This window comes from Sphingobacterium ginsenosidimutans, from assembly GCF_039536865.1.
Lineage (GTDB): Bacteria > Bacteroidota > Bacteroidia > Sphingobacteriales > Sphingobacteriaceae > Sphingobacterium > Sphingobacterium detergens.
The window spans coordinates 1,743,117-1,800,787 of record NZ_BAAAZK010000002.1; the positions used below are offsets into that span (position 1 = coordinate 1,743,117).

Below are 57,671 nucleotides of genomic sequence, written 5' to 3' on the forward strand. Positions count from 1 at the left end.
GGAAGTGTAACCTTCGAACCTGGTGCACGAACAAAATGGCATTCTCACCCAGCAGGACAAATTATATTGGCTTTGGATGGGGTTGGATATTATCAGGAAAAGGGCAAGGAAAAGGTGATCGTAAGGAAAGGAGAAGTTGTGAAGTGTCCGATCAATGTCCCTCATTGGCATGGAGCGAGTGCGGATACAGCCTTTGTACAGATTGCGATAACTGGGCGGGAAAAAGGAGAAACAGTCTGGCTAGAGCCTGTAAGCGACGCGGAATACTACGGCGGGCAGAAATAAAGGTAGCCCTAATCCCTGTAACATACTTCGTATTAATGAGTCTTGACGATCCAATAAGCAGTAGCCGGTATTCTGGAGATCCCATTAGTCGAATTGTAAAAGGGATATCACGGATTGTAAATAGATAAGATTTAATTTTATAGTAGTCATTAATTTTAGTTTATAAAGGCTGATGCTATTTGTTCAGCTCGTTAAACCTTCGACAAAATGACAACAGCAAACAACGTTCAGGCAATTGCAGAAAAAGTTAAATCCTTTGCAATGGGATTTATTGGCGCATTTTTTTTGGTTCTTGGAGTCAGTTATTTTAATGAGCAATCATCGTATAGAATCCCAAGAATATTACTTCCTGTTTATGAATTTTTAGGAAATATAGGTTTAGCAATCGGTTTACTTATATTGGGAGGCATACTTTTATATTATGCTTACATCAAATTTAAAAAATACGGTGGCAGACCGCTTATCATGCTGATTGTTCTACCCCTGTTTACACTACTAGCTTTTGGTTTAAATACATTCTTCAACAATAATCAGGCTGGCAAAAAAGAGGACAATGCCCAAAATAGACAAGCGACAGAACAGGTAGGAAACGCAAATCGTCCCGAGTTAAACAATGAGAAAGCAGAAAAATATTTGGATAAGCTGGAAAACCTATTCGCTGAAATGACCAAGGCTAAAGAGCGTGCTGATGAAAATAGGTTTAAGCTCCTGGAGACACAGTTTTTAGATTTGGGTACTGAATTAGCCATTATTATCCCAGAAATGGCTAAAACAGATCAATATCCAAGCTTCATACAGTATAACGCTTATGTATCAAACAAGATCCATAAGATGCGAATGAACTAACAGACTCCTAGTATAGTGATTGAAACGAATAATGTTTCCAACAAAAGTTCTAACACTTTCAGTTTAAGATATACATTTTCCTATGCTCCCGACAAGGATGAGAGAAATGATAAATACAGCGATCTTACATTAAAATTAGAACCAGTGTAGGAAAATTAAAACCAGTGTACGATCTTTTTCGCTAGATAGGATTGAACGACAGATAGACCATGAATTGATCATTGATTAAAACAATACATAAACAAAACCTTCATGCTCTTGTAAGCACCAACAGCCATGAAAATCAACTGAAGGTCCTTTCTGACCAATAGAAAACAGACACTTTCGCAAAAAAAAGGTTTTCAAACGGGGAGAATGAAAACCTTTAAATAACCAATTATAAACCTAAATTATGATAGTACAAATATAAAGATCTAAAATCATAAAAACAAAAATATCTACCAAAATAGTAGATATTTTTTTCATTCTGTTTTCAATCCTTTACACGTATGCTGTTTTCGAGCTAAAAAGAACAAAGAGGCTACGACAGACAGAATAAACGGTTTACATTAAAATATTATTTTCAGCAACAATAGGTTGTGGTAGAGAAGTCTCATCCAACATATCACGCATATCAATTTCGATCATTCGGCTAATTTGTGTAATCGGTATATCATTGGCACTACCTTCAAATGGATTGACGGAGCTCTCTCCTATGGTATCCAAAACGTGAAATGCCCATGCTACGATTGTCGAAAACAAAACATTAAGCCAAATACTATATCCTTCCAGAAACGTCCCCTCCCCCAATTTATCATACTCCCGGAGCAAACCAAAAGGCAATAATAAAATAAACACAAACATCAGATAAGTCGTAACCGAAGCGAAATTGCGCGGATAAGGAAAGTTTTTGATACGCTCGGCTTTTCCCTGATCATCGATCAGCCTGATGATCCCCTGTTGCAGCTCCAACCATTGAAAATCATTGATATGCCCCTCTTTTTTCAGGGCTGCAACCTGTTCCGACTGTAATGCCAACAATTGGGTTGCCCTATTCTTTTTGGACAGAATATAAGTGAGTTCCTTTTCTTCCAGGTAGCTTCCCAACACCTCTTCCAACTTGCCATCCCATTCAGGAATACGATAATGTGTACGCAGAAATTCTTGATTGCTCTTACGACCGGTATTTTCCCAAATACGTGGTTCCCTAAGTTGGTATCGCAATGCGGTAAGCCAGGCAAAGTGCCGGTAGAACACTTGTTTTACAATCGGGCTCTGCTTTCCACCGGCCGTATCGCGTACCAAAAATGCGAAATTACGACTGTCGTTGATCACGCTGCCATAGATCTGCCTCGCTTCCCAAATACGCCCATAACTCGCATTATTTTTAAATCCGACAATGAAAGCCAAGCCAGTCCCCAACAGGGCAAGGGGCTGCCAGGGTAATGCAAGAAAATGCCAGCCAAAATAATATAAAGCGGTAGGGACTGTAGCTATTAAAAGTATCCACAAGGTATCGCGGAAAGTCCATTTGAAAAATTCCTGGGGACTGTATCTTCTTCCGGTATGCATAGTCTATTTGATCATATGTTCTCTTGAAAATACGAAATATTCTGCATTAATCAACTGTCATTCATTAAGATCCACTATCCTTCTACAGCATACTTTATTGCATACAGTTGTGCCCGAATCAAGCATGATGATGTATCCGTATAACAGTATAGACGATTGAAACAATCAATTGTCCCTCTCTTTTTCTTTCGTCCGACAGAATTATTCAGCTGTAAACATGATCAGCTCGATGCTTGACCGGTATACTGACTATATCACAAACTCAATCCCAGTGTAAACGCGACACCTTTTGATTGTAAGTCCACATTCCCATATCCTATTCCTGTTAGAGGTATCTTAACAAAAGGTTTTATGCCTATATTAATCTTGTTGCTGATTTTCTTTTCAACCGATATCGAAAAGTCTGCTACACCAAAAATATGCTGGTTTTCGCCATTAACCTCATAGCCTACACTTTTTTTATCGTCGTAACTGCTTTTGGCCCCATAGACTGCACCCTTTTTGTCTCCATAACTGGCTTCACCTTCATAGTCAAATGTATATTTTTCCTTCAGCATAAAATAACTGGACAGACCAGCACTGACATTAAACTTTACCTTTTTACTTTTCAATACCGTATAATTTGCTGTCAAAGGGACATCGATCACATCACATACGGCAGTGACCTGGCTAGGCAACTGTGTCAATTGAGGAGGATTCGACGGAGAATAAAAGCTGTATGCTGACTTATAATTCTTCTTGGCATAGACAGCGCCAACAGAAACACTCAACCCTTTAATTAGTGGGTAGGAATACGCCAAACCAACGTTCTGACTTAAGGAAGATTTACCGGCACCTTTTACACTCGTTAGATCAGGTCCCGCCAAAAGTGTTAACACAGACGGTTCTCTTTCTGGTGCACTGGACTCCTCAACTTGCTTTTGATTATACAACGCGGCTAACCGATCTCCTGTTGTTTCAACCGGATCTACGGATAAATTAAAACGGGATAGTTGCCCAGCTTTAAATTTCATTTTCGGAACTGTAAAATCGGTTTTCGTTTCAATCCGCCGTAGGATACCATGATTTGTTTCCGGGAGTGCTGCTATCGTATTATTTTGTGTCAGCTCTCCAGCAGTTTTTTCCCCCAGACTAAAATCAATACCTTCTTTCAACCCGGATTTTATATTTTCCGTTTTTCCCTGAGGGGTTATCCGTGAAAAATCATGCGGAATAATCCTATCCCCTACCTGCTGCTCAGATTTTTTTATAGCAGCAGATTGACCAGAATTATCCATTTTTTTGCTTTCTACCGGTACATCCTTATTCCAAATAAAAAAAAGAGCGAGAACTGCGGCAGCTACCATAGATAGTACTGTCAGGAAATACAATGCTGACTTTCTCTTATTTCGATCACTGTTCAATCGAGACTCCATCTCCTCCCAATGCGATTCATTAAAGTCAAAATTGGCTTCATCGAGACCTTTTCTAAAGATCTCATCAATCTTGTTCTTGTCCTTTTCCATCATGTATTCTCCCCAGTTTTACCTTTTGTCTCCTCTTGGCTTTTTACCATTTCAGCAAGTCGTCCGCGGGCTTTATGCAAATTGGATTTTGAAGTTCCAACTGCAATCCCCAGCATATCACTGATCTCTTCATGTCCATACCCATCAATCGCATAAAGATTAAACACTGTACGATAGGCCGGTGGAAGCCGATGTATCATCCCTAGCAAATCCTCGTAATTCAATTTTTGAGTTATCGTATCATTATCGGCAATAGCATGTTCAACCACAGCAATATCGACCAAGTAACCCTGTCTAATTTTCGCGCGATAGAAATCTATTGCCGTGTTTGTCATGATTTTTTTTATCCAGGTAGATAAAGGCTTCTGATAATCATATTTGATTATATTTTTAAATACTTTAAAAAATCCCTCGTTTAAAATACCTATTGCATCTTCTTTATTATCCGCATATCGTAAACATATACCCAGCGCCAGTGCATAATATGTGGTATAAAGATCTTTTTGAGATCTGCGGTCCTCATTTATGCATCCCTTAATAATATGGATAGATTTTTCGTCAACTTCTTTTATCGCCACTCGATATTGTTGCTTTTCTTTTGATAAATATAGTATAAAATGTAGTACGATGAGATAATAAGAAAGGTTGCCTGCAATGAAAAAAAACATTTTTTTCATTGCAGGCAACCTTTTCCAGAACATGGTCGTAATGGCTAGTATCAACAATTAAAACTTAGTATAATGGAAATCAACCCAAAAAATGTAAAAACAACCCTAATTGCCGTCCTCATGTTGTCCCTTTTTTCGTCTTGTTCTAAAGATGACGATAAAGCCCCTGAGGATAAAAAGAGAGGAATACAAACAGCTGCAAATGCTCAATTTGGTACCATTCTGACAGATGCTAATGGAAAAACGCTCTATTTCTTTTCAAATGATACCAAAGGCATGTCAGCATGTACAGGAAATTGTCTATCAACCTGGCCGATTTATCATAACAATGAGACTAGTTCTGATATGAAGATCGATAAAAGCCTTCTAGGTGAAATTACGAGAGCTGATGGTAGCAAACAAAGTACCTACAAAGGTTGGCCACTATATTATTATGCTGGAGACAGCCAATCTGATCCTGTAAAAGGGGATGCCGTAAATAAAATCTGGTATGTGGCAAAGCCCGATTATGTGCTGATGGTTGCCAATGCACAACTTGTCGGGCATGATGGGAAAAACTATTTGGGAGATTACACGGAAGGTACGAGCAGCACCTTGTATTTAACCGACGATAAAGGCCGAACACTTTACGCCTTTAGCCCTGACAAATTCAATAAAAATACATTCACCAAACCCGATTTCAGTAATGATAATATCTGGCCCATCTATCAAATGGACAAAGGAGCCTTACCGTCCCTCATAAAATCGGCAGATATTTCGGTTATCGATGTTTTTGGTAAAAAACAATTGACTTTCAAAGGATGGCCTATGTACTATTTTGGTCAGGATCAACAACGTGGTGACAACAAAGGAATTAGCTTTCCTCGCCCCGCAGTATGGCCAATCTTGAATGACAAATCAACTATTGCACCTGCTAGCTAAATTATAATTTATGAAGCTTCATGATTTATTCAAATAAACGGCCAGCTGAACGGAGTCCGAAACATTCGAACGAGTCCCTGAAAGCACAAGCAGATAAAAATGTGTAAAAAATAAAGCTGATAGCTTCATCAACTTCGAGAAAAAAATGATAAAGATGAAAAAACTAAAAATAGCTAGACCGCTCATCCCGAACAATAAGTTCATCTTGACTATTGCGACTATTGTTATAATAGCGATTGCACTTACAGGTTGTACAAAAAAACAAGCGGAGGAATTATCTCCTGAACCTTCGGGGCCAGAAGAAGTTACCGTAAAAAATGTATCCTATACAAATTTTGCAAAAGCACTTTTTGAAACCAAATGCAGGTCATGCCATACCGCCGGACGACCTGCCAGTGCACGCTGGGAATTTAACGGATATAACTCTGTCAAAGATCATATTACAAGAATTAACAACGTCGTACTCGTGACCAAAACGATGCCCATCGGGGGCACCTTGACAGCGAAAGAAATAGAATTGCTGGATGCTTGGATCAAACGCAATACTCCGGAAAACTAATGCAAAACTCATATGAATAAGATACATATCTATAGTATACTCCTGTTATTGCTATGGAGTAAAGCGGCATTCGCTCAGCAGACAAATTCCTTAGTCTCCAAAGCTGCAACCATTTCTTTTTTCAGCAGTGCCCCCCTAGAAGATATAGAAGCGAAAAGCAGTTTAGCGGGGTCTGCCCTAAATATCAAAACAGGAGAAATTATCTTTCGGGTAAAAATTACCTCATTTCAATTTGATAAAAAACTGATGCAGGAGCATTTTAATGAAAACTATATGGAGAGCGATAAATATCCGCTCTCTGAATTTAAAGGTAAGATCGAAGAATGTGAAAAATTAGCCAAAGATGGCACCTACAAATTGAATGTTTCAGGTACTTTACAAATTCACGGTGTCGGTAAATCCTATTCTACCGCGGCAACTTTCAATGTGAAGAATGGTGCAATAAAAGCTATCGCAGCCTTTGATGTCAGACTGGCAGACCATAAAATCAGTATTCCCTCCATCGTCGGAAAGAAAATTGCGGAGGTCGTGAAAGTAAAAATAGAAGCTGCTTATAACTAATAATTATTCCATTCAATTATGAAAAGTATACTATGCATAATGCTATCTATTATTTCGCTGAAAGTAGTTGCACAGGAAGATCTCGATAAAATGATCAAGCTTGAAGGGCCAAAGAACGAAAAAGTTACGGCGACATTTAAATCAGGCAACTTGATCAATCTAAAAACTACTGAAACCATTCATCGAAATGAAATGGACTTCAGAGTAGATCACCGGTTTGGGGATATTGGAGGAAGTGCCGGCGGAGCAAAAAATTTCTTCGGTCTTGACAATTCAACAGATATCAGGATCGGTTTTGATTATGGTTTAACGGATAATATCAACATCGGAATCGCCAGAGCGAAAGGTGCTACAGAAGTCAGACAACTCTATGAAGGTAATATCAAATACCGCTTTGTTGAACAAACAATAGACAATAGTGTACCTGTTTCGATCGCCTTTTTTGGAAGCACAGTCGTATCCGCGATGGAGGCTTCGGAAGAAAAACATTCAGCGGCAAGTTTCGAACGGTTCAGCGACCGCCTGAGCTATGTGACGCAATTGATTATTGCTCGAAAATTCAGTTCGAGTTTGTCTCTTACCGTTGTACCCTCCTATCTTCACCGTAATTATACAGCTTATAATGATCAGAATAACATGTTTGCAATCGGTATTGGTGGTAGGGCGAAAGTCAGTAAGAGGATAGCATTCGTTGCCGACTATTTCCTTCCTTTCCTTCAATCCTCGAAAAAGAAGTACCGTGAAGAGGTAACTGGCCAACGCTACTACAATGCTTTAGGAGTTGGTCTGGAAATGGACACAGGTGGACATATATTTCATCTCAATTTTACAAATGCCACAGCGATACAAGAATCACAGTTTATCAGTGAGACCAACAGTTCATGGGGGAAAGGACAATTTAGATGGGGATTCAGTATTGCAAGACGTTTTAATTTTAACAAAAAAGATAAAGGATAAAATCAGTATACACGCTGCGCTTATTGGTTTGCTATCAATGATATTAATCGTTTAAAGCTGAACTATTATTCCCCCACCGATAAAGGTGGGGGGATGATAGTTTTTTAAAAAAATGCCCATGAGAGGCATTCCTTTGAACAGCTACTTAAATATTTTTAAGTGTGGTGTACCATTGGTAGCCACCATTTAATCTGATTTTTATTTTTTCTGGCTTCGCAGAGCGTATGGTATACTTGATCAATTTACCCTCTTTCCATTTCATGTCTACCGTATAATTACCCCTCGCTTTAAGGCCTTTCACCTCGCCATTTTTCCATGCATCAGGTAGAGCAGGCAACAGATCTATACAGCCATCGTGACTCTGCAAAAGCATTTCAGCAATACCAGCTGTAGCACCAAAATTGCCATCGATCTGAAATGGAGGATGTGCGGAAAATAGATTCGGATAAACACCGCCACCACCGCCCATATTATTGGGATCAGCTACCGGTTTTAGCATTTCCCGGATCAATTTGAACGCTCTGTTTCCATTATGAAGTCTTGCCCAAAACAAGGTTTTATAAGCGATAGACCAGCTCGTACTATTATCTCCTCTTACCTCAAGCGTCTTTTTTGCAGCTTCCGCAAGTTCGGGAGTAGATAAAGGCGTGATTAATGCTGCTGGATAAACCCCATATAAATGAGAAACGTGACGATGAGTCGGTTCGATTTCCTTATAATCCTCCAACCACTCCTGTATACGTCCATCTTTGCTGATCACTCCGGCCGGTGGTATCGCCTGCAGCAAATTCTCCAAATCCTGTCTAAACGCATGATCAATTTTTAGCTTTTTGGAGGCTGTGATCACATTCGTAAACAGCTCCCGCACAATCTGATTATCAATGGTAGGTCCCATACAGATGCTCGCGGTCTTTCCGTTAGCCATATAGAAAGTATTCTCTGGCGAAACCGACGGGGAAGTAACCATCCAGCCTGTTTTAGGGTCTTTCACTAACACGCTTTTATAAAATTCTGCCGAACCTTTCAGCACAGGATAGATATCTTTTAGATAGTTTAAATCATTTGTAAAAGCATAATGATCCCATAAATTGCTACATAACCATCCTGAGCCCGCATTTGATGCTCCCCATGATGCACTTTCGCCAGGCTCAGTAAATCCCCAGACATTTGTAATGACATGCGCAATCCAGCCATCAGCATTATAGTAAGCCTTGGCGGTTTTCTTTCCCGGTTCAACAAGACTTTTCACCAATTCCGCAAGTGGCAGATTCAGTTCAGATAGATTGACCACCTCCAGAGGCCAATGATTCATCTGTACATTCACATCCAGGTGATAATCCCCATTCCATGGTGTGTTGATCTCCTGCGCCCAAAGACCCTGTAAATTTGGTGGCAACAATCCCACTCGGGTGCTACTGATGCTCAGGTATCTCCCATACTGAAAAAACAAAGTCGCGAGTGATGGATCATTATTGAAATTGTTGTAGAAATTGGCTATCCGACGGTCTGTTGGTAAATCTGCAGCTGCCCCTTCTCCAAGATCAATATAAGCACGTTTAAAGAGCTTATTGAATGTAACTATATGACTGCGTTTTTGCAGATCATAACTTTTTTTCATCGCCGCAGACAAAAATTGACTTGTCTTTTGTTCAAAGTCAAAGCCCTTGAAATCGGTTCCGGCAGAAATGTAAATCAACACCTCAGTAGCATCCTCAACAACCAGATTATTATTTTCCGGACGGATCGTTCCGTCTTTCAATTTCGCCTGTACCCGAGCCAGATATTTCATCCCCTTACCATCGGTACCATTATTGAGCTGGCCGGACATCTGCAATTCGTTGCCCACTGTATTAACCTGATAACGTTCAGGTCTATTCATCGCAATACGACAATTGAGCTGCCCCGGCTTGTCTGCTGTCAACCGAATGACATCGACATCATCGTCAAAACTTGTAAAATACTCGCGTTTATAATTTACACCATTACGTGTAAATGTACAGTTCGCAATGGCTTGGTCCAATAGGAGCTCGCGACGGTAGTTCTCAACTTTTTGTTCCTTTCCCTGATCCCCCTTATAGGTGAAATCGACCTGCAATGCACCCATTGTTTGAAATTTACCCCACCGTTCTCCTGCTGAGCCTTCACCTTTACAGACAAAATTGCTGTTTACCAATGCTTGCGCCTCATCATTTTTACCCTGTAAAATAAGTTGCCGGATAGCCGGAAGGCTTTTGTAGGCCTCGTAATTATTGGCATCCTGCGGACTTCCAGACCATAGAGTAATATCGTTCAGGACAATGCGCTCCTTTAAAATACCGCCATCGGGTGTCATTCCCAACCTGCCATTGCCCATCGGCAATGTGGCTTCCCAAATTTCCGCTGGTTTATCATACCACAATTTTAAGGGCTTTTGCTGAGCAGATACAGTTGTAAAAGCGAAGCAGCAAAAATAAAATACAGTTAACAGTTTCTTCATGATATATCGTGTTTCAAATCCCTCATTTTGTTGTGGAAAGCTAGTTAATCTCCATAAACCTTAAATTCATAGATATTGGCAATAGTCTTGTCTTTGGCAGGTAACACTGTCAATCGTACCCATCTCGCTTTGGCATTGCCCTCATCAGCAAAACATGGAATTGATATTTTAGCGTTGTTGGTTTTATCTGCAAAAACAGACCATTTTACATTGTCGGCGGAATACTCAATTTTATATTGTGCTCCTTTATCCACAAAATCCGTGAAGGTTTCACATCTTTTGATTTTCTGTACAGAACCAAGATCCACGACCAGATGCTGCTCGGTACCATCAGCTTTTGGACTCCACTTGGAAAGGCTATTTCCATCAAATGCACCAATCAAGCTATGTCCCACGGGATCAGCTGGAGAGGTCGCTGGTTTCCATGCAGACAGCAATTGGCCTGAGGCCGGAGTGTAGTTGAGGACAAGGTTGTCGAATCCAGCAAAATTAAAGCCCGATACGTAACCTGCCGCACCAATTGAATAGGTATCATCCTGTACATCAACAACGAGTTGGCCGTCTATGTAACCTTTGATATTGCTTCCTTTTCCGGTCAACTTCAGCTTATGCCATTTACTCGTATCCACATTTCCACTTGCAAGTATATTTTTCTTTGTCTGAAGTTTCCATGTACCATCTTTATAGATATTAAAACGATAGCCGAAAGGAATATTTGATTGATTGGCTTTATCATAGGCTCCTCTCAAAATTAGTCCGGCATAGCCGACTCCATTAAAGGCATCATTTTCGACAAAAACATCAGAAGAAATTTCACCCTGCTCCCATTCCGTATTTTGCGCAACAAACGTATAGGCACATTCATCCGGAATCCAGTGAGTGATATCGTTTACGAGCAATTGTCTTAAGTATTTATTATTTCCCTCAGATTGCGCCAATTCAAAAGCCCCCGAGTTGTCATAAAAGTATTTTGGCGAAAGCGGGGCTCTTTCTAAAGAGTAATTATCAAAATTATCACTGTATTTTGTTGGGAAGGCTTTTTCTTTAGGAATATTGTGCGCTCCCTTTTGCTGACCTGTCGTTGTCGTAATCGTATAAATACTCTCCGGATCAATAGCTAATGTAACTTCTCCGTTGACTACAGAAACATCTTCCTGTTGTACAAATTGGCTTTTACTGTCCGACTTCCACACATGCAACTTATCTTTAGGAAGATCAGCGATATTGAATGTTAATTTCTGCCCCTCTGAACCGCTGACCACCACAATACTATAATCATTGCTGCCATCCATGTTTTTATAAGTACAGTAAGCACCATCACCACTGAATTCCCCACAGCCACTATCGAGGTACTTCCATCCCGGTTTGGCAAACTGGTTAAAATGCGCTACTGCCCAAATCGTTGGCCACACCTCATAATATCCTGACCACGGTGTAGTCCCTTTCATCAAGCCTACGTTCGAAAAACAGGAAATATCGGGCATTGAAGCAATCGGACACCACATATTTACTTTCACTATTTTCCATTTGATGTAACACTTTAGAATGTTCTTGGCTAAGTATGTCGTGTTTCTCCAGGATGCTCCGGGCAATGAAAAATCCTCACCGGACCATAAGGGTAATTCTGTCAGAACAGAATTTGGATTTGGTTCTTCACCTCTATATCCCCACATATAGGAGTCCGGATAGTGATAGCTGATCGATGAAATTGTATTTCTGAACACAGAGTCTTTAACCAGCAAATCACTGATTTCCCATGCTTTACCAGCACCTTCGGGTGCATTTATTTTAATATCTTTAAAGCCATTCCGATCGAGTGTAGGTCTTAACACATTGACAATCCAATCCCTGTTATAATCGCGTTCATTCCAACAACCTGAAATATACTTCATCTTGAGGCCCCAGTGTTTTGCACCTTCAATAAACTTGACCAGGTAGTCTGCATTATCCTGTGACCATACCCCTTTAAACCATCCGGGCATGCTCCATTCCAGGGCATCGAGTTCTATATTCGGATTTCTATTTGCAGCTTCACGCATCAGCCAGTACTCAAATCCACGATTGTAATGAGGTTTTTCCATTTCCGCCCTTGTTCGTGCAAAACTTGGTTCCGAACCACAGGTGGTGTTACCATCCCCTCCAATTTCAGTCTTAAGATAAGTAAAGCCTGCACCGAAGTTTGGCTTGAACAGGTAATCTAAAATATCACTTCTGGATTTATCGGCATAATCTATTAACAATCTTGAGGAAGAGCCTGCACTGACAGCTCCGACCCCATCAAAAAGCCGTCCGGTACCTTTTCCGTCGATCTTAATTATTTTAGATGAACCAGCATTCGTCTGTGCTAAAGCGGCACTGACTGCAAGAGCTAAGTAAAGTGTTGTAATTGTGTTTTTAAACATAGTTGGTTTCATTGTATTACCTGTTTGAATTTCGTATAAATTTCAGGGTAAAATCTGATGGTGTTACCCCAAATATTCTTGTATTAGTGTATGCTAAAAATTGGTTACTATTTAACGATCCGATCACTTGTCCAGAAGGTCAGTTCACCCATCGTGATAAATGTACCTCCGCCCCAAGTTTCCAGTACTTTAATTCGGATATACCTCGCTTTGGGTGTTCCCGGAGGAAGTTTAAATTCTTCGCCTGCTTTTGCGTAGTTGATATCTCCATCGGTTATTTGTCCAACCGGTAATCCTGAAGGTTTTATGGATTGACATTCGGCCAGTTTTGTCCAGCTTCCCCAAGAGCCATCCGAAGAAGGACTATTGCTACCCCATATTTCGAATTTCTTCACATTCTCAGCCCTAAAGATACGGTCTGCCGCCTGCCAGGTTTTAAATCGGCTTATAGAAACAGATTCCCCCATATCAAAAGTAAACCATTGTGAAGATCCATCAGTGGAAGCAAAGCCTTTACCGTCATAATCTTTATTCCAAAGATATTCCATCAGCCACCCCCAATTATCCCGAACATCTGTAGGAAGCGAATAGACCTTAAAGTTAGCCTTATCCACTTCGCGCTCGAATGCTGGAATCCCGGTCTCGACCTGATCGACAGTGAACTCGTCTATTGCTTTAGGCTCGGGTAGAAATATAGATCTGTAGACAAGTTTAGTATCATTCTTATAACTTGGCAACTCTGTAGTTGTACTTCCTCCGGGAACAATGGCTGTCTGTGCCACACCCGCTTCGTCTGTATACTTTAGTTCAATGGATTTTTCGCCATCTAATGCAGCATTCCAATTGACAATAAGCTTGTTTCCATCCGGAGAAAAATCAATTGATTTAATCGTACGGTTGTACAATGCACGTTGATAATTATCACCATATGCTGTACCAGTCACTTTTTTGACGACTGATCTCGCGTTATTGGCGGTATATGTATATACCTCAAAAGAATAGGCTCCTTGGGTAAGGTTATTGAACATAAAATCAACCACATCCTTACCAGTTGTCTTTACAACATTTGCTTCTACGGAATCCGTATTATTTTTCCAGAACACCTTGACTTTAGTGACCAGTGGGTCATTGCCCAGAATAATCCGCAATTGAATCCTGTTCCTTCCTCCATTAGCTGCTACACTATCTGCTCTCCCAGGATAGTAAATTTCGCCATCTTTTGTAATCTCCTTATAATCGTCTTCTTTTGTACAGGAAATTATAATAGTCCCAGCAACGATAAAGAAAAAAAAGCAGGTTAGATATTTTATTATTTTCATATTTTCTCTTTTAAAGTATGATTACTACGGATTAGGATTCCCCCACAGAGTCAGTTCCGTGAAATTTACATAAACACCATTGGTCCAGTTTTGTAAGGTCTTAAACCGGATATACCTTACAGCAGGTGCTTCTATAGGGATATTGATGGTTTCTCCTTCCAAGGCTGCTTCATTATCAGCGTTAGAATTCTGTCCGACAGGTAAACCAGAAGGTTTAATCTGTTCGTGTTCGGCAAGCAATACCCAATTGGTGAAACTGCCATCCGGACTCGGATCATTAGAACCCCATATTTCCACTTTTCTCGGATTATGTAGATTATAGTACCATCCCTGCCTCATAAACCAGACTAAACGGCTTAGTTTTACGGTCTTCCCGATATCAAAGGTAAACCACTGCGGCATCTTTACAGGATCTGTTGTATGATATGCTGTCGTATTGCTTACATCACCATCAAAAAGATATTCGACTTCATTTCCAGGATAATTTTTCGCATCCGTGCCATTAATATTTAGTCCTTTCATCTTTGTCCGATCTAGTCTAGCCTCAAAGATGGGAGTTAATGTCACGTAAGTCGTGTCCGATAGGTTGCCCCAGCGATCCCGTACCATCAGTCCGAATCGGGTTTCCACAGATGGCAGCTCTCTGGCGCCAAAGCGTCCTGTTTTCGCTTTTGTACTGAGCGTTTTTACAGGCACAAAATTGCCCAGCTTATCATTGGTTAAGATCACAATAGCGACATCTGAGCCAATATCGTTCTTATAGGTAACATCTATTCCACCAAATGCCTCGCTCGCGACTAGCTTTTCCTTGACAAGATCAAATGGAGGTGTTTTGGGCTGTACTTTTACGACCAATGGCGCCGACACATTTTCACTTTTGTCGACCGCGTATAATCTTGCTTCGTAAACATCCGTATCAGCAAATCCTTCCAAGACCACACTGTCCAGATACCGGCTCACTTTTGTCGCCCGAACAACACCCTCTTTGGTGGTATACTCGGCTCTTATATAGAGTAAATCTTTATCTTTTGGTAGACTATAGGTTATTTTAGCCGCCCCATTTAAATTTTCAACCTCAGCATGGCTTACTGGCTCCGGTGCCTGCTTATCATTTTTATCCATCGTCCCCACCTCGGTTTTCCGACAGGATCCGATCGTTCCAACGATCAATAGTCCCGCAAATAACACAGATATTATTCGTTTCATTTTTTCTTTTCTCACTAGTTAGTCATTCATATTAAATTTTCCTTGGCTATTATTACCACCCCCCATTTTGAACCAGATTCGGATTTACCAAAATACTGTTGTCTTTTATTGGCCAAAAATAATCTCTTGGACTATTAAAGCTCTGATTAAACAATAATACCCTGCGGTTATAATCCGGATAGCTCGTTTGGATGACATCCCAACCATAGATAGGTTGGTTCAAAAATTCTCCCGCTCTTTTCCAACGTCTCAAGTCCCAGAAACGACTACCCTCAAAAGCCATTTCAATTAAACGTTCCTGTTGGATAATTTCCCTCAAACCGTTCTTATCTGTATATTTATTCGGGTTTTTCGCGAAGTTTGTCCATGACGATTCGACAGATTTAAGTCCTGCCCGGTCTCTTATCATATTAACATACTCCAAAGCAAGAGCCTTGTTATCCGTTTCATTTAACGCTTCAGCATAAAGTAAATAAAGATCGCCTAAGCGCACCACAGGCCATGGATAGCGCTCAACGGTAATATTGGTCGCACTGGCAACCATTTTCCAATTGACCAATTTTTTAGTGTAATAACCTGTCACCGAATAGATACGACTTTGCTTTTTCCCAGAATGTTGCCCTGATTTGGCTTGAATGTTAAAATTTCCATTCTCCATATACCATTTAGAACCATCAAAGGCCATATCTGCATAAAAGCGGGGCTCTCTGTCAAAATGTAAGCCGACGGATTGGTATCCATTCTGTATCCCAAGATCGTCAGCTGTTGCAGTCCTCAGCTGGAATCTATTGGCATAGTCCCATGTTTTATCTTCTATAATAGGAACACCATTTTCTGTGTAAAACAATTCGGCCATTTTCATGGTAGGCGCGAGCTGCCCTTTTAAACCGGAATTAGGAACATTCGGATCCAGCTGCGGACTCGCATAGAGTTGCAGCGTCCAGGTATCATTGGGCTTGGTTGTTGTTCCCCAGATTAACTCCGAGTTCCACTTCTCACATACGGCATTACGGATGCTCATTTCCGTTTTTGTGAAATCATCGACCGGCTTTGTTGGCGAAATAAAACGATATAAATCAATATCTGCATTTTTTGCTGCCGTAATTGCCAATTTACATGCCTCTGCGGCTCTTTCCCATTTTTTCTGATCATAGGTGGCGCTAAATAATGCTCTTCCATCGCGATTCTTGATATGGGCAAAATCTGGGTTTCCGTTAAACAAAGGACTTGCTGCCGTAACAAGCAATCTTGCTTTTATTGCAAGTGCGATAGGTTTAGTAATTCTCCCCAATTCAGTACTTTGATTTATAATCTTATCCGGTAAGCCTACACTACCTTCTCCTGCCGCCGCCTCATCGAGTAGATTAACAATATAGTTCACGACGGAGTCAGCTGACTGCCGACTTACTTTAACCTCCTCTGGCGTAGCATAAATTGGTAAGTTCTTATCGACAATAGGGATAGGACCATACATTCGAAAGAGGTACCAATGAAAATAAGCCTTCAAAAATTTAGCTTCAGCAATCCAGCGATCTCTCATATAGGGTTCAACATCTTTGACCCTGTCGATATTTTCAAGAAATATATTGCAGTTCCGAATACCGTTCCACATCGACTTACCGTCATAACCGTCCCAGTAGTTTAATTCAGGTTCATCTTTATTCTGAAGCCCCCTGGCAATATTATAAGGGGATAAACTTGAATAATCCTCGCCCGTTGGCATTGGCCAATAAATCCATAGCTCGTCTCCAGTATTCAGCCCCGCATTCATTTCTGGATGACCTTCCCGTGGCAGGCCGTCATAACAGGTAAACAAAAACTTCTCTGCTTCATTCCGGTTGGAAAAAGCGTGATCAATGGTAGAAACATTGTCCGGAACCACATCAAGAAAATTTTTCTTACAGGAATTCATCATCAATAGCAGCAAGGCCGCCGAAAGGGTAAAACGAATCGTATATCTTTTCATATTGAATTTCTTTTTTTATTAGAATTGGACATTTAATCCGAAATTGTATACTTTTTGTAGCGGATATCTTAGACCATTACCCCCCATCTCTGGATCCCAGAGATCAAAGCTACTTTTGACAAATAGGTTACTGGCATTTAGATAAAATCTGATTGGTCCCACGCCCATTTTATCAAGCATTTTGCTCGAGAGGTTATAGCCCAATTCGACTGTTTTTAACCGTAAAAAAGAACCATTACGCATCCACCAGCTGGAAGGTTTGAGGTTATTTTGATTTAGATTCGGACTTAAACGAGGCCAAAACGCATAAATATTGCCATTCTCTTCGGACCAGTGATCATCAGCAATGGCTTGTAACAAACCATGTTGATAAGGTCCATTCATAACAAAAGGACTAGTTTTATCGGGATCAATCCAGAAAGAAGACCGGCCGGATCCCTGAAAGAATCCACTAAGATCAAAGTTCTTATAGCCTACCGACAATCCAACACCATAAATAATTTCAGGTACCATCGGTAAACCCAATGGCACATAGTCTAAGGAAGAGATAATACCATCCCCGTTAATATCCCTGTATTTGATGTCTCCACCCATAACCTCACCGAAAGTCTGAACTGGAGAGTTTTTCACCTCTTCATTATCGACAAAAAGTCTCTCTGCAATAAGACCATAATATTGGCTAAGCGGATTACCGACTTTAGACAGATAAGCTAAACTGGATGGATAATTGGGTTCCTCATTGACAAGCAATTTGCTCGTGGCATAGGTAAATGTTCCCCTTGCCTGTACCCACATACCACCAAAAGTCTTATTGTAATCCACCGAAAGATCAATACCCTTTCCTTCTGCCTCACCCACATTCGCTTGTATGCCTGCAGATAATCCCATTGTCGTTGGAACATAAGCCCGATTCATCAGAATATTATTTCTGCGTGTTTTGTAAGCATCCAAAATAATATTGACACTGTTAAACAGGCTAAGATCCATACCTAGATTGACTGTTGTTGCCTGTTCCCAAGTAATCGTCTCATTGGCATATCTCGAAATCGAAACACCATCTTTGCTATAGGTGTAGTTTGTACCAAAAGCTGATCCATGACCTCCATCCCTCAGATTCACTTTAGACAGATAAAAGAAGCGGTCATCTGTATTGCCGATCTGATCGTTACCGATCAGACCATAAGTTGCTCTAAATTTTAGTTTCGTTATAGTCTGTCTTAATGATCTAAAAAAATCTTCATTCGATGCATTCCAAGCTACCCCGATTGAAGGGAAGAAGCCATAACGATGATTTTTCGCAAAACGTTCAGAACCATTTAGTCCAAAATTTGCTTCAAGTAGATACCTGTTATCATAGCCATACGTAAATCTCCCCGACAGCCCTTGATTGCGAAAAGGAAGCGAAGCCTGAAGATCAGCTGCATTGCCCGTAAGAAAACTCCGCAACTGGGTCACTAATAAAGCACCGACACTATGCTTTTCTGAAAAAACACGATTATAATTAACCGCTGCCTCCATATAAGAGACTGTGTTTGAAACTTTATCTCCTCTATTATAATCAAGATACTCTGTTGCATTTTTCTCATTGAGCAATTCCAATGAATATTTATCACCTTTGGCATCTAGCGCATTTGCCCGATAATAGAAAGGATTGTACCTTCTGTTCAAATCAAAATAAGAATAGCGTTGTGTATAAGCCATAAGTCTTGCACTCAGTCCTTCTGTAAGGAATTTGAAATCCTGCTTAACTTCAAGTTGCACATTCAATGTTGAAGTGTTGTACTGCTGAAATCCTGATACCATTTCTGCATACGGATTAAAATATAAAGCTTCTCCCCTTTCACTAATTTTAGCATTGCCAAATAAAGGATGTTGCGCATAAGGCATATCAGATGCAGGAAAAACAGCTGGAAATTTAACAGGATTTGCAGCTATTGCGCCCTGAAAGATATTACCCCCTCCACCAATTGGTCCTTGATAATCATCGAAACTGCCCGAAGTCCGTACAATTCCCTCCGTGGTTGGTGTCAGTTTGACATTGACATTTGACCGGATCTGATAACTTTTCAGGTTAATATTATTATCGAATTTATTTCCATTATCAGACTTTAATACGCCATTATCCACGTTATAAGTTCCCGCAATATAAAACTGTGCGTTTTTCCCGCCACCACTCATATTCATATTAAATCGCTGGTTGAGGGTGTAATCTTTAATCAACAAGCCGATCCAATCATTATTTGGATACAGTAAGGGGTTATCTCCGGCAATTGTCCGATCAATCTTGTTTTGACTGTATGGCAGCTCTCCCAAGCGATCCCTGGTCAGCACAGCTTCATTCGCCAACTTCATATAGGTGATATTGTCCGCCAGTTTGAAATTTTGCGTATTGGAAGAAAGCGAATTCTCAACCCTCACATTGAATTTTGTTTTGCCTGAGATACCAGATTTCGTCGTCACCAACACCACGCCATTAGCTCCTCTAGCCCCATAAAGCGATGATGCCGCTGCATCTTTTAAGACTGAGAAACCAGAGATATCATCGGGTTGCAACCGGGCTAACGCATTGGAAGAGGATTCCATACCATCAATCAAAATCAATGGGTCTACCTTCCCACTACCAAATGTTGTGATACCGCGGATAAAAAACTGTGCATTATCGGCACCGGGTTCTCCACTCCGTTGAAAGGCGACGACCCCAGATAGTCTTCCCGCAAGCATCGTTGTCAGATTGCTGGTTGGCCCCTTCAATTCTTTCGGATTGATTGTTGTAATGGAACTGACCATACTCTCTTTTTTCTGATGGCCATAAGCCACTACGACCACCTCATCCAATTCGCTCTTATCTTCCGTTAATTGTACATCTATCTGTTGAAGTCCATCAATCGGAACTTCTTTTTTTGCATAACCAACGATAGAGAAGACTAGAATTCCCTTGGGGTTTGACACTTTGAGACTATAATTTCCATCGACGTCTGTTGTCGTTCCATTGCTTGTCCCTTTTTCTACGACAGAAACACCCTGTAGTTTTTTATCTCCTTCTCCTGAAACGATACCTTTAATCAAATTCTGACTGGACCGGCTCTCCCTTCTTTTGGAAATAATAATCATTCTTTCCTCTATCGCATATTCCAGCCCTAAATTAGCCGTAACTTCCTTCAACGCCTCGTCAACTGTGGCGTTCTTAACTCGAAAATTTGTCTTTTTTAATGGGTTGATCAAATCTATATTATAGAACATGTCGTACCCGGATTGTTTCTTGATCTCTTTCAGCACAGTTTCTATAGCTGCATTTTTCAGCTCGAGATTGATACGTTGGCCATAGCCCTCCGCAAATGCCGAAATTGAAAATAAAAATGTAATTACAAATGTTAGCTTCATTATGATTAGATGCTTGCGAGTACATATTCCAGGCCCAAATAGGCGCTGTAATAAACAATACAAATGCTTGTATTGAACTTTTAAATTCATACTTTTGTGATGTTAGGTTTTTAGAAAATTTTGTATTACCCTAATGTTCGCCGACGGTATGGCAGTACTGTCGGTTTTTTTGATTAAGTTTTTTTCCCCATTTATTTTTCAAATTTTAGTGTAGTTCCTGTTCGGTTAATCTTAATATTTGCTGTCCGCGCAATAACACTCAGTGCTTTGTCCAGCTCATAATTTCTTGGTATAGTTCCGCTAAATGTAAGTGCAGGAAGGGTTTCAAGGTCCACATCAATATTGTACCATCTGGCAAAATCCTTCATAATTTCCTTTAATGTTGCATTCTCATAAACAAATACACCATTCTTCCAGCCCAATACCTGCTCCTCGTTTTCAGTCTTATCTTGTTTCAAAGCTTTGGATTTTTTATCGAGGACAATCTGTTCACCCGGTTTAAGGATATACTCCTTCTGAGGCGATGATCCGATCAGATTCTGGACAGACACTTTACCATGAAACAACGTGGTTTTAGTCGTTTGTTCATTTTCATAATTGTTGACATTAAACTTAGTTCCGTATACCTTAATCCGTTGATCGTGTGTTTTAACGATAAAAGGCTTCTGCTTATTGGTTTCCACGTCAAAAAATCCTTCGCCCTGAAGTTCGACCTCCCGTTGATCCTCTGCATAAAAAAGTGGAAATTTAAGTTGGGAATCAGAATTTAAAACCACAGCACTACCATCGGTAAGATAAATACGTGATTGTCGGCCTTTGGCTGTCCGGAGTGTTTGATAAATGATCTGAGGCTTAAGATTAGGCAAACTATCCAGTACTTTAACGTGAATATCCCCCAGACTATCCTGTAGAATCACAGTTCCATTTTCCCGCAATAATTCAACGTTGGAGGTACCATCCAGTTTTATCTCTTTTCCATTACTTGTTATCAAAGTACTACTGTTATCCGCTATTCCTATACCACCCGATTCTTCGCCCCCACCTGTGTACCATAATACCGAAATTGCACAGATTATTGAAGCTGCAGCGGCAATTGAAATCCATGCGAATAGTTTTCTGTTGTTCTTTTTTCGGTTCTGATAAAAATACTCGCGGTCAAAATATTCATCAAGCTGCTCAATAGCTATTTTGGCCTGATCATCTAACTCAATTTCTTCTTCTAGCTGCAAATCTTCTAAAATCAGTTCCTTGAAAAGTTTTGCATACTCCTTTTGTCGCATGTAATGCATCAACAAATGGATTTCTTCATCTGTGCACTGTTTAGCAAGATATTTTCTATATAAGTTTATTAATTTGGTTTGTTCCACAGTATAATTGGTCTTACTTTAACTCTATATACGTAAGCAAAAAAAATATCAACTATGCCAAATCAAAAAAAATTAAAATACCTGCAAATATGTTCTACGACTTGCAAACGCAGAGATACCCAATGGATATTTACTGATTTTAATGTGTAATGATTTGTAGCAGGATTGTGCTGATGTAGCTGAGAAATACAAGCTGGAGTTCCGCTAATAATATATAAGGAAACAACAGTGATTTCGATTCTTAAATGGAAAATCGAGGTTAATATTCCACAAATAATATTATAAGAAAAAAGTACTGATCCAAATCCTAGTTGAGAAATACAGGATGGTATTCCGCAAATAGCACCATAATGAAACAACAGTAGTTCCAATTCCAATGCGATTTAATAATACCCGTAGCTTTAACAATATGATTATTGATTGTGGCTGTAGAAATATTCAAAAGTTTGGACACCTCATCATAGCTTCTACCTTCGAGCTTACAGAGTACATATACTTCCCGACATCGTTCGGGAATAATATCCAAGATATCATTGAGATATTTCTCCATTTCTTTATAAGAGACCTCCGCTTCAATATCATTTGCGCATTTTCCCTTCGATAGAATCATCAGCTGTTCACTCTTAACTTGATCCGAAGCAATTTTTCGAAAATAATCGTAGACTGTACTTTGTGCAATTGTATAGAGATAGGATTTAAAATTTTTTGAAACATCAATCTGCGCTCTATTCTGCCAGACCTTTACAAATACGTCCTGAGTGATATCCTGTGCAAACTCCACTGATCTTACCTGCTTTAAAATACGGCCGAAGATCTGTGCCCTATAGCCATAATAGAGCGTTTCGAATGCCTTTTGATTTCCCTCAGCCAATTGTACGAGCAATATCGCGTTGTCCTCTAGACTCATAATTCTATTTCTATCGAAGTTCAATAATCCATGGTTTTTCAATTGCATTACGATGTGCGGAGAAAATAATTCATACTTTCTGCACATGTGCTTTTGCTTTTCTAGGTACTTGACGAGTTGAAAATAGCAGCAAAATTTCGTTAGGCCACCTGACAGTCGCCTGACAATTGATCTTTAAACAAAAGAAATAATATAAATTAAATCAGAGATGTATAAAACACGCAAAAACATGTAAAATATTACGATACAGCCAATGCATTTCTCTTTTTTAAAAAGGAAGTGTCAAATCAGTACTTACATTACTAAATGAGTGAGCTACTTTTCTCCGACAATAAACTGTTTCACTTCAGGAGCAGTATCATGCAAGTAGCTGAGCCAATGAACCTGTCGCCTAGAAATATCGAAGGTAAAAAGCTCAAAACTGGCACGAAATTCGATATCATTTGACCGGACATAATTAATCAAATACTTAATAAAACTTGAAAAATAACAAAGTCATTTTTAGTCGTAAAATAATCTAAAACCTATGATCGTATCATTAAATACTTATTTAATTATTATTGGGATATTTTGTCTTTTAATAGTTATCAAACCCCTATATACCCGATTTATCAAAAAAGAGGAAAGTAAAAATGATGCGGTATTGTTATTGCTTCTGCTAACTATTCCGATCAATTGGTTTACACCAACGATCCTGACAATTACAGACTGCAGTAATTACACAAAAGAGGTTGTGCTGTTCCCAACAACGAAAGATGGCTTTAAAATTAACTATGGAAGAGCGACCTATATCTTGAATAAATCGGATCGGAATTTAACATTTGAATACTACTATTACGGAGATAATACACCAGCGAAGGGAGAGGAAAATAAGGAAATTGGACCGAAACAAAATGCGAAAGTAAATGTTATTTCAATCGATTATATTCTTTCAGAACCGGCAGAGCGTGTATCTACAAAATCGAGCGGTGCAACAAAAACTGTATTGAGATGTAAATAAATAGGATATAGCACATTCGTTATTCCTGCTGTATCCAGGCAAATTTCCCCTTGTTTAAATAGATAACACCTCCACCACAAGATTCAGCCTGGTGAATGAAAATACCATCGTTTACCAATTTGATTTTATCTGTTTCATTTACTTCTTCATCTGTGATTATTTCACCATCATCATTTACATTGTTCCAATAGATTTCCCCTTTGGGCGCCTTTTCAAAAACACCCACCCAACTTATATCATCAAAGCCCTGACCCAAGATATCAGTGCCCATCCCTAAGTATTCAATCTTTTTGTTCCCAAAAATAAATCTTAAGCCATATTTCTCATTTTTTGTATTTTGGACAATCTGCACTGTATCCGTCAAATTGTCTCCGTCCAAATCACAGTGTACCGTACTCGGTTTATGTATGTGGGATAACACTATCGTGTCTGGAACCGTCCGGTCTACTGTATTTCGAGTGGGCTTATCATTATTTAATTCAATCTTATTTTCGAGCTGTTTGGACCTGGAATTTTCAGTCTTTTTATCTTGACAGCCCAGTATGCATAATGCCAAAATGAGAGAAACTATAAAACGATTTCTTGCCATCATCTATAAATTTTAAGAAAAAATGTTCCCAATTAGATTAGTTATCACAATTCGCAATGAATATAGGATTGGGCAATATCTTTACCGTTGTCTGGGGTTCTGACTTTCCCTTAATCTGGTCAAACTTCATTAATATACCATCGTAATGGTAGTCTGTGCTTTTATAGTCCAGTTCTTTTGCAGGTATTGCCCGATTGAGATATAGATTTTTGCCGGCATCATATCTGTAAGCTGCCAACTCAATTTCCTGATCCATATCATCATGGGTATTGTATCCATTATTTACCAACTTGAAATCCGCATCAAAGGCTCTATCAAAAGATTGGTCTAAAAATTTCAGTTCTTCGAGCATAGAAAATTCTTCCTCTTTAGTAGATTTGCGAATAGGCTCATCCGACTTATCACTGACTGCATATAATCCTTCTTTGCCTATTTTGAGAACAAAGTCATTGTGATACAAGCTACTTTGCATATGCTGCACAATAAAATCATTAAAATCGCCACTGGCAAAATGATACATCAATTTAGGAATCTCAATACCACGATCATTGTCCTGGTTTTCTCGCTCCAATAAGGTAATCGTATCCATCTTTTCATTAAACAGATGAACACTAGGAAAGTCCTTACAATTCGCATCCTCATTAAAAAGTGGCTGCATCTTATCCGGGAACGTTCCGACCAAAATCGCACTGCTCAAACGGTCCCCCATGAAACAAACACGCATTCCACTTTTGATGGTCGGATTTTTCCGCGCATAGACATAAAATTGAGCGGCAGGATTTTTAGGCTGTAGATAAATAAGATCATTTTCGATCTTCCAGTTACCTTTTATTAATGTTCCGTAGGCTATTATCAAAAATGTCTTGTTTTTGTTTATAACAAAAGCAGCACCCGAAGATTTATATACCCCATCAATATGTTGTTCGCTTTGTTGTGCACAGACAAGATTAACGCATAATGTCAATAACAGCACAAGTAGTTTATTAAATTTCAATTGCATAGTTCCAATATTTAGTTAAATATCGTAAAAATGCCAAAAGATAAATTGGCTATTAAAAATTAAATGGTGGGAGAATAAATTTTCGAAGGACTATCACCAATATTTGATTTATCGCTTTCCCAACGAATATATTTCAGTGTGCAGGCTATTCTCCACTTAACAGGCAGTTTATGAATGAGATGGAATGAATCTATATCACTATTGAGACCAAAATCGGAAAGATAGCTCACGATCAGCAATAAAACTAAAACTAGTCCATTAGCGTAGGCTAGATTATGTTGAATATAGTTATAGTTATCCGCATTGGTCTATGCAAAAGATTACTGTGATCTTGTCTCACTATTTTTCAGTAATGCAATCTCTTTATTTGTTAAATCAATTTTCTATAAAAATCTCCCGGCCTTGTCGCCTTCTGTACCGACATTTTTATTTATAACATTTTATAATTAACTCAAATCAATAGCGTAGTCATTATCAATTTTAGCCAATGATATAGTTTTGCAAAGATATTGAATTATCATAGAAAGTTACCCGATGCAAAATTGTCAACCACATGCCCAAAATGATAACTTGCCTATTTCAGTAATAATTTTAGCCAACCACAGACACACGGGGGATACATTTTTTTATTAGCATTTATCTCTTCGACGCTATTATGATATCTCTAAAGAATATGGTCTTTCCGCTTTTGGTTATGCCTTGAATAGTAATCCAAAACCCTTCTGGGTTACTATTATTAAAAAACGAGATCTCCATTCCGCTACTTCTCCCATCCAATTTGACCTCCGGATTCCAATACAAGGTGGGGCGTGCATCAAATTGTTCATTTGCTAAATCATCATTATAGGTTACCAATTTAAAATGTTCTTCTCGCATATAACCTTCAACTTCCTGCTCGTCCAAGGCTCTGCCTATATATGAGTCCCCTTCACTTGGATCCATTTGATAAACATACAATACAGAAGTAACGGAACCGTCTACTTTGAATTTCTCAAAGTACTTGACATACGGAATCCGATCCATGGATGTGTTGAATAAATCTTCCAGCTTCCTTCTATTTGTTCTTATTTCATAGTTATTAACAAATACACGATCCCATCTGGTTGAATCTGCAATTTTAGTATAATTTAAACGAGCATATTCTCCAAAATTTAACGGCAGAGCCTTGACGAAACGGTCGTTATGGGGATCAAGTACGGCATCAGCAAGTCCTTTAAATTTTTCTCCTGCATATCTACCCTCAAGGTAATCAATACGCCTCTGCTGCACACTTCGATCTACCTTGACTTCCTTTAATCGGATCCACCCGTTTTTATCACGATAGCTCAATGGTGTATAGGCCCAATTACTTTCGTTCCATGCCTGAGGTATTAAAAACTTTTGTTGTAAAGGGGGAATAAAAAAGGTAGAATCTACTTTTCTCGGTCCAAAATTGTACTTAACCAGAAATTTATCAAACATCATCTTTTTTTCAATAGCAGACAGCTTAGTTGTTATCGTCCCCCGGATAATCAAATTATCCACGATAAAGTATCCTGAGAGATCAGGTATAACTGTTTTATAACGCATAACCTTATCTTCCGGAAATTTGTATCCAAAAGACATTCCACTAGGTTTTCCTTTCCCATTATTTTTTGCTATCTGATCAACAAGCTTCTTGTGGAAATGCACCCATTTATTTTCTTCCATTAAGATCTGCCCTTGTAGGTAATAAACGGAGTCATTTGTCGACCGTACCTTATTAAAATTCAAATTGGATGGAGAATTCCAAGCGCTGGTGGCTATCAGACCGTACTGCAATTTATCATTCCGGAATAAATGTGTTGAATGGACAGGTCCCTTATGCAAGAAATAGGGCCTAAAGTAAATATCCTCAGTAATATCTGGGACGCAATCATTGGGTACTTCCAAAGCTGTGATCGAGATAGATAAGTTTCCCTCTTCACCTGAAGGCAAACTCAGTCTAAAACTATTCTTTCCTCTGTCCTTTCGCGTTATCTGCAACCATTTGATACTAGGCACAATTTGAATATCTCTCAATCCGCCCACAAAATGAGCGGATTGAGAGCGTATGCTATCCTGTTGATCGCGCAGCTCAAGCCGCAGCACACCATAATCTAGATCATTTCGGTTTAAATAAATAACAGTCCGCCGATCAGGTCCAATTGTGATCGTATCTATCATGACCAACCTGTCATTCGAAGCCAATATGATCTTTACCCTTTCAGCAGGAAGATTACTTTCTAAATAAACAGCTATAGTGTCACCTATATCCCTACTATATATTTTTCGTCCAAGTTCGGTCTTTAAAAGGATGTCAGGTTTACGCCTACCATTCACCTCCCATTCAAGGCGACAATTCCCAACGAAAGGGGGAACATTGACAACACCATAACCGGAACTATCTAACTCAAAAACCGACAGTAAATCACCATCACTTTTTAAAATAGTCCCTTTGACAAGTAGTGGTTTTTCACCAGCCTCTATCGTCTGCAAATAAAGCCTATTATCTTTATTTTGCAGGAAACGATTGCCTTCAGGGCGTACAATCAGGGGGCAATCCACCGTTATAGCTCCACTGTCTAAATCATTTTTATTCTGGTTATTTATTTGAATAATCGGAATTTCCTTGAAATAGTATCGTTCAATCATTCCTTTATCTGTGCCCACGTAAGCATTAATATAGATACTGGTCTGCTTCCAATCCAGCGGAAGTAAAAATACACCATCACTCATACCTCCACGTTGTAAGCTAAACATAGATCTCACAATATTACCCTGTTGATCCGCAAGATTTAGATGGAGATTGATGGCAGAAGAATCCAGATAGCCATGCTGCACAACATAGCTTTTAAACCACACAGAATCGCCAGGGAAGTAAGCCTCCCGATCAGTATGAATGTATATTTTTCGTACTTCCTGTTGTCCATAAACCGAGCCCGAAAAGAAGGCAAAAATCAAAATTATTTTACTCCAGACAACAACGGTTGAGAAAGTACGGTCCAAAATCATTATGCATAAATTTCTAGTTGGTAAAAAAAATAAAAAAAGTCAGACACTGTAAATTAAGCCATGGCCATAATTTGCACTAGGACAGATAAGGATGTTGCCAGGGCATTCGATAAGGTCTTTTTAATAATTGGGTTGCTTCGGGATCATCGATGCATATTTTTTTCAATGGATCATATTTCAATGGTCTATTTAATTGCATAGAAATATTGGCAAGTATACAACAGGCTGTGGATATATAGCCCTCTTCGATGTCAGCTACAGGCAATCGATCATGTTCTATTGCAGACAGTAGATCCAATAGATGTTGCCGTGTGGCAGGAGCTGTATGCAATTCAATTCTAGGTTCTTCCAGATCAGCTGGAAATTTATCTTTTTCATAAACCACATCTTTTTTTATGGGGGAACCTTTACCAACTGGAATAAACTCATATTTCATCACACTTCCTTTTAGTGTTCCTTTATCTCCATAGATAATAAACGCCCAAGGATATTCGGGATCCACGGGATTGCCCCAAGTGCGGTGTTGCCATATACAATTAAGCTCATCATATTCAAATACTGCTGTCTGTGTATCGGCGATAGTCGACTTTCCCTCCTGTTGCACATAGATCCCTCCAGTTGCGCTAATTTTATTTGGCCATTTGAGTTGTAATAGCCAACGAACAGTATCAAACATATGCATCCCCATATCACCTGTGATACCATTTCCATATTCCATAAAAGTTCGCCACCAACCGCCATGAGGTAAACCGTCGTAAGGACGTAGGGGAGCAGGACCAGTCCATAGTTCATAATCGAGAAAGTCCGGAACTTGCTCCAGTGCCGGATTACCGTTCCTTCTCATATGATAGTAACAGCACATTTCCACGTGCGATATCTTACCGAGTAAACCTTGGTCTATAATCTGCTTTTTTGCATCAATCAGATGTGCTGTACTCCGTCGTTGTGTCCCTACCTGCACTTTTTTATTATATTTTCGTGCATATCGGAGTATTGCTTCGCCCTCTAATACATCAACACTAACGGGTTTTTGCAAATAGATATGTGCTCCCGAACGTATCGCATCTATCGCCTGCCGCGCATGCCAATGATCAGGCGTACCGATCAGAATAAGATCGAATTGATTATCGGCAAGCATTTTCCGGTAATCTTTGTAGAGCTTTGGAATCTGCCCCGAGCGTTGTCGTTCTCCGACCAATCGCCCTGCCTCCTGCAAATGACGGCTATCAACATCGCAAATCGCAACCACATCGACGTCACAAACCTGCATCAGCCTAAAGAGATCACTTTTTCCATACCAACCTGCCCCGATCAGTCCGACCTTGATATTTTTAGATAGACGTTCAAAGGATAATCCTTTTGCTTCTATAGCGGATAAAGTAACAAAAGCACTTGCACCCAGAATGAAGTTTCTTCGGTTCAGCGTATAATCGACCATAATTTACTGGCTTATTGTTTAGTTTGTTATAAGACAAAACAATAAACTGAAGATAATGTTTATTGAGTTATCATTTTTCAATTGTATCCATTATTCTATAGCGCCTTATAACTTTATAAACTGTTCGTATTTCCATTTTTTTCTTATACTTTATACACAAGACATTGTGAAGAAAACGGACCATCAATATACCTATTTCGTCTTCTCGGATAAAAATACGATGTGATCAACGACATGGATAACACCATTATTCGGAACTAAATTAGATGTGCGGATTTGCCATTGGTTGTTGGTCCCTTCATTGATCAGCCCCACATAGGTACTGGTATGGGACAAGTACATGATTTGACCTTTTTCAGTCGTATAAGCAATTGGCTTGTTACTCGGAGCCAAGGCAGGATCGCTAAAATTCACTACCGCCTTTACAATATGGTAACGCAAAATATCCTTTAATATTGGTACTGGAATAGCGGCCATATTGTCGTATTTATTTTCTTTTAGATATGCTGTAAAAGCTTGATTGGTGGGCAGAATAAAGGTCGCTTTTTCCTTACGTTCATACAATGCTTCATCCTTACATTGCAAAATGGCTTGTTTCAGTAAGGATAATGAATCCTTCCCCTGAATATATGTCCATGCTGACATATTCAGTTTACTATTGTCTTCTGCGTAGTCATATTCAAAGCTTTCCTGTATTTCGCAACTAGAAAACAATGACAGTGTAGCAAAACCACATAGAAAAAAAATAACGATATATTTTATCTTCTTCATAAGATTATCTATAAAATTCATTTTGTTGCAAATTTGGATTTTTAAGAAGTTCACCTTCATGTATTGGCCACAGCAAATTTCGTTTATCGGAGAGACCATTGATCGGTTTCATTGTCGAAATAGCAGTTTCATTTCGCAGGAGATCAAACCATCGGTGTCCCTCAAAACAAAGTTCTACAGATCGTTCATGCAAAATACTGCCAACTAAGCTTCCGAATTCGCTTTGCGCCTTATTTTGATCCAAAACTGGCAGTCCCGCACGAATACGGATACGGTTCAGCAGGTCCAATGCTTCAACAGGCTGATTTAAATTGGCATGTGCTTCAGCCTTTAGTAGGAGGATATCAGCCAATCGCGTTAATACAATATTACCAGCGGACGGTTCTGGACTTTCGTCATTAAATCCTTGCCCAAAAAACTTCCATATCTTACGGGGCTGAACTTGAGACACATCGTAAATACGAGCTTTGCGAAGATCGTCAGGTTCGATTGACGCGATAAAACCCACACTGGGTACATAATCACTATCCGATCCATTGGCATACCATACACGTAGGTTATTGGGTTGCACTTCATTGTATCCTACCTCAAAAATACTTTCGGTACTGCTTCCTTTTACAAAGATGTTATTCCAATCCTCAATTGGCACCAAGGCATATTGCGGGTCCGCGATTACTTTTTCAGCCATTTCTATTGCTTGTGCATACTTTTTTTGCCACATATAGAGCTGTGTCAGAAAAGCATAAGCCGCCCCTTTGGTAATTAGCACACGATTTCCGGCACCTGAATAATTTGAAGCACAATTCTCCGTCGCAAAAGTTAAATCTGCTTCCGCCTTAGCCAATACCTCCGCCTCAGTGTTCTTCTTGACAAACAAATCCTGATCCAATCCCTCATAGGGCTCCGTAACCAAAGGTACTTGCCCCCATATCCGAACCAAGTAAAAATAAGCTAATGCTCTTAATGCATGGGCCTGCCCAAGTAATTGCCTTTTCAGTTCACTATCTTCCGTTCCAAATGCCTGTGGAATATATTTGATCGCATAGTTCGCACGGGATATAACTGTATAAAAATTATCCCAACGCGCCGAATTAATAACTGGAGTCAGCGTGTTCTGTTGCAGCGCGGCAGGATCACCGGCATGGCGGGTCACAATATTATCAGCCCGCCCCTCGCCCCAGTAAGCAAAGTTCTGACGGAAAAGAGATTGCAAGCCATTATAGATGCCATTGACACCGGCCTGGGCATCACTGGGCTTTTTATAGTAACCCTGTCCAGAAACATTGCTAATAGGCTCCTTATCCAACAACGAGTTCGAACAACTGCTAACGGATAAAAATAGAAGAGAATAAAATGTATATTTTAACAATTTTTTCATCACAATTTATTAAAGACCAAGGATTAAACCAAACATAAATGTGCGGCTCTGTGGATAAGACCCCTCATCCAGTCCTACACGAAGACCAGAATAGGAATTAACATCGGGATCAAAACCGGTATACTTTGTCCAGGTAATCAGATTTGTAGCCGTAACAAAAGCATCGAGCTTACGCAAACCGATACGTTTGCTCCAAGCGGGGTCAAAAGAATACCTCAAATTGATATTTTTTAACTTCAGATAAGAACCATCTTCCACCCACCTACTTTGCACCCGACTATCAGACTGTTTTGGATCATCCCGAATCAATCGGGGAAAATCTGTTTGATCTCCCTGTTCCCGCCACCGGTTAAGGGCATCAGTAGATAGATTATTATAACGAACAATTGAATTGCGCTGATGGTTCAACTCACTATAAATCTGATTACCCACCGAATACTGAAAAAACACATTCAAATGAAAATTCTTATAGCTGAAATCATTGGAGATCCCGCCGAAATACTTCGGTTCAGCATAACCGATAATCTCGCGGTCATTTTGATCGATAATATTATCATTGTTCACATCCTTCCAAATGGGATCTCCACCGGCAAATACAGGTCCATTCGCACCATTTGTCAACCCGCTTGTATTGTCTTCATCTCGCGCATACACACCAAGATAACGCCATCCATAAAATACACCGATAGGCAGGCCTTCCTGTAGAATATGGAAAGCCCCATTTTGAATATGACCGCCCGTCAGTAGATTCTTAGGCAACGATGTAACTTTATTTCTATTTAAACTAACGTTAATATTGGTGTTCCAACTAAAAGCTCCCTCCAGATTACGGGTCTGTAGGCTAAACTCTAATCCTCGATTCTCAATAGATCCTATATTTTGTGTAATAAATTCAAATCCCGTAGTCCCGGGCATGGGCACATTATAAAGCAGATCTTTCGTTTTCTTCAAGTAAGCATCCGTAGAAAACAGGATTCTGTTTTTTAAAAAGCCAAGTTCTAGCCCAAGGTTATATTGACGCGTTGTTTCCCAAGTGAGGCTCGCGTTGGGCATCACCGTTGGTGCCGCTCCCGAAAAATCCAGATAATTCGTTCCCAAAGTAAATTCTCCTCTCGCGGCATAATCACCGATGGCCTCATTTCCGGTACTTCCAAGGCTAAAACGAAGCTTACCATCGCTAAGCCAACCCAAATTCTTGATCCCTTTTTCTTCGACAAAACGCCAGCCCGCTGACGCAGAGGGAAAAAATCCAAACCGTCGGTTACGGCCAAAACGGGAAGAGCCGTCCGTACGAAGGTTGAATTCCAATAAATATTTTCCGAGATAGTCATAGGTTACCCGACCGAAATAAGAAAGCATGGCATGTTCGGAAGCGATATTTACACCTTGGTTTGAAATAACAGATGCACCATTCAATGTACGGATATCATCACTTGGAAAATATTCTCCATCGAGACCTGTCCGGTCATAACGCCATTTCTGAAAACTTATTCCCAATACCGCCCCAATATTGTGTGCATTAGCTACACTTTTTGCATAGGTAAAATAACTCTCATTGCCCCAGGTAAGGTTTCCAGAAGACCGCACAGCACCTTTATTATACCCCTCGCGGTAATCCAATATGGATGGCATAAATTCATCTTCTTTCATTGAAATATAATCAAGGTTTACATTACTTCGGAATTTAAGATCTTTATAAAGATCAATTTCCAGGTATTGGCTTCCAACGATACGATTGCTCTTGTTCAGATTGGTTGCAAACAAAGCCATCCCAACGGGATTCCGCTGTCCGATCATATAACCATTCAGTGATCCATTAGGTAGATACATCGACATAATAGGTGGCCGTATCAATAGACTCCGGATAATACTCAGATTCCCTGAGCCCGCGGCATTTGTCCGGTTATTCACTGCATTTGTATAGGAAATACTCTGACCTATCCTGATCCGATCGGAAATCGTAAAGTCGACATTCAATCGGGAGGTAAATCGCTTGTAATTGGAATTCAAGATCACACCATCCTGGTCCAAATAAGATGAACTCCAGGCATATTTTGTTCCTTGATTCCCTCCCCGTACAGAAAGGTCCAACTTATATTGCTTTGCTGAACGCATCAGCTCATCCTGCCAGTCCACGTCACCACTGTTCATGGGGTTGAGCGAATCTATAATAGTATAGAATGGCTCCTCGGGCTTGGCCATACCCCGATAGGAATCCAAAACTGCCTCTCGATATTGTCTTGCGTTCAAAACACTTAGTTTGCGGGTCAAAGCGCTCACTCCCGCTGTTGCATTTAATATCACTTCAGGCCTACCTTCAGCACCTCGTTTCGTTGTAATCATCACGACTCCATTGGCAGCTCTAGAACCATAAATCGCGGTAGACGCAGCATCTTTAAGAATCTCAATCGAAGCGATATCGTTCGGATTGATATCCGTCATCGGATTCAGCCCGGAATTTTCAGTACCATTTAAAGAAGAAATGGAATTGGATTCCAATGGAATACCATCCACAACGAAAAGGGGATTATTCCCCGAGTTCAATGAGGAGCTCCCCCGAACGCGTATGCTCATCTCACCACCGGGCGCTCCAGAATTGGACGAAACCTGTACGCCCGCTGCACGTCCCTGTAAAATTGAAATGGGATCCTGCAAGGTTGTCTTGGCAATTTCTGAAGCACCTACGGAAACAATAGATCCCGTGAGGTTTCGCTTTTTCTGACGCCCATATCCTACCACAACAGTCTCTTCCATCAGATTGGAAACAGCAACTAGTGCGATCGTATAGCTTGCACGTGAATCTACTTTTATGGTCTGACTCGAATAGCCCACAAATGAAAAAGTAATGGATTGCCCTATTGCTACATAGTCCAATACAAAGCCCCCCCTTTTATCCGTACTCACTGTCACGTTTTTTGTGTCGCTAAGCTTTACGGTAACTCCAAGTAAAGGCGACTTTGTGGTCGCATCAATCACGTTACCAGTGACCGTCTTTTGCTGAGCGACTACAATGTCAGGAAAAATTAAAATGCTGCACAAAAAAAATACGGATAGAACATAATATGATCCTTTAAGGTTACACTGGTTAGCACTAATTTTCATATGAAGACTTTAAGTTTATATCACCTATTAACTATCAATAAGGATTAATAAAAAATATTTTAATGAAAACATTTACATTAAAACGTTAAGCATTATCAAATAATTAACGTTTGAAAAAAAACAATAGTATGCGCAGTGTTAATTTTAGTAACATTTATGTGACGAAGACGCTTTCAAGAAACATTATATTGTCTCACTATCTATTTCATGGATACTGTTTTCTTTCCCAACCAAGTCAATAAAAATTCCAAATGGGCTCCATAAAAATTAGACTAACATCAAACCGTAGACTGCATTGCTTACGGAAATTATCATAATCTCAAATAGAAGGTATAAAGCAGGTCATAAAAAAGCCCTAGAGCGGGGAACTCTAGGGTCTTAGCCATATATTAACCTATTTTATGAAAAGTATTTGCATTATTAACGCATTATTGTGGCAACTTATTTTGTGCTATATTGAAAAAAATTAATAATTATAAAAAAATCCCATTTATAGCGCTATAAATGGGATTTTTCATACGATCCAAAATAAGATTTTGTTATTTGATCGTTACTGCAAAAGCATATTCATCTGGAGGAAGACATTGTGATGCATCACACGCTTGCCATTCCACACTACCTTTCACAGTTGCTGTTCCTTTTTTCAAAGTCACCTTTTGTTGGAAGATCACCTCATTTGTAAAATATCCTACATCCATTTTAAAAACCTCCTCGTGTTTTACTTTCGGTTTTGGCTCAGCAGTTTTTCCGGCCAATACATAATCAGTCGCATTAGCAAATGTGAAAGAAGTCGGAATAGGTCCGCCATCCTTTACATTTTGCGAATAAATATGCCAGCCATTTTGAATGGTAGCTTTTACATAGACGACTGCCTCTTTGCTGTTCAGCTTTTTGCTAGCTACAGTCCATTTTACCGGTTTGTGAATCTGAGCAAAAGCGCCAGTTATCATAAAAATAACTGCAGTCATTAACAATACTAATTTTTTCATTTTTTTATATTTATTTTGGTTTATTACACGATGTCCATTCTCCTACCTTCATATCCATTTTCTTCTATATGTAAATATGACGATATAGAAAGACAAAAAACGCTACAACAATATTCGCTATAAACAATATAAAACACAACAACAGGTTGATAAAACAATAAATTTTATTGAAAACAATATAAAAAACAATACGATTTACATTTATAGAGCACGTTTTTCAATATTCTCGCCTTATTTTTTTTGTGTTCTAAAAAATGAAAATAACAACTATATCACACTGGCTATACCACCCAAAATCTGTTATTATTTATTTAAAATCAGAAACAACAGATTTGTTACGTTGCAGTACCTGTCAAAAATCATCTTTGGCACAGAAATCGCATAATATAAAACTCATAATTTAGGTTAATAATTGGTTAGGTTAGACCGCTTGAAGTTCCCCGCTTCAAGCGGTTTTTTTATTATAAATCGTCATATTCAAATCCATACTGACACAGAGCTGTCAATATCCAAACTTATCTTTGACGTAGGATACAAAAAAACAGAACGACCTATCATTTGTTCAAAAGGATGGGTATAAAAACAAGGGCATTGTATAAAAATATTAAACTAATATATTCCAAAACAAGATGAACACACTTCAACAACTAAAATCTGAACTTGAAAATGAGTATCAGATCACGAAAAATTTTATCGAACTTTTTCCAGAAGGCAAAAATGACTATGCCCCACATGAAAAAAGCATGAAAATCATGCCCCTTGCGACCCATCTCGTAGAGGTATTTGAATGGCCAAGTACAATTTTGAAAACGTCTGAACTGGATTTTGCCGATGGTGGCTACAAGCCCACTATTCTATCAACGCGGGAAGACTTACTCCAGAAACTAGATCAAGATTATGAAGCAGGAAAAATAGCCTTAGAAAATGCTACCGAAGATGATTTAAATCCTGTTTGGACCATCAAAAGTGCTGGTCAAAAACTCGCTAGCTGGACAAAATATGAAGCAATCCGTCATTCATTAAATCAGATCACACATCACAGGGCACAATTAGGTGTTTACTATAGGTTGAATAATATCCCCTTACCGTCGAGTTACGGGCCTTCTGCCGATTCACAGAATTTTTAGTATGGTCCAAATAACTATTGTTTTTTGAACAAGATTGCATAAAAACAGTCCGCGATCGACCTTCGTTTATGATCTAGGAACGTTTTTATATAATTTCGCTATGCACCCTATCCCAACCTGCGACGGACCTCAGTCGGGACGGTGTCAGGATGAATCCATGATATTTCCGTAGTGAGTCCGTGGTGAGTCCGTGTTATACTCGCTAAAACCACATTCACATGATGGTCAGACTACCCTAACATCTGCTCTCAGGTATGTTTAAAGCTCGATTCAGGCCGGAATGGCCCTCGAACAGTTACCGAAAATAGGCCAAATACTCGGACTCACTTGCTGGAAACGCGGTTTTTTGACGTGAAAACGTTAATATTTAAAAAAAGACGCGAACTTAAAAAACATAAGAAATCCGAATAGTAATCTAGAGTTTTTATGTATTAATTACTAGCCATTAATTGTCTATTAGCATAGTAAGATCTACTTTGAGTTGGGACAAGCTCATATTCCGAATAACTTCCTGCATTTATCAACCACGCTAAGAGTCAATATAATGGCATAATTTTTGAAAAAAATATCCACAAACCAATTAAATGGTATGCAAAATGGGCTAAAAATCCCATAAGCCAAAATATAGGAACAGTATATTTAAACCTTGAATATGATTATTTTCGGAACAAGAACAAAGTTACTACAAAACAGCTCCAATGCAGCTGTTGGAACTTGCAATTATTGCAACACAGCCGGATCCTTATATGCCTACAAACAGGTAAAATACTTCCACATCTTCTGGATCCCCATTTTTCCATACAGTACGGAGATTATTAGTGTATGTGATCATTGCAAAAAAGTAAATTACCAACGTGAGATTGATCCACAAACCCTTGCAACAATCCGTTCAAGTGGTATGCCGAAGACGCCTGTTGGATATTTTTCTGGATTAATACTCATCGGTCTTTTCTTTGGATCTGCGGCCGCAGCGGGAATATCCGGATCCATTAAAACAAAAAAATACCTGGAAAGTCCGGCCACTGGTGATGTATATGAAATCAAACGGAAAGAAAATGGGAAGTCCATGTACACCTTATACCGCGTTGCCAATGTCACGACGGATTCCATTACTTTCGACGTCAACGACTACGAGGCAGAGGGAACGAAAGGTCTTCGCAAATTGAAGGAACAACGCAGCGATAATTACTCAGAAAAGATTACTTTAGCCCGTGCAGAAGTGGCCAAAATGAAAGCTGACAATCAGATATCAACGATAGAAAGAAAATAGAACTGAAGCTTACGGACAAATCCGTTCTTACATGAAAAAACATCTTATTCTAGTAGGCCTTATCCTGCTGAAATTTATCATTCAATATCAATTGATAAGTCCGATATATGATTTACATCGGGATGAGTTCTTACATTTAGATCAGGCCAATCACTTGGCTTGGGGATATTTGTCCGTTCCGCCGTTGACCTCTTGGCTTTCCTACCTCATCAAGATTTTAGGAAACTCCGTGTTCTGGATCAAATTCTTCCCTGCACTGTTCGGAGCGCTAACCATTCTTGTCGTCTGGAAAACCATTGAAGAACTCAAAGGAGGTCTTTTTGCCTTGATATTTGGTACAAGTTGTGTTATTTTTTCGGTCTTATTTCGTCTAAATACCCTGTATCAACCCAATTCTTTTGATGTGCTGTCATGGACATTGATTTATTATTTTATCATAAGGTATCTCAACAGCGGACATCATAAATGGCTATACTTTATTGCTGTCGCCTTTGCTTTGGGATTTTTAAACAAATATAATATCGCCTTTCTAATTGTAGGGCTCATACCGGCTATTATAGCTGTTCCAGAACGTAAAGTACTATTCAATAGCAAATTTTATTATAGTATTCTAATTGCTTTTTTAATCATTCTACCTAATTTAATCTGGCAATACATGAATAATTTCCCTGTTTTATATCATTTCAAAGAACTTGCGGAAACCCAGCTCATCAATGTCAACAGATGGAGCTTTATCCGATCTCAATTTCTATTTTTTTTCGGAACTTTTCCTGTTATCGGATTTGGATTATATGCTTTACTATGTTATCCTGCATTTCGAAAATATCGGTTATTCTTGTTGTCTTTTTTTATCACAATTGGTGTTTTTCTATTTTTAAAAGCTAAAGATTATTACGCAATCGGTATCTATCCCATTTATTTTGCTTTTGGTGCAGTCTATATTTCAACACTTTTGGAGAACAAGGCTGAAAGAATTCTAAAACCTCTTTTAATTGCTCTACCTCTGGTTTTCTTTATTCCTGTTTATTTGCTGACATTCCCCAACAAGAGCCCACAATATATTGCGAACCATCCCGAAAAATACCGCAAAATTGGAATGTTGACCTGGGAAGATGGTAAGGACCATCAACTTCCACAAGATTTTGCGGATATGCTAGGCTGGCGGGAGCTCGCCCAAAAAGTAGATGACATTTATGGCAAAATTCCCAATCCACAAAATACACTCGTCCTTTGTGATAACTATGGTCAGGCGGGCGCGATAAATTATTATTCCAAACGAGGAATCCGTGCAGTCACCTTCAATGCAGACTACATCAACTGGTTTGATTTCAGCCATGAGTTCCGCAACTTGATTCGTATAAAGAATTCATGGGAAAACCAATCTGAAATGAATGAAACCGCTCCCTATTTTGTACAATCTATACGCTCAGATTCCATTACCAACGAGTATGCAAGAGAATATGGAACTGTGATTTTCACCTTCATCCATGCAAAAATCAATATCAACCAACGAGTCAAGAACGAGGTCGAACAAGAACAACGACAACATCTATTGCCCGTTAAATAATTACTTAATATAACGATCAGATGAAAACAGTATTATGGCAGGGAGTCGCTTTCCATTCCCTGGAGTATTTCAATATACAGGAAAATAATGACCATTATGTTGTAGTATCAAAAATTATAGGTTCCTATCAAAAGAAAATTTATTCGGTCGCCTATCAACTGATGATAAACAAACAGTGGGAGGTCGAGAAATTTCTTATTGATTCCGAGGTCAATATGACCCAAAACACCCTAACCGGAAAAAAAACAACTACCAACTGGGAAATCAATCATTTCGACAATCCAGACTTTAAGGGTTTTCAATATATTGATATCTCTTTAACTCCCTTTACAAACACGCTACCAATAAACAATCTACAGCTTAAAATTGGTGATTCACAAGAAATAGATATCATCTATATCGACCTAATTAACAACGACATCACACCTGTCCGGCAACGTTATACAAGGACAGATTTACACGAATATCTGTATGAAAATATCGTCAGTGATTTTACAGCTCGTATCCAGGTGGATGAGAACGGACTGGTCCTAAACTATCCCGGTTTATTTAAAAAGATAGCTGGAAACTAATTTCAATCATCCCGAAATAAAATCAACACAAGCCTTCCCTCAACCTTGTCCTAACGATTTTTCTAATCAAAAAACAAATCGGTATGTGTATAGGCTCTACAGCTGTGCTACTAGATAACAGTGCCACTAGCATACATTTTTTATTACCTCGGTTTACATAAAATATTTCTATATTGGTTCCGAGTTTTTCATGCTAAACCGACAAATTCTATTTGGCAAGCTCCTAAACACATAATTATTAAGAAATAACAAAAAAACTTTATGTATAAAGCTATTTCACTGCTCCTGCTATTGTCTGCTTTCTATTGGCCCGGTACAAGTTATGCGCAAGAAAAAAATCATATCCCCCAGCTGATCCCTTTTCCCGAACAACTGGAATCATCTACGGGTTTCTTTCAAATAGCCAAGGGAGAACTCTCCTATACGATTGATTCCGACATCTCCTCAAACTCTCTAGACCAATGGGTACGTCAATCGTTATTCGGGAAGATTCCTAAAAAGAAGGTGACACATGCTGATGCAACACTACGATTGATAAAAAAAAAATGGTCTTTCCAAGGAAGGTTACGAGTTAACGATTGATAAAAAAGGAATACAGATTTCTGCATCTTCGGATCAAGGGCTATTTTACGGGCTACAAACAATACAACAGCTGTATCTTTTAGCAAAACCCAATGGCAGTATTCGTTTGCCCTATCTGTCAATTAAGGATCAGCCGGCGTTTCAGTGGCGCGGTGTGGAATTAGATGTAGCACGGCACTTCTTCTCAAAAGATTATTTATACAAGTTTATCGATCTTTTGTCGTCCTATAAATTCAACAAGCTTCACTTGCATCTCACAGATGATCAAGGTTGGCGCATCGAGATAAAAAAATACCCAAAACTTACTTCACAAGGTGCTTGGAGAACGTATAATAACCAAGATTCAGCATGTTTGGCCAAAGCAAAAGATAACCCCGATTTCAATCTACCCAGCGAGCACAAACGTATCAATAATGGACGAGAAGAGTATGGTGGATTTTACACACAACAGGATATCAGAGATATCGTCACCTATGCATCGAGCAGACATATCGAGATTATACCTGAGATAGATATGCCCGGACACATGATGATCGCGACCAAAGCCTATCCCGAGCTAGTCCTGGACAGTGAAACTGCAGGCTGGGGAAAACAGTTCTCAGTACCAATCAGTCCATGGAAAGAAAGTAGTTATACATTCATAGAAAATGTACTTAGTGAGGTCATCGAGCTTTTTCCGTCCACTTATATTCATATTGGTGCTGACGAAGTGGAAAAAGATTCCTGGTCAAATTCAGCTATGGCCACAGCGTTTATGAAGGAGAAAGACATAGCCAATCTACATGACCTACAAAGTTATTTTGTAAAACGCGTTAATAACTTCATACGTTCGAAAAACAAACGCAGCATCGGCTGGGATGAAATACTTGATGGTGGTTCGGATACATCGATGACAGTTATGTATTGGCGGGGATGGGTAAAAAATGCACCTCGTGAAGCAGTCAATCGTGGTCACCGTCTTATCATGACACCTACAAACCCTTTGTATTTTGACTACTTACCCAATAGTAGCAGCTTGGATGCCGTGTATAACATGTCTGTCATACCATCCGATATCCCAGGCAACAAATCAAATTTAGTTCAGGGCGCGCAGGCAAATATATGGACAGAAATGATCCCATCGACAGCTCGGTTAGAATTTATGATTCTGCCAAGATTGAGCGCATTGGCAGAGCGGGTCTGGACCAACAAATCGCTATATGAAAGCTATAGAAATAGATTAATCGCTCATTTTGGGCTCTGGAACAAAATGGGGCTACGTTACCGTATGCCAGATTTAAATGGCTTTGCCGATAACCAGGTCATCGTTGATGGACGATCCACGCTGAAAATTGAAAATGAACTCCCGGAAAATGCGATACATTATACCATTGATGGTAGTCTACCAACTCAGAAAAGCCCAGTATTAAGCGATTCACTTATTGTCAAAAACGAAGGTGCCATACGTTTCGCAACGATATCCTCTTCGGGAGCGAAAAGCGAGTTGTACCAAGTAAATTTCAAGAAAGACACCTGGAAAAATGGTGTTACCGAAGATGTAAAGAATATGCCTGCAGGATTGACCGCAACCCTATTTAACGGAACATTTGCAAACACAGGAGCAATAACAGGCAAAGCGGTACGCCAAGAGATTATCAAGAATATCCATTTGAGCGATACGATTAAAATGCCTTCTTTTGGTGCGAAAATTAAGGGCTATTTATACGTGAAAGAAAAGGGGATCTATAATTTCTATTTCACTTGCGATGACGGTGGAGTTTTACGTATACATGATCAAGTGGTCGTAGACAACGACGGACAACATGCTCCAATTATGAAAAGTGGACAGATTGCTTTAGAAAAAGGATATCATCCGATTAGCATCGATTTTATAGAAGCGGGCGGTGGTTTTACCTTGAAACTTCAATATCGTGTTAACGGTTCCAAAGTTATCGACATACCCGACGAAAATCTATTCCGAAAAAATTAGACGTCATGGCTGTTCCTCCTATAAAAAGGGACAGCCTAAATCATACCTTCCATTCTATCATCTTACTCCTATTCTCCTTTCTATAGAAACTGAAAAAGATTCAGCTTCGGATCTACATCAAAATCTTTGGTATTATCTATCGTTGTATTGTTGCACAATCAAAACTTTTGCTATCTTTATTTTACTTAGCCAGAGTTGTGATAATGACGAATAAAAAGCCATCTGGTTGAACCAGATACAACCAAGATAATTTGTTAAGATCAGCTCAAAAATATATTAACAAGACTATATGAGCTTTTTAAATTTCTTAAAAGGACAACATAATTTAAAGCAGATTGATGTCAGTGAGGACCAGGACTTTGTTGATTTGCAACTAACGATAACCAAAAACTGGGAGGATGAAAACCTAAATCATATTATCCAGGCAAAGGGTCTTTGGGGCAAAGAAACAGTCGGTATAGAAGTTTCATTTCGACGCGATATGAAATTAGGTATCGTCAACACAGAAGTAGACAAGAAAAGATTTTATCGAGAAGGGGTCAACTTTTATTCCATAGGGGAATTGAGTGATAATTTCACTAGGGCTTTAAGTACCTTGTTTAAAACTGAAGCCAGTTCTTTCAAGATGCTTGACACTATAGGTTCCACAGCATTTGTACTTAGCGGCCAGCCGGAGTATTTTGACGAAGAGTATATAAAAACCAAAATTTTCTTTGACGATACAAACGAAAAGGATAGTTATGCAGAATGGTATGTGAATATCGACCTCAAAAATAGAATTCTTGAATTAAGGGAAAAAGATCAGGAATATCGAAAAAACATCATTAATGTGTTGACAAATAACTAGCTTTTCGAAAATTTAGAAATTAATACATGTCTATTCAGCCTTTAACACTTGAGTCTGACCCCTATTCTATTCGTCAGTTATTGGAAAGCGAATTTGAATATTATAAATCAATTCGTCTAGAAGCAATTCAAACGGAGCCCACCTTATTTCGATGGAGCAATCCAGCAGAAAGCGATCTCTCCGATTTGGACTGGCAAGAGCGTATAAAATATCCCCGGATTGTCTTTGGACTTTTCAAAAAAGACGACCTGATCGGGATGACCAGTATGTTATTATTAAACGATACTGAAGCATATTTTGGGCAATCTTTTATTCGCCCTGAACATCGTGGACAAGGGCTTTCAAGCCTCTTGTACAAAATTAGAATGACCTGGGTCAATACACAGCAGATCAAACGGCTCATCATCAGTCATCGGGAAATCAATACGATTTCAAAAAAAGCGATCCTACGCGCAGGTTTCGAATATAGTCACCGGGAACTCGTACATTGGCTGGACGGCACAACTGGTTACTCATTGTACTACCGCTTAGAACTTTAACACAAATCTGATCTGATTTCGGAGATAAGCTCACAATAATCATTTCACTCGATTGAAAACCTATTGCGGATATAAAACCTCCTATATAGCAGCTGAGTTAGTCCCGTCTTTTTGATAAAGTGTGCTTCTGTAAGTGATACCCCATTTAGCTATTTCATCAATAATGGGACCTAATGTTTTACCACAATCAGTAAGTTCATACTCCACAGTAAGCGGCTTGGTATTCAAGACGGTTCTTCTGATAAGATGGTTCATTTCCAGATCTTGCAGTTCTTTGGACAGCATCTTTGCCCCGATCCCATCAACTTCCCGCAACAATTCCATAAAACGTAGCTTTTCAAACAGCATTAATGTCCCAATAATGTGGAATTTCCATTTACCTGCCAAAATCTCCATGCTGTCATTTATCGCCAATATCCGCGTTTTACAGCCGGTGGAGGAACTTGATAGTGCTTCCTTTTTCATTTTACTTGATCTCCTTCTATTGATTACAAAAATACTGAATTACAGCGTCACAGCGCACTATCTTTTTGGAAAGTAGTTTCTTTAAGGAAACTAATACCAAAAATAAACTATCTATCATCTACCTTTGTATTCATAAATTAAAATGGCATGATTGATGCCGACGATACAGAACAATACAAACATCTTATTAAAAAATAAAACGATTAAAAAATGAAAAAACAATTAATCTCGGGTTTAGCCCTTATTTTGTTATTCGCTTCATGTCAAAATGCAACTGGAGACAAAGCCAAAACAACATCAGCGCAAGAAGTGACTGAACAAAAAGGACAGACTTATACTGTAGAGGCTGACAAAAGTACATTAAAATGGACAGGTTACCACAAAGGTGGTTTGAATCCAAGATATGGTGTCTTAAAAAGTGATGGTACACTTTCAGCTGAAAACAATGCTATCACTGGTGGATCTTTCACCATTGACGTCAATTCAATTGTAACAGACAGCGCTTCTGTAGATCCTACTACTGCAGGCGGTAAAAAATCAACAGATTTGGATGCACACTTGAAAAGTGCGGACTTCTTTGATACAGCGAAATACCCTACAGCTAAATTTGAAATCACCAAAGTTGCTCCATTTGATGCTGCTCAAGGAAAAAGCGTTGTTGCTGATGCCACAAACACTGTCAGTGGTAACTTGACAATCAAAGACAAAACAGTAAACGTAACATTTCCTGCCAAAATTACTTTCAATGGCGAAGAAGTTACTTTCTACTCTAAATTTACGATCCAAAGACAAGATTGGGGACTTACTTATGGTACCGAAGGTAACCCTCAAGATTGGATGATCGCACAAAATGTTGACATTGAACTTAATGTTACAGCGAAAAACGCAAAATAAAATTTCTGATGGCTGATACAGCCTTCTAGAATTCTGGCTATAATCAAGTTGGCTCTTCTGTAAGCCAACTTGATTACTCTTTTCCCTATTTGTATCTTTAACCTACCAAATCCGTATTATTACCCATCCTGATCAGGCACATCGCATTAAATTCATGTGGATTCATCTCCTAATCTCGCAACTCCATTTTCTTCTTTAGACGCTGTTTTGCTTTTTTGATTGCTTCGGTAGATACACAGAGTAGTTCACTCATGCTACTGTTGTTTAGATCCAATTTTTGTAGAGCAAGTATGCGCAGATCGTTATCTGTTATTTTTGAATAGTTTTGTTTCATTTGTGCTAAATAACCCGGATGGACTTTGTCAAAAACATGCTTGAATTTTAGCCATCGTTCATCGGTCATGATATGTGTCTGCAACATTGCATTTAAGCTGTCGGAAACCTGAGCCATGTAAGCAGGATTTTGCACTGACACCTTCACAATCTCCTGTCGGAGCTGTTGAATAGTTGTATCATTTTGTTTGATCGTATTGGTAAATTCACCAAGAGAATCTTTTAAAATCAAAAGCTCCTGATCGAGTAATTGCTTCTCGTAACCTAGCTTGAGCCGATCCTTTTCAAGAAGGGCATTTCTCATTTTGATTTTTGCTTTGGATCTGTTTATTAAGAGCAATACAATCGCAAACACCAAAATCAAACAGAGCCCAACAAATTGATAAATCCGTTTGGTGTGAAGTCTTTTTTCCTCAGCAGATTGGATAGTTCGATTATATCGCTCAGTCTCCCTTTGCCAAAGAAACCTTTGAATCTCTTTATCATTTATTCTTTTTTCTAATGAATCTTTTAATATCAGATAGACATGTAATTGTTTGAGTTCTTCCTCCTTTTGATTTAAACCACGAGCAATATCAGATAACAATTTTGAGGCCTCCATCTTATATTTCAAGAAATAGGGCTTTTCCTCCATCAGGCTTATGCTGGTTACAGCATATTGCTTGGCCAGTTTCCATTCCTGAAGCACAATATACCACCTTGCCAGATTAAGGTTTGCTCGCATGGCATCCTTTCGTTCATTAAACCGCATAGAAAGATCGATGTTCTTCTGAACTAAGGCAATCGCTTTTTGCCGATCGCCTGTTTTCCAGGCCTGATCGGCTAGATTACCTGAGATAATGCCAATCCATACCGAATCCTTAGCCAATTTTGCCTCCGTCATCGCCCGATTGAAATAAGTGGCAGCCTGATGATTAAGCGAATCATTTGCTAGATACACGGCAATAGCATTGATTAGATCCACACGTTCTCTTGATGCTGCTTTCGAAAAAGGTAATGCTTCCTGTAAGTAATCAACAGCTATACTATGATCTCCAATATAACTATAAAAATTCGCGATGAACTGGTAATGCTTAACTACCAATGGTATTTTTTTAATGTCAATTTTGGATTTCAAATCATTTGCACGCAAGAAGAATGGAAATGCTTCCTTTACCTTCCGATAAACATAGTTATAATAGCCTTGTCGTGCATAGCCTATCATTTCCAATTCAATATTGGGATGCTTTTGAAGCAATTGCTCCGCAAGCCGATAATATTGATCAGAAACAGCATTAGTCCGATCAAACGCAATCGAATACCCATCTGCCATACGCATATAGTATCCCCATTTTAGTATACTATTATTTTTCTTATTAGCGAGCTTTAAAACAGGATCTAGTGCATTTTTCAATGCAATTGTATCCTTCCCAAAGTTAGCTGGAAATTGGAGGACAGCTTCCAACTGAAGAACAGGGTCTTCAATATGCGCTATTTTTTCTATAGATTGCCCAACGGCTATATTCGTACTTTTTATCGTCAGAATAGCTAGGAACAACATACAAAATAAATAAATTTTCATTTTTAAAAAGGTCAAATTTTATTAAAATGGCTAACGGTAACAGGCCAACTCGTAATAGATATAATTTCCAGATCAGCCCTATTAAAATCTGACATTACCAAAATACAGTTGGGTGCGCCAATAGTTATCGGAATGACTTTTTAATTATTTAGCAAAATGGTTAATATGGACTCATAAAGCGAGGATATAGGCCCCGATTCACTGTCGTAAATATACAATTTATCCACGTAAGAGATCAATCTCTTTTTGTTAAAAAATTATTAGCACATTACGCCTATTTTTAGATTTGGTGGTACATCTATCTATTTTTATACCATTATCCAAATGTATTTATCTTTGTATATGGAGATATCAATACGAAAGGGAATATTAAGCGAATTACCCCAAATAAAGGAGCTATTTGCTGGGACTATTACTTCAATATGTCAGATTGATTATAATACAGAACAAATCGAGGTATGGAAATCTTCGATCAATAACGTTGACCGTTGGAATAACTTAATCATAAATCAGTATTTTATTGTCGCAGAAATAGACAAAGAAATCGTTGGTTTTGCTTCATTGGATCATGGCAACTATATCGATATGTTATACGTACACAAAGATTTTCAACGGCAGGGCATTGCACAACGGCTATATGACCACTTGGAGCATAAGTCTAAATATTTAAATATAGAGACATTAACAGCAGATGTCAGTAAAACGGCAAAACCTTTTTTTGAACGTAATGGTTTTACAACAATTGCCAGACAGGTGCAAGTTCGGTCAGCCGTTGAAATTGTCAATTACAAAATGCAAAAGACTTTTTAACATCAACTGGTCTAGCTAAAGATCAAAACTTTTCACCATATGCTATGATTTTGGTTTCCATAAGCAAAAGCTGATGTTCAGCATTTTTTAATTGTGCTGTCGCCCTGCCATTTTGTGTATCTATGGTAATTTCCATTTCAGCCTTTATATTTTTATCGCGATCAAAAAAAGCCTTGAATTTTTTAAAAATATCCGTTTCATCAAATTCAAAATTTACAGCACAACGGTTTTGATTTTTATCATACCATTTGATGTATATATGCTGTGGAATTCCCCTTTTTTCAACTGTTATATTTTGTGTTCTTTCATCGAAAACAAAACGTTCAGCATTAAAATACCGAAAAATAGCATCATAGGTTTTTATTTCTGGAGCGATCACAAACTTTGGGTTCCAAGTATAAGCTACGCCCAGTTTATTCCAATAATCATCAGGAACAGGTTGATTTTTTTTTGCCATTTGTATTGCCAAAGGAACGATCATTGTATCTGTCAGAACCTTATTGCGCCACTCCTGATTAAATAAATCACCATAAACCATCTCCTTATTATCAGAAACCTTCTGGTCAATATCGATTTTCTTCGCCTGATACTGACCTATTTCGACCTGACGATATCCTGATCCTCCTGCCCATATCACCAGTCCCCCAGCGGGTGCAAACCCGAAAATAATCTTGTTATAATGCTCCTCAACATCACTAGTTGCCCTTCTTTCTACATAAGGCTGTTTAAAAAGTGTAAGCAATTTGTTGTAATCTATTGCATCATGGAATCGGTAGAACGCATTCTCTGAAAACGAATACCAGGTAACATCAATTGCTTTGGGCAATGACATCATACGTTTATAGGTCTCGGCCCCTGCCTCCCCCCATTTTCCATGATAATTCACCGTATTTCCCTCACTAAATGTAAACTCATAATCCTCATCTTTCGGGAAGATGAATGTCCCTTTGTAGAGTTGTACCGGATAACCTGCTGGACTACTCATTGCACCAGCCCATTCAAATCGACCTTCTTTTAAATTATCTGCCTGATCCCGTCGCTCCCGTTCAGCTTCCCGAACTTCACGGCCAACAGTCGAAAAAATAGACACAAGCACACTGATTAAAATATTGCCCAAAAATGTTAGTATCAACGCTGTCCACGATCTTAGGCCCCAAACGAACATAATGCTGCTGAATAAACTCAAAAAAATACTCAAAATTAAAATCAATGGGAACATTTCAGAAATTACTCCTCCTAGATCAGCATAAATCTTGTGTTCATATTCATCGCCTAGTGTACTGACAAAAAGCAACACCGGTAACAATGTGGAAAATATAAAGTAATACAAAAAACTGTAAATACCCTCAAAGACAATACTGGGCTGGTCAAATACATCAAATCGTTTCCGAAGCTTATTGAAATGAAAATAAATAAGGGTAATTACAAGAAAATAGGGAGAAACACAGAATGCCCCATAAACCAAGTTCATATCGGCATCTTGTGTTAACAACATTGCCAATAATCCCAAAAGAGTCACAACAAAGGCTGAAATTGTAGCTTTAAGAACCATGTATAGATTTTACTATTTATTGATCATAATATATTGCAGTATCCTGTCTACATTTTGCTTCAAATTCACAATTTGAAAAACAAGAACAACTTTACTCAAAAGTAATAAGAAATGAAATTATAAATACACAACAATTCATATTCAAAGCAAACCAATGCATATTCGTTCTATTTTTTCAAACCTCTTAAGAGCTCCATGCTCGCAATGCTCAAAAAGAAAACAGATCATTTTGTTATCTTAGCCCACAAATAGAAAATACGAGTTATGCATTTGACGATTAGACCCGCACAACAACAGGATGCCGCAGTTGTACCTGAAATCATGTTACAGGCGATGGAAGATATCATCTTTCGTTTTATACAAAAAGAAGACAAAAAAGAAGCAATTCGTTTTTTAACAGATCTTTTTCAACAGACCGGAAATCTATATAGCCATGAAAATACTTTTGTTGCTGTAGATCCCGAAGGCAATGTCATGGGATCATTGACGGGATATAATGGGGATCATTTTATTGCGCTACGACAACCAATCCTGGAACTCATCCAAAAACAATACGCAAACGACCTAATCCCTGAACCGGAAACAGTGGGACAGGAATTTTATATAGATTCTGTTGCAGTATCCACTGCCGCCAGAGGTCAGGGCGTAGGAACTGAGCTATTGAAACATGCGATAAAACATGCCAAAAATGAAGATTTCAAACAAATAGGCCTATTGGTTGATTTAGATAATCCGAATGCCAAGAAGCTTTATGAACGCCTTGGTTTCACCTTAGGAAACAAAATGCCTTTCGTTGGTGGGGAATACTATCATATGTATATTCAATTTGTTTAGGTTAATCTACGACATCTAGTTCCTGAAAAACATCAACATTATTATTCAAATATTGGTTTCTTCCAAAATACCAAAAGTGTCAACTCAACAAATGGGGCAAAATAGAGCCCAGAACAATTTGATAGTCTATCTTATTTATAAATACCACAAAGATTAATATAAAAGATCTAAAAAGGAATTCTTAAAATTCCCTATTTTTGCACAGATCAACATGAAAAATCAACTTCATCGGCAACTCCGTATTTACAGATATGTTATCTATCGGGAAACGTTAATAGATCCCTGGGAACATTTCTGGTCTTTTATCGGTGCATTCGTAGGCATATTTATCATCGCTTTTATTCAATCACTTCATTTCCCACCATTGGAAAATGTGTTTCTGATCGGATCATTTGGGGCCTCCTCTGTCCTGGTTTATGGAGCTATACAAAGCCCACTTGCGCAACCTCGAAATTTAATCGGTGGTCATGTGGTTTCAGCGATAGCTGGAGTTACCGTAGCACAGCTACTCCCCGATATCATCTGGCTCACTGCCCCCTTTGCTGTAGCCCTGTCTATCGTATGCATGCAACATACCCGCACATTGCACCCTCCGGGAGGAGCGACCGCGCTAATCGCCGTAAGTAGTGGAACCAAAATTTCTTCCTTAGGGTATTGGTATGTATTGAGTCCCGTACTCTCCGGCTGCCTGATTTTATTTATAGTAGCACTTATTTTTAATAATATCACCAAAAATCGGCACTATCCTGTTAAAAGATCACGTTTACGGCGTTCACGGCGACAACATCTAAAATCACGATTTGAACGAACCAAAGGTACATCAACCTAATCTGAATTAGCTAACTCTATCGTACTATTCCCACAGTACGCATATCCATCTTGCTAATTCGTAGACATTATTATTTACGTCGATGTGGGATATGTTCCATTTCTCGTGGACTCTTTTCCGCTGTTCCTTCTTTTTGTCTGCCGGCACCGAATTTCCAACTAAAAGAAAGACTTACCGATCTGTTGTAATAATTGTTGGATGTTGTACTTCTGAATGAAGGCGACACCGCCATATTCCTTTGTTTCATAGCTCGTTGAAACGGATTACTTACTGTCAACACAATACTGGCTCTATCATTCCAAAGTTCCTTTTGAGCAGAAAATCGATAAGACCATTCGGCCGTATTCCGTCCCTGCAAAGTCACATAACCATTGCTATAGTCTCCTGAAATCTGAAGACTGTAACCTTTAGACAGACCATATGAACTGCTGAGATTAGCAGCATAAAACCCATTGCTATTCCTTACCTGTAACGCTGGGCTCCTAAACCAGACATAATAGAGTTCCAGTCCACCATTGAGCATCCAATTCGATTGCAGTTCCATGGATAGATTGACCTGTGCACCCAAACGTTTATTTGTCGCAATATTACTGGGTGTAGTACGTGAAATTCCGAGACTGTCGACGACAGTAAGCTGCTCTATCGAATTATTGTTGGTACTATAATAGACACTACTATTCAGATTAAAACCAGATGCTGCACTGTAATTGTGTCCCAATTCCACTACGCGAATCCGTTCAGGTCGCAATAGCGGATTTCCCGACAGCAGATTTCGCGGGTCACTGGCGTTGACATAAGGATTGAGATCCCATATCCACGGTCTACGTATCCGCTCTGTATAAGCGAATTTGAGTTCGTGATGGTCATTTACCTTTTTAGCGACTAACAGAGTAGGCACCCAGTTGCCGAATTTAGATTTAAATGAAAGTGTGGAACTCCTGAAATGAGCCCCCAATACTGTTGTTTCAAAACGAATTCCGGGCCTAATTGTCCACTGATCATCGGTTTCGATTTTTAAACTCATATAGCCCGCCAATATCGTACTGTAGTAATCCATTTTATCCGACCGGGATAGGATTTCGACCAACTCTTCACTTCCCGGAGCATGTTCATTATTGAAAACGGTATAAAGACTACTGGAATTACTTCGCTTCAATTTCATTCCCGTTTCAATGACATTTTTCCCGGTCGCATCTATCGGGTGCGTATAGTCTGCCTGAAAATCAAAGTCCCAGGAGTCACCTTTATTTGGTCCTTTCTCCTTAAAAGAGCTTACTCCGGACATTTCTTTTTGACTGGTTATGTATTCCGATCTATCGTTTGATCGGGCGGCCAGCCCAATGATCTGCAACTCCTGTGACTTGTGTCTAAATTTTTTGAGATAATTCAGCGAGAGTTCATAATACTTTACCGAATTCTGCTGCTGACTAAACTGATTATATTCAGCATAGGTATTTTCATCCTGAAACAAGTTGTAAAGTGAACTATGCTCAGGCCAACTGCCATACCAATAGGACAGGTCTGCGCCAATTTTTTGCGAGCTGTCCGGGCGGTACACAAATCCTAGACTTGCAGACGCCCCCCTATCCTTTTCAGTTGCATCATTGTGCTGTAAAAGTTCTCCGACCGATACCCCATTGGATAAGGAGGTTCTTTGCAGGGTCGACCTGTTTCGTTCTCGTTCAGCATTCATCGTTGCGTTAAAATTGAAATCAAACTTTTCAGTAGTCATAGCCCAAGAGCCACTTCCAGATTGATCCAAGTTACCTAAACTAACATCCAAACTTCCATGTGTTCCCCGGATGGATTTTTTTGTGATAATATTAATAATAGCAGCAGCTCCTTCAGCTTCATATTTTGCAGATGGCGAAGTAATTACTTCAACAGATTTAATAGAACTTGCAGGAATCATTTTTAAGGCATCTTTCAAGTTCTTAGCCATTATTCCAGAGGGGATACCATTGAGCAGAACTTTAATATTCGTATTCCCGCGCATCCGCAATTCCCCATTACTCCCTACTGTTAGCAGAGGAACTTTCCGCAATAGATCTACAGCCGAACCGGCTTTATTACTGATATCAGAGCCCGCATCATAGATCAGCTTATCACTTTTAAAGCGTATCGGATTTCGCTTCCCTTTCACAACAATTTCTTCCAAGGATTGAAACTGACTGACAAGTCTGACCTCCAATACCTTTGATGAAGTTATCGACTTAGACAGGTGACTTTCATATCCCACATAAGTCACCAAAATACTTGGACTCTCAGTCTGCGGCATAACGAGCTTAAATCCGCCTCTCAAATCGGTAGTGACTGTCTGTAAAACTTTTCCCGCAGAAATCAGAGAGACTGTTGCATGTTCGATCGGAAGGGCATTGCTCGCATCGACAACTTTTCCTTTAATTTCATAAACGGCATTTTTCCCAACTTGATGCTGAGCATATAAAGAAGGTAAATATAGGATAGACACAAAAAGAATTGCAATTGGAAAATGCTTCAAAACACGGAACATATTGTTTGGATTAAATACAATACAAAACAATAAGACTATGTTCTTTTTAAAAATTTTAATGAGGAATAAGGCGAATAAAAGGCCAAACGACCTTCATCATCAAATTAGTAGCTTTGGTCATTCTCTCTTGGGTAGAGATTTAATAATTGCCATCGTCCATCAGCCATACAATTGACTAATTGATCAGATAATATGGATGAACGATGGCTGGTCGAAAAAATTTGCTTTCGTATGTAAATATTAAGCTCCTGGAAATTTACTCATATCCATATAAAATATCTCCCAAGTGTGGCCATCATAGTCTTCCACCTTTCTTAACTGCATAAAACCATGATCCATCATTGGCATTGGCTCTATTCCTCCTGCTGCCAGCCCTTTGTCAACAATTTCATTTACCCGATCCAGACTCTCCACGGAGAGCGCAAATAGTCCAGCGATATGACTTTTTGTATCGGCTATGGGTTTATTCGTAAAGGATTTAAATTTATCATGTGTCAAGATCATGACAAAAATATGTTCACTCCAGACCATACATTTAGCATCGTCATCACAAAATTGTAGATTTACTTCAAAACCCAATTGAGTATAAAAATCCATTGATTTGTTTACATCCGCCACAGCGAGATTAATAAATACCTGTTTCATCTTTTTAAATTTTTAATTGCTATTGATAACACAAACTTGCGCATTATGGTTTACAAAGATCTTAGCATAAGACAATAAAATTCGTCCCTGATCAAAATCCTCTATCAGTTGGCAGGGAGAAGCTACAAAAGTTATATTTGTCTAAGTGTTAAGTATAATGTTATCATTTAATTATTAAACATGATCATCATAATAGCTTTCGGTGTTATTTTGCTCTTGCTAGGTTTATTTCTCGCATACGGATTATCCAAAGACAGCAAACTGATGCTCTTTGGCAGTAAAATTAAAGCTGATGTCATTGGGATAGACAGTGTAAAAAGCAAGCGTTTTGGATATGTACATTATCCGATCCTCCAATTCAAGTATAAGCAAAAACAAGTTCGTCTGGTGAATGATTTAAGTAGCATTAACCCCCAAGAAGTACCTGCTCATATGGAAATATATTACAAGGAAGGTATCGGTATAAGTGATGGTTTTACTGTTATATATGCAGTCTTTTCCACTATAAGCATCGTCATGATCATCTTTGGCATCATAACCCTTCGCACCAAACACGTTCGTTAACTTATATCAGCTTATTTGGAAAGTTCGGCAAGGTCTGCCTGGGAGAATATATGTTCCCCTTTGAGATAGCTATTTGCTTCTTTCAGGTAGACATAAATTATTTTTCTGGCTTCTGGATTAGGCAACTTATATAGGTTATGTATCAAAAACTCTTTATCCCGCAATCGGTCTTTACTGTAATTCAAAAAAGATGGTGCATGTGTCTGTACACTCCAACGGATAAAGCGTAAATCGATATTATCAGGATATTTGATGATAACCGATTCCAATAATTTTTTACCTTTTTTAAACTGGCCCAGCTTCGAAAAGGGATTTCCCATATGCTTTGCCCAAAGAATCTCATAAGCAGCAAGATAGCCTTTTTCTGTCGCCGTATTTGCGGCTGCCTCTAGCGTTTTCAAATTGGCCTCACAGAGTTTTTTATCTTTGACTGCTGCGGCATAATCGGCTCGCATTTTGTCTATATGTATTTGACCAAAACAACAAATTGTGCTTAATATAAAAGAGAAACAAACAAAAAATCGTACTACCATCCCAAATTCAATTAAATAAAATCATGCATTATCCAGATGAATTTAAACATAAAATATATCATCATATTAACCAAACAGATTGTTACGTTCATATAAAATTCATCCTCAGACCATACTCGGTCTTATTCTAGTTCATATAACAATAGTTTAAGCGCAAGAGTTTTTTTATTTTTCCATTAAACAGTTTCAACTGTTAGCGTTTCTACCCCTTGAGATTGGTAAGACGCGATAGCTCATCAAACTCTGCGGTGATCGTTTCTCCGCCTTTTGTTGCTATGAGCTGGGCTCCCTGTTCCGATATTTTATAACTTTTTTCTTCCAGATACCACTGCAAAGCAATCTTATGGTTCATTTCAAATTGGGAAATTAACTGTGGGAAGACAGACAGTATCCGAAGATGATCATCTTGACGTTGACGGTCTACAAGATCACTTTTGATCGTCACCAGCATTGCCCCCTGTCCATAATCAGCAATATAATAAGCGCTCGCATCAAACATTCCCGAAGCGATCAAACCGATGCGGTGCAACTCATCTTTGGAAAAATCGACGCTGCTATTGCTGAAAAGATCAATCTCTTGCTCTTCACCATATTTTTTTAGTTGAAGAGCTTGCTGCGTAATATGTTCAGAAAGACCAGATTTGGTATTTGCCCATGCCCAAAGCCAAGTTTCGGACGAATGCGAAAAAGTCCCTAAGACCTGGATCGGAAAATCAAGGTTCGGTTCAAAACTAATCACCTCTTTGCCCATATCTATATTCCAATTATTATTACCGATGACCGTAGCAAAATCATACTGCTTATCAAAGGCAATTCCACCAAATCTTTCAATCAGTTCCTTCTCTGTGCGATAGGGTAAGCTATCATCGGGCTTCTCTGTAGACCTAACCTGTTCCACTTTAGCGCCAAGTTCCGCTCCTGTAGTAACTTGATCTACTTTTGCTCCTTGTTCTACTTTAGTGTCTTGCTCTACCTTAGCTCCTTGTTCTGATTCGGTACCCTGTCCTGTTTTAGTACCCTTTCCAAAAAGTTTGCTTAAAAATCCCATAATTGTTTCTCTAATTTTTCAATTCAGCCAGTAATTCAGCCCTTCTATAGCTCTCCCCGTTAATTGTCAGTATGATTTCATCGATCTGTTTTAAATCAGCTATTATTTTAAGTAACTCATTTTTTCTATCTATTTTGATTTTCTTATTGATAAAAAATTCATGTATATAAAGCGTATTCAATTTCGGAATTGTCTTTAGCTCAGCCAGACCTTTCAAATGAAACATATTGGTTAACCTCAATTCACCTAATTGATCCAATTTAGCAAAATCAACTAATTTTTTTGAATTGAGTTCAAACAAAGCAATGCGTTCCAATCCCGAAAAATCATGCAAAAAAGATAAATCAGCCATCTTTGATACCGAGGAAATTTCGAGATTCCGTAATGAAGGTAGATGCGGAATGATTAAATGATCACTTTTGGAAGTAAAACTTTCCAGTCGCAGCGACTCTAGCTCCAATC

General features: G+C 39.0%; 47 protein-coding genes and 1 pseudogene (2 of these 48 cut by a window edge). 21 read left to right on the top strand and 27 right to left on the bottom strand.

What is annotated here, in order from left to right; all coding sequences use genetic code 11:
- Positions 1-285, top strand: partial view of a cupin domain-containing protein gene (locus ABFX33_RS07230; RefSeq protein WP_346085199.1) — the 3' portion only. 225 nt of this gene lie to the left of the window's left edge; the window shows 285 of its 510 coding nt (coding positions 226-510); the start codon falls outside the window, past its left edge; its stop codon occupies positions 283-285.
- Between the two features lie 207 nt (positions 286-492).
- Positions 493-1,131, top strand: a complete 639-nt coding sequence (locus tag ABFX33_RS07235; RefSeq protein ID WP_346085200.1) for a hypothetical protein — start codon at positions 493-495, stop codon at positions 1,129-1,131.
- 543 nt (positions 1,132-1,674) lie between these two features.
- Here the strand turns inward: ABFX33_RS07235 and ABFX33_RS07240 are convergent.
- From ABFX33_RS07240 to ABFX33_RS07250, 3 genes are all read right to left on the bottom strand, one after another.
- On the bottom strand, positions 1,675-2,682 hold the full coding sequence (locus ABFX33_RS07240; protein ID WP_346085202.1) for a bestrophin family protein: 1,008 nt from the start codon (positions 2,680-2,682) through the stop codon (positions 1,675-1,677).
- A 254-nt stretch (positions 2,683-2,936) separates the two neighbouring features.
- A complete protein-coding gene (locus ABFX33_RS07245) occupies positions 2,937-4,190 on the bottom strand; it encodes an outer membrane beta-barrel protein (protein ID WP_346085203.1) in 1,254 nt (417 codons plus the stop codon).
- Positions 4,187-4,864 carry an RNA polymerase sigma factor gene (locus ABFX33_RS07250; RefSeq protein ID WP_346085205.1) on the bottom strand — a complete coding sequence of 226 codons (678 nt, stop codon included), beginning with the start codon at positions 4,862-4,864 and terminating at the stop codon, positions 4,187-4,189. Before ABFX33_RS07250 ends, ABFX33_RS07245 begins: the two co-directional genes overlap by 4 nt.
- Before the next feature lie 63 nt (positions 4,865-4,927).
- Between ABFX33_RS07250 and ABFX33_RS07255 the strand changes: the two genes are divergently transcribed.
- From ABFX33_RS07255 to ABFX33_RS07270, 4 genes are all read left to right on the top strand, one after another.
- Positions 4,928-5,776 (top strand): hypothetical protein, encoded by an 849-nt coding sequence (locus tag ABFX33_RS07255; RefSeq protein WP_257088149.1) that lies wholly within the window; start codon positions 4,928-4,930, stop codon positions 5,774-5,776.
- 154 nt (positions 5,777-5,930) lie between these two features.
- On the top strand, positions 5,931-6,335 hold the full coding sequence (locus ABFX33_RS07260; RefSeq protein WP_346085206.1) for a c-type cytochrome: 405 nt from the start codon (positions 5,931-5,933) through the stop codon (positions 6,333-6,335).
- Between the two features lie 12 nt (positions 6,336-6,347).
- A complete protein-coding gene (locus ABFX33_RS07265) occupies positions 6,348-6,896 on the top strand; it encodes a YceI family protein (protein ID WP_346085208.1) in 549 nt (182 codons plus the stop codon).
- A gap of 18 nt (positions 6,897-6,914) precedes the next feature.
- Positions 6,915-7,853: a DUF5777 family beta-barrel protein gene (locus ABFX33_RS07270; RefSeq protein WP_346085210.1), complete on the top strand. Its 939-nt coding sequence runs from the start codon at positions 6,915-6,917 to the stop codon at positions 7,851-7,853.
- A 145-nt stretch (positions 7,854-7,998) separates the two neighbouring features.
- On the opposite strand, the gene ABFX33_RS07275 is transcribed toward ABFX33_RS07270, so the two are convergent.
- The 8 genes from ABFX33_RS07275 to ABFX33_RS07310 all read right to left on the bottom strand — a co-directional run bounded on the left by ABFX33_RS07275 (position 7,999) and on the right by ABFX33_RS07310 (position 22,964).
- On the bottom strand, positions 7,999-10,329 hold the full coding sequence (locus tag ABFX33_RS07275; RefSeq protein WP_346085212.1) for a glycoside hydrolase family 95 protein: 2,331 nt from the start codon (positions 10,327-10,329) through the stop codon (positions 7,999-8,001).
- A 44-nt stretch (positions 10,330-10,373) separates the two neighbouring features.
- Positions 10,374-12,743, bottom strand: coding sequence for a discoidin domain-containing protein (locus tag ABFX33_RS07280; RefSeq protein ID WP_346085213.1), 2,370 nt, complete (start codon positions 12,741-12,743; stop codon positions 10,374-10,376).
- Between the two features lie 95 nt (positions 12,744-12,838).
- Complete coding sequence (locus tag ABFX33_RS07285) at positions 12,839-14,050, bottom strand: DUF4998 domain-containing protein (RefSeq protein ID WP_346085215.1); 1,212 nt, start codon at positions 14,048-14,050, stop codon at positions 12,839-12,841.
- 24 nt (positions 14,051-14,074) lie between these two features.
- Complete coding sequence (locus tag ABFX33_RS07290; protein WP_257088135.1) at positions 14,075-15,256, bottom strand: DUF5000 domain-containing lipoprotein; 1,182 nt, start codon at positions 15,254-15,256, stop codon at positions 14,075-14,077.
- 52 nt (positions 15,257-15,308) lie between these two features.
- A complete protein-coding gene (locus tag ABFX33_RS07295) occupies positions 15,309-17,222 on the bottom strand; it encodes a RagB/SusD family nutrient uptake outer membrane protein (protein ID WP_346085216.1) in 1,914 nt (637 codons plus the stop codon).
- Positions 17,223-17,240: 18 nt separating this feature from the next.
- Positions 17,241-20,603: a TonB-dependent receptor gene (locus ABFX33_RS07300; protein ID WP_346085218.1), complete on the bottom strand. Its 3,363-nt coding sequence runs from the start codon at positions 20,601-20,603 to the stop codon at positions 17,241-17,243.
- 191 nt (positions 20,604-20,794) lie between these two features.
- Positions 20,795-21,892 carry a FecR family protein gene (locus ABFX33_RS07305; RefSeq protein WP_346085220.1) on the bottom strand — a complete coding sequence of 366 codons (1,098 nt, stop codon included), beginning with the start codon at positions 21,890-21,892 and terminating at the stop codon, positions 20,795-20,797.
- 385 nt (positions 21,893-22,277) lie between these two features.
- Positions 22,278-22,964: an RNA polymerase sigma factor gene (locus ABFX33_RS07310; protein ID WP_346085221.1), complete on the bottom strand. Its 687-nt coding sequence runs from the start codon at positions 22,962-22,964 to the stop codon at positions 22,278-22,280.
- A 439-nt stretch (positions 22,965-23,403) separates the two neighbouring features.
- Here ABFX33_RS07310 and ABFX33_RS07315 point away from each other — a divergent pair, with 439 nt between their 5' ends.
- Positions 23,404-23,877 (top strand): hypothetical protein, encoded by a 474-nt coding sequence (locus ABFX33_RS07315; protein WP_346085223.1) that lies wholly within the window; start codon positions 23,404-23,406, stop codon positions 23,875-23,877.
- A gap of 19 nt (positions 23,878-23,896) precedes the next feature.
- On the opposite strand, the gene ABFX33_RS07320 is transcribed toward ABFX33_RS07315, so the two are convergent.
- The 8 genes from ABFX33_RS07320 to ABFX33_RS07355 form a co-directional block, all read right to left on the bottom strand.
- Positions 23,897-24,469, bottom strand: coding sequence for a hypothetical protein (locus ABFX33_RS07320; protein ID WP_346085225.1), 573 nt, complete (start codon positions 24,467-24,469; stop codon positions 23,897-23,899).
- 34 nt (positions 24,470-24,503) lie between these two features.
- Positions 24,504-25,466, bottom strand: coding sequence for a hypothetical protein (locus tag ABFX33_RS07325; protein WP_346085227.1), 963 nt, complete (start codon positions 25,464-25,466; stop codon positions 24,504-24,506).
- A 636-nt stretch (positions 25,467-26,102) separates the two neighbouring features.
- Positions 26,103-28,478, bottom strand: coding sequence for a hypothetical protein (locus ABFX33_RS07330; RefSeq protein WP_346085229.1), 2,376 nt, complete (start codon positions 28,476-28,478; stop codon positions 26,103-26,105).
- A 76-nt stretch (positions 28,479-28,554) separates the two neighbouring features.
- Positions 28,555-29,916 (bottom strand): Gfo/Idh/MocA family protein, encoded by a 1,362-nt coding sequence (locus ABFX33_RS07335; protein ID WP_346085230.1) that lies wholly within the window; start codon positions 29,914-29,916, stop codon positions 28,555-28,557.
- Positions 29,917-30,108: 192 nt separating this feature from the next.
- Complete coding sequence (locus ABFX33_RS07340; protein WP_346085231.1) at positions 30,109-30,687, bottom strand: fasciclin domain-containing protein; 579 nt, start codon at positions 30,685-30,687, stop codon at positions 30,109-30,111.
- A 4-nt stretch (positions 30,688-30,691) separates the two neighbouring features.
- A complete protein-coding gene (locus ABFX33_RS07345) occupies positions 30,692-32,065 on the bottom strand; it encodes a RagB/SusD family nutrient uptake outer membrane protein (RefSeq protein ID WP_346085233.1) in 1,374 nt (457 codons plus the stop codon).
- A 9-nt stretch (positions 32,066-32,074) separates the two neighbouring features.
- Positions 32,075-35,167 carry a SusC/RagA family TonB-linked outer membrane protein gene (locus ABFX33_RS07350; RefSeq protein WP_346085235.1) on the bottom strand — a complete coding sequence of 1,031 codons (3,093 nt, stop codon included), beginning with the start codon at positions 35,165-35,167 and terminating at the stop codon, positions 32,075-32,077.
- 539 nt (positions 35,168-35,706) lie between these two features.
- Positions 35,707-36,156 (bottom strand): protein-disulfide reductase DsbD N-terminal domain-containing protein, encoded by a 450-nt coding sequence (locus tag ABFX33_RS07355; protein ID WP_223583588.1) that lies wholly within the window; start codon positions 36,154-36,156, stop codon positions 35,707-35,709.
- A gap of 629 nt (positions 36,157-36,785) precedes the next feature.
- Here ABFX33_RS07355 and ABFX33_RS07360 point away from each other — a divergent pair.
- From ABFX33_RS07360 to ABFX33_RS07400, 9 genes and pseudogenes are all read left to right on the top strand, one after another.
- Positions 36,786-37,283: a DinB family protein gene (locus ABFX33_RS07360; protein WP_223583587.1), complete on the top strand. Its 498-nt coding sequence runs from the start codon at positions 36,786-36,788 to the stop codon at positions 37,281-37,283.
- Positions 37,284-37,935: 652 nt separating this feature from the next.
- Positions 37,936-38,553 (top strand): zinc ribbon domain-containing protein, encoded by a 618-nt coding sequence (locus tag ABFX33_RS07365; protein ID WP_257097453.1) that lies wholly within the window; start codon positions 37,936-37,938, stop codon positions 38,551-38,553.
- Between the two features lie 31 nt (positions 38,554-38,584).
- Complete coding sequence (locus ABFX33_RS07370; RefSeq protein WP_346085237.1) at positions 38,585-40,120, top strand: glycosyltransferase family 39 protein; 1,536 nt, start codon at positions 38,585-38,587, stop codon at positions 40,118-40,120.
- A 20-nt stretch (positions 40,121-40,140) separates the two neighbouring features.
- On the top strand, positions 40,141-40,692 hold the full coding sequence (locus ABFX33_RS07375; protein ID WP_346085239.1) for a putative glycolipid-binding domain-containing protein: 552 nt from the start codon (positions 40,141-40,143) through the stop codon (positions 40,690-40,692).
- 261 nt (positions 40,693-40,953) lie between these two features.
- A complete protein-coding gene (locus ABFX33_RS07380) occupies positions 40,954-41,274 on the top strand; it encodes a hypothetical protein (RefSeq protein WP_346085241.1) in 321 nt (106 codons plus the stop codon).
- A 16-nt stretch (positions 41,275-41,290) separates the two neighbouring features.
- Positions 41,291-41,347: pseudogene (locus tag ABFX33_RS07385) on the top strand (hypothetical protein); the annotation flags it as partial.
- 81 nt (positions 41,348-41,428) lie between these two features.
- The gene (locus ABFX33_RS07390) at positions 41,429-43,243 is read left to right on the top strand and encodes a family 20 glycosylhydrolase (RefSeq protein WP_346085242.1); all 1,815 of its coding nucleotides are present in this window, start codon (positions 41,429-41,431) and stop codon (positions 43,241-43,243) included.
- Positions 43,244-43,532: 289 nt separating this feature from the next.
- Positions 43,533-44,090, top strand: coding sequence for a hypothetical protein (locus tag ABFX33_RS07395; RefSeq protein ID WP_346085243.1), 558 nt, complete (start codon positions 43,533-43,535; stop codon positions 44,088-44,090).
- 26 nt (positions 44,091-44,116) lie between these two features.
- On the top strand, positions 44,117-44,629 hold the full coding sequence (locus ABFX33_RS07400) for a GNAT family N-acetyltransferase (RefSeq protein WP_346085245.1): 513 nt from the start codon (positions 44,117-44,119) through the stop codon (positions 44,627-44,629).
- Between the two features lie 81 nt (positions 44,630-44,710).
- Here ABFX33_RS07400 and ABFX33_RS07405 read toward each other — a convergent pair whose 3' ends face one another.
- Positions 44,711-45,094, bottom strand: a complete 384-nt coding sequence (locus ABFX33_RS07405; RefSeq protein WP_257088091.1) for a winged helix-turn-helix transcriptional regulator — start codon at positions 45,092-45,094, stop codon at positions 44,711-44,713.
- Between the two features lie 210 nt (positions 45,095-45,304).
- Here ABFX33_RS07405 and ABFX33_RS07410 point away from each other — a divergent pair, with 210 nt between their 5' ends.
- Positions 45,305-45,988 carry a YceI family protein gene (locus ABFX33_RS07410; protein WP_120258966.1) on the top strand — a complete coding sequence of 228 codons (684 nt, stop codon included), beginning with the start codon at positions 45,305-45,307 and terminating at the stop codon, positions 45,986-45,988.
- 169 nt (positions 45,989-46,157) lie between these two features.
- Here ABFX33_RS07410 and ABFX33_RS07415 read toward each other — a convergent pair whose 3' ends face one another.
- Positions 46,158-47,882, bottom strand: coding sequence for a tetratricopeptide repeat protein (locus tag ABFX33_RS07415; RefSeq protein ID WP_346085248.1), 1,725 nt, complete (start codon positions 47,880-47,882; stop codon positions 46,158-46,160).
- 342 nt (positions 47,883-48,224) lie between these two features.
- Here ABFX33_RS07415 and ABFX33_RS07420 point away from each other — a divergent pair, with 342 nt between their 5' ends.
- The gene (locus ABFX33_RS07420) at positions 48,225-48,692 is read left to right on the top strand and encodes a GNAT family N-acetyltransferase (protein WP_346085249.1); all 468 of its coding nucleotides are present in this window, start codon (positions 48,225-48,227) and stop codon (positions 48,690-48,692) included.
- A 22-nt stretch (positions 48,693-48,714) separates the two neighbouring features.
- Here ABFX33_RS07420 and ABFX33_RS07425 read toward each other — a convergent pair whose 3' ends face one another.
- Positions 48,715-50,244 (bottom strand): DUF2931 family protein, encoded by a 1,530-nt coding sequence (locus ABFX33_RS07425; protein ID WP_346085251.1) that lies wholly within the window; start codon positions 50,242-50,244, stop codon positions 48,715-48,717.
- Positions 50,245-50,508: 264 nt separating this feature from the next.
- On the opposite strand from ABFX33_RS07425, the gene ABFX33_RS07430 reads away from it, so the two are divergent.
- Together ABFX33_RS07430 and ABFX33_RS07435 are read left to right on the top strand one after the other, a co-directional pair.
- Positions 50,509-51,078, top strand: coding sequence for a GNAT family N-acetyltransferase (locus ABFX33_RS07430; protein ID WP_346085253.1), 570 nt, complete (start codon positions 50,509-50,511; stop codon positions 51,076-51,078).
- A 211-nt stretch (positions 51,079-51,289) separates the two neighbouring features.
- The gene (locus ABFX33_RS07435; protein ID WP_120258970.1) at positions 51,290-51,907 is read left to right on the top strand and encodes an HPP family protein; all 618 of its coding nucleotides are present in this window, start codon (positions 51,290-51,292) and stop codon (positions 51,905-51,907) included.
- Between the two features lie 70 nt (positions 51,908-51,977).
- Here ABFX33_RS07435 and ABFX33_RS07440 read toward each other — a convergent pair whose 3' ends face one another.
- Complete coding sequence (locus ABFX33_RS07440; RefSeq protein WP_346085254.1) at positions 51,978-54,407, bottom strand: TonB-dependent receptor; 2,430 nt, start codon at positions 54,405-54,407, stop codon at positions 51,978-51,980.
- A gap of 252 nt (positions 54,408-54,659) precedes the next feature.
- The gene (locus ABFX33_RS07445) at positions 54,660-55,064 is read right to left on the bottom strand and encodes a VOC family protein (RefSeq protein ID WP_257088081.1); all 405 of its coding nucleotides are present in this window, start codon (positions 55,062-55,064) and stop codon (positions 54,660-54,662) included.
- A gap of 180 nt (positions 55,065-55,244) precedes the next feature.
- Here ABFX33_RS07445 and ABFX33_RS07450 point away from each other — a divergent pair, with 180 nt between their 5' ends.
- On the top strand, positions 55,245-55,628 hold the full coding sequence (locus ABFX33_RS07450) for a hypothetical protein (RefSeq protein WP_346085256.1): 384 nt from the start codon (positions 55,245-55,247) through the stop codon (positions 55,626-55,628).
- Between the two features lie 11 nt (positions 55,629-55,639).
- On the opposite strand, the gene ABFX33_RS07455 is transcribed toward ABFX33_RS07450, so the two are convergent.
- The 3 genes from ABFX33_RS07455 to ABFX33_RS07465 form a co-directional block, all read right to left on the bottom strand.
- Positions 55,640-56,083: a hypothetical protein gene (locus ABFX33_RS07455; protein ID WP_346085257.1), complete on the bottom strand. Its 444-nt coding sequence runs from the start codon at positions 56,081-56,083 to the stop codon at positions 55,640-55,642.
- Positions 56,084-56,363: 280 nt separating this feature from the next.
- The gene (locus ABFX33_RS07460) at positions 56,364-57,209 is read right to left on the bottom strand and encodes a DUF6882 domain-containing protein (RefSeq protein ID WP_346085259.1); all 846 of its coding nucleotides are present in this window, start codon (positions 57,207-57,209) and stop codon (positions 56,364-56,366) included.
- 10 nt (positions 57,210-57,219) lie between these two features.
- Positions 57,220-57,671 carry the 3' portion of a hypothetical protein gene (locus ABFX33_RS07465; RefSeq protein ID WP_346085260.1) on the bottom strand. Its footprint extends 256 nt past the window's final position, so 452 of the gene's 708 nt are visible here — the last part of the coding sequence; the start codon falls outside the window, past its right edge — the gene reads right to left on this strand; its stop codon occupies positions 57,220-57,222.

Excerpts from the sequence above, each read along its gene's own strand:
- ABFX33_RS07235 (WP_346085200.1), top strand. The coding sequence starts at position 493 with ATGACAACAGCAAACAACGTTCAGGCAATTGCAGAAAAAGTTAAATCC.
- ABFX33_RS07240 (WP_346085202.1), bottom strand. The coding sequence starts at position 2,682 with ATGCATACCGGAAGAAGATACAGTCCCCAGGAATTTTTCAAATGGACT.
- ABFX33_RS07245 (WP_346085203.1), bottom strand. The coding sequence starts at position 4,190 with ATGATGGAAAAGGACAAGAACAAGATTGATGAGATCTTTAGAAAAGGT.
- ABFX33_RS07250 (WP_346085205.1), bottom strand. The coding sequence starts at position 4,864 with ATGAAAAAAATGTTTTTTTTCATTGCAGGCAACCTTTCTTATTATCTC.
- ABFX33_RS07255 (WP_257088149.1), top strand. The coding sequence starts at position 4,928 with ATGGAAATCAACCCAAAAAATGTAAAAACAACCCTAATTGCCGTCCTC.
- ABFX33_RS07260 (WP_346085206.1), top strand. The coding sequence starts at position 5,931 with ATGAAAAAACTAAAAATAGCTAGACCGCTCATCCCGAACAATAAGTTC.
- ABFX33_RS07265 (WP_346085208.1), top strand. The coding sequence starts at position 6,348 with ATGAATAAGATACATATCTATAGTATACTCCTGTTATTGCTATGGAGT.
- ABFX33_RS07270 (WP_346085210.1), top strand. The coding sequence starts at position 6,915 with ATGAAAAGTATACTATGCATAATGCTATCTATTATTTCGCTGAAAGTA.
- ABFX33_RS07275 (WP_346085212.1), bottom strand. The coding sequence starts at position 10,329 with ATGAAGAAACTGTTAACTGTATTTTATTTTTGCTGCTTCGCTTTTACA.
- ABFX33_RS07280 (WP_346085213.1), bottom strand. The coding sequence starts at position 12,743 with ATGAAACCAACTATGTTTAAAAACACAATTACAACACTTTACTTAGCT.
- ABFX33_RS07285 (WP_346085215.1), bottom strand. The coding sequence starts at position 14,050 with ATGAAAATAATAAAATATCTAACCTGCTTTTTTTTCTTTATCGTTGCT.
- ABFX33_RS07290 (WP_257088135.1), bottom strand. The coding sequence starts at position 15,256 with ATGAAACGAATAATATCTGTGTTATTTGCGGGACTATTGATCGTTGGA.
- ABFX33_RS07295 (WP_346085216.1), bottom strand. The coding sequence starts at position 17,222 with ATGAAAAGATATACGATTCGTTTTACCCTTTCGGCGGCCTTGCTGCTA.
- ABFX33_RS07300 (WP_346085218.1), bottom strand. The coding sequence starts at position 20,603 with ATGAAGCTAACATTTGTAATTACATTTTTATTTTCAATTTCGGCATTT.
- ABFX33_RS07305 (WP_346085220.1), bottom strand. The coding sequence starts at position 21,892 with ATGCATTACATGCGACAAAAGGAGTATGCAAAACTTTTCAAGGAACTG.
- ABFX33_RS07310 (WP_346085221.1), bottom strand. The coding sequence starts at position 22,964 with ATGTGCAGAAAGTATGAATTATTTTCTCCGCACATCGTAATGCAATTG.
- ABFX33_RS07315 (WP_346085223.1), top strand. The coding sequence starts at position 23,404 with ATGATCGTATCATTAAATACTTATTTAATTATTATTGGGATATTTTGT.
- ABFX33_RS07320 (WP_346085225.1), bottom strand. The coding sequence starts at position 24,469 with ATGATGGCAAGAAATCGTTTTATAGTTTCTCTCATTTTGGCATTATGC.
- ABFX33_RS07325 (WP_346085227.1), bottom strand. The coding sequence starts at position 25,466 with ATGCAATTGAAATTTAATAAACTACTTGTGCTGTTATTGACATTATGC.
- ABFX33_RS07330 (WP_346085229.1), bottom strand. The coding sequence starts at position 28,478 with ATGATTTTGGACCGTACTTTCTCAACCGTTGTTGTCTGGAGTAAAATA.
- ABFX33_RS07335 (WP_346085230.1), bottom strand. The coding sequence starts at position 29,916 with ATGGTCGATTATACGCTGAACCGAAGAAACTTCATTCTGGGTGCAAGT.
- ABFX33_RS07340 (WP_346085231.1), bottom strand. The coding sequence starts at position 30,687 with ATGAAGAAGATAAAATATATCGTTATTTTTTTTCTATGTGGTTTTGCT.
- ABFX33_RS07345 (WP_346085233.1), bottom strand. The coding sequence starts at position 32,065 with ATGAAAAAATTGTTAAAATATACATTTTATTCTCTTCTATTTTTATCC.
- ABFX33_RS07350 (WP_346085235.1), bottom strand. The coding sequence starts at position 35,167 with ATGAAAATTAGTGCTAACCAGTGTAACCTTAAAGGATCATATTATGTT.
- ABFX33_RS07355 (WP_223583588.1), bottom strand. The coding sequence starts at position 36,156 with ATGAAAAAATTAGTATTGTTAATGACTGCAGTTATTTTTATGATAACT.
- ABFX33_RS07360 (WP_223583587.1), top strand. The coding sequence starts at position 36,786 with ATGAACACACTTCAACAACTAAAATCTGAACTTGAAAATGAGTATCAG.
- ABFX33_RS07365 (WP_257097453.1), top strand. The coding sequence starts at position 37,936 with ATGATTATTTTCGGAACAAGAACAAAGTTACTACAAAACAGCTCCAAT.
- ABFX33_RS07370 (WP_346085237.1), top strand. The coding sequence starts at position 38,585 with ATGAAAAAACATCTTATTCTAGTAGGCCTTATCCTGCTGAAATTTATC.
- ABFX33_RS07375 (WP_346085239.1), top strand. The coding sequence starts at position 40,141 with ATGAAAACAGTATTATGGCAGGGAGTCGCTTTCCATTCCCTGGAGTAT.
- ABFX33_RS07380 (WP_346085241.1), top strand. The coding sequence starts at position 40,954 with ATGTATAAAGCTATTTCACTGCTCCTGCTATTGTCTGCTTTCTATTGG.
- ABFX33_RS07395 (WP_346085243.1), top strand. The coding sequence starts at position 43,533 with ATGAGCTTTTTAAATTTCTTAAAAGGACAACATAATTTAAAGCAGATT.
- ABFX33_RS07400 (WP_346085245.1), top strand. The coding sequence starts at position 44,117 with ATGTCTATTCAGCCTTTAACACTTGAGTCTGACCCCTATTCTATTCGT.
- ABFX33_RS07405 (WP_257088091.1), bottom strand. The coding sequence starts at position 45,094 with ATGAAAAAGGAAGCACTATCAAGTTCCTCCACCGGCTGTAAAACGCGG.
- ABFX33_RS07410 (WP_120258966.1), top strand. The coding sequence starts at position 45,305 with ATGAAAAAACAATTAATCTCGGGTTTAGCCCTTATTTTGTTATTCGCT.
- ABFX33_RS07415 (WP_346085248.1), bottom strand. The coding sequence starts at position 47,882 with ATGAAAATTTATTTATTTTGTATGTTGTTCCTAGCTATTCTGACGATA.
- ABFX33_RS07420 (WP_346085249.1), top strand. The coding sequence starts at position 48,225 with ATGGAGATATCAATACGAAAGGGAATATTAAGCGAATTACCCCAAATA.
- ABFX33_RS07425 (WP_346085251.1), bottom strand. The coding sequence starts at position 50,244 with ATGGTTCTTAAAGCTACAATTTCAGCCTTTGTTGTGACTCTTTTGGGA.
- ABFX33_RS07430 (WP_346085253.1), top strand. The coding sequence starts at position 50,509 with ATGCATTTGACGATTAGACCCGCACAACAACAGGATGCCGCAGTTGTA.
- ABFX33_RS07435 (WP_120258970.1), top strand. The coding sequence starts at position 51,290 with ATGAAAAATCAACTTCATCGGCAACTCCGTATTTACAGATATGTTATC.
- ABFX33_RS07445 (WP_257088081.1), bottom strand. The coding sequence starts at position 55,064 with ATGAAACAGGTATTTATTAATCTCGCTGTGGCGGATGTAAACAAATCA.
- ABFX33_RS07450 (WP_346085256.1), top strand. The coding sequence starts at position 55,245 with ATGATCATCATAATAGCTTTCGGTGTTATTTTGCTCTTGCTAGGTTTA.
- ABFX33_RS07455 (WP_346085257.1), bottom strand. The coding sequence starts at position 56,083 with ATGCGAGCCGATTATGCCGCAGCAGTCAAAGATAAAAAACTCTGTGAG.
- ABFX33_RS07460 (WP_346085259.1), bottom strand. The coding sequence starts at position 57,209 with ATGGGATTTTTAAGCAAACTTTTTGGAAAGGGTACTAAAACAGGACAG.